62 protein-coding genes and 4 pseudogenes (2 of these 66 running past the window's edge) are annotated in these 57671 nt (G+C 45.7%); 31 read left to right on the top strand and 35 right to left on the bottom strand.

What is annotated here, in order from left to right:
• Nucleotides 1-588: the 5' portion of a T9SS type A sorting domain-containing protein gene (locus IPJ02_09265; GenBank protein MBK7375729.1), read on the bottom strand. The gene continues 3000 nt to the left of window position 1, outside the view; only the first 588 of its 3588 coding nucleotides appear in the window; its start codon is at nt 586-588; its stop codon lies beyond the left edge, outside the window.
• 100 nt (nt 589-688) lie between these two features.
• Between IPJ02_09265 and uvrB the strand changes: the two genes are divergently transcribed.
• The 5 genes from uvrB (at nt 689) to polA (ending at nt 7899) form a co-directional block, all read left to right on the top strand.
• On the top strand, nt 689-2728 hold the full coding sequence (gene uvrB / locus IPJ02_09270; protein ID MBK7375730.1) for an excinuclease ABC subunit UvrB: 2040 nt from the start codon (nt 689-691) through the stop codon (nt 2726-2728).
• A 42-nt stretch (nt 2729-2770) separates the two neighbouring features.
• Nucleotides 2771-3472, top strand: coding sequence for a ParA family protein (locus tag IPJ02_09275; GenBank protein MBK7375731.1), 702 nt, complete (start codon nt 2771-2773; stop codon nt 3470-3472).
• 223 nt (nt 3473-3695) lie between these two features.
• On the top strand, nt 3696-4427 hold the full coding sequence (locus tag IPJ02_09280; GenBank protein ID MBK7375732.1) for an esterase: 732 nt from the start codon (nt 3696-3698) through the stop codon (nt 4425-4427).
• Between the two features lie 70 nt (nt 4428-4497).
• The gene (locus tag IPJ02_09285; protein ID MBK7375733.1) at nt 4498-4917 is read left to right on the top strand and encodes a hypothetical protein; all 420 of its coding nucleotides are present in this window, start codon (nt 4498-4500) and stop codon (nt 4915-4917) included.
• Between the two features lie 120 nt (nt 4918-5037).
• Complete coding sequence (gene polA / locus IPJ02_09290; protein ID MBK7375734.1) at nt 5038-7899, top strand: DNA polymerase I; 2862 nt, start codon at nt 5038-5040, stop codon at nt 7897-7899.
• A 65-nt stretch (nt 7900-7964) separates the two neighbouring features.
• Here polA and IPJ02_09295 read toward each other — a convergent pair whose 3' ends face one another.
• The gene (locus tag IPJ02_09295) at nt 7965-8267 is read right to left on the bottom strand and encodes a hypothetical protein (GenBank protein MBK7375735.1); all 303 of its coding nucleotides are present in this window, start codon (nt 8265-8267) and stop codon (nt 7965-7967) included.
• On the opposite strand from IPJ02_09295, the gene IPJ02_09300 reads away from it, so the two are divergent.
• Nucleotides 8266-8916, top strand: a complete 651-nt coding sequence (locus tag IPJ02_09300) for a DsbA family protein (protein MBK7375736.1) — start codon at nt 8266-8268, stop codon at nt 8914-8916. The two genes, IPJ02_09295 and IPJ02_09300, sit on opposite strands and share 2 nt — an antisense overlap.
• Before the next feature lie 57 nt (nt 8917-8973).
• Here IPJ02_09300 and IPJ02_09305 read toward each other — a convergent pair whose 3' ends face one another.
• The 11 genes and pseudogenes from IPJ02_09305 to IPJ02_09355 all read right to left on the bottom strand — a co-directional run bounded on the left by IPJ02_09305 (nt 8974) and on the right by IPJ02_09355 (nt 14802).
• A complete protein-coding gene (locus IPJ02_09305) occupies nt 8974-9849 on the bottom strand; it encodes a sulfurtransferase (GenBank protein MBK7375737.1) in 876 nt (291 codons plus the stop codon).
• Between the two features lie 97 nt (nt 9850-9946).
• A pseudogene (locus IPJ02_09310) lies at nt 9947-10404 on the bottom strand (DUF1801 domain-containing protein).
• 7 nt (nt 10405-10411) lie between these two features.
• On the bottom strand, nt 10412-10813 hold the full coding sequence (locus IPJ02_09315; GenBank protein ID MBK7375738.1) for a hypothetical protein: 402 nt from the start codon (nt 10811-10813) through the stop codon (nt 10412-10414).
• A 53-nt stretch (nt 10814-10866) separates the two neighbouring features.
• Nucleotides 10867-11391, bottom strand: a complete 525-nt coding sequence (locus IPJ02_09320; GenBank protein MBK7375739.1) for a DinB family protein — start codon at nt 11389-11391, stop codon at nt 10867-10869.
• Nucleotide 11392: 1 nt separating this feature from the next.
• Nucleotides 11393-11857: a hypothetical protein gene (locus tag IPJ02_09325; protein ID MBK7375740.1), complete on the bottom strand. Its 465-nt coding sequence runs from the start codon at nt 11855-11857 to the stop codon at nt 11393-11395.
• Nucleotides 11854-12201, bottom strand: coding sequence for a TfoX/Sxy family protein (locus tag IPJ02_09330; protein ID MBK7375741.1), 348 nt, complete (start codon nt 12199-12201; stop codon nt 11854-11856). Before IPJ02_09330 ends, IPJ02_09325 begins: the two co-directional genes overlap by 4 nt.
• A gap of 5 nt (nt 12202-12206) precedes the next feature.
• Nucleotides 12207-12707 carry an SRPBCC domain-containing protein gene (locus IPJ02_09335; GenBank protein MBK7375742.1) on the bottom strand — a complete coding sequence of 167 codons (501 nt, stop codon included), beginning with the start codon at nt 12705-12707 and terminating at the stop codon, nt 12207-12209.
• Nucleotides 12708-12724: 17 nt separating this feature from the next.
• The gene (locus IPJ02_09340) at nt 12725-13234 is read right to left on the bottom strand and encodes a nuclear transport factor 2 family protein (protein MBK7375743.1); all 510 of its coding nucleotides are present in this window, start codon (nt 13232-13234) and stop codon (nt 12725-12727) included.
• 10 nt (nt 13235-13244) lie between these two features.
• Nucleotides 13245-13628 (bottom strand): VOC family protein, encoded by a 384-nt coding sequence (locus IPJ02_09345; GenBank protein MBK7375744.1) that lies wholly within the window; start codon nt 13626-13628, stop codon nt 13245-13247.
• The gene (locus IPJ02_09350; protein MBK7375745.1) at nt 13625-14281 is read right to left on the bottom strand and encodes a hypothetical protein; all 657 of its coding nucleotides are present in this window, start codon (nt 14279-14281) and stop codon (nt 13625-13627) included. Before IPJ02_09350 ends, IPJ02_09345 begins: the two co-directional genes overlap by 4 nt.
• Nucleotides 14278-14802 (bottom strand): hypothetical protein, encoded by a 525-nt coding sequence (locus tag IPJ02_09355; protein MBK7375746.1) that lies wholly within the window; start codon nt 14800-14802, stop codon nt 14278-14280. The genes IPJ02_09350 and IPJ02_09355 overlap by 4 nt, the downstream gene beginning before the upstream one ends.
• Before the next feature lie 323 nt (nt 14803-15125).
• Here IPJ02_09355 and IPJ02_09360 point away from each other — a divergent pair, with 323 nt between their 5' ends.
• Both IPJ02_09360 and IPJ02_09365 read left to right on the top strand, forming a co-directional pair.
• Nucleotides 15126-16010 (top strand): RnfABCDGE type electron transport complex subunit D, encoded by an 885-nt coding sequence (locus IPJ02_09360; GenBank protein MBK7375747.1) that lies wholly within the window; start codon nt 15126-15128, stop codon nt 16008-16010.
• A 23-nt stretch (nt 16011-16033) separates the two neighbouring features.
• Nucleotides 16034-17509: a DUF2330 domain-containing protein gene (locus tag IPJ02_09365; protein ID MBK7375748.1), complete on the top strand. Its 1476-nt coding sequence runs from the start codon at nt 16034-16036 to the stop codon at nt 17507-17509.
• 110 nt (nt 17510-17619) lie between these two features.
• On the opposite strand, the gene IPJ02_09370 is transcribed toward IPJ02_09365, so the two are convergent.
• From IPJ02_09370 to IPJ02_09390, 5 genes are read right to left on the bottom strand one after another with little or no spacing between them, the layout of a single operon-like run.
• Nucleotides 17620-18021, bottom strand: coding sequence for a hypothetical protein (locus tag IPJ02_09370; protein ID MBK7375749.1), 402 nt, complete (start codon nt 18019-18021; stop codon nt 17620-17622).
• Nucleotides 18022-18064: 43 nt separating this feature from the next.
• Complete coding sequence (locus IPJ02_09375; GenBank protein MBK7375750.1) at nt 18065-18556, bottom strand: hypothetical protein; 492 nt, start codon at nt 18554-18556, stop codon at nt 18065-18067.
• A complete protein-coding gene (locus IPJ02_09380) occupies nt 18556-18894 on the bottom strand; it encodes a hypothetical protein (protein MBK7375751.1) in 339 nt (112 codons plus the stop codon). The genes IPJ02_09375 and IPJ02_09380 overlap by 1 nt, the downstream gene beginning before the upstream one ends.
• A 12-nt stretch (nt 18895-18906) precedes the next feature.
• Nucleotides 18907-19488 (bottom strand): RNA polymerase sigma factor, encoded by a 582-nt coding sequence (locus IPJ02_09385; protein MBK7375752.1) that lies wholly within the window; start codon nt 19486-19488, stop codon nt 18907-18909.
• Between the two features lie 33 nt (nt 19489-19521).
• On the bottom strand, nt 19522-22398 hold the full coding sequence (locus IPJ02_09390) for a TonB-dependent receptor (protein MBK7375753.1): 2877 nt from the start codon (nt 22396-22398) through the stop codon (nt 19522-19524).
• A gap of 197 nt (nt 22399-22595) precedes the next feature.
• Here IPJ02_09390 and IPJ02_09395 point away from each other — a divergent pair, with 197 nt between their 5' ends.
• Entirely contained in the window at nt 22596-23102 is a 507-nt protein-coding gene (locus IPJ02_09395; protein ID MBK7375754.1) for a DUF5606 domain-containing protein, read from the top strand.
• Between the two features lie 127 nt (nt 23103-23229).
• On the top strand, nt 23230-24939 hold the full coding sequence (locus IPJ02_09400) for a M3 family oligoendopeptidase (protein MBK7375755.1): 1710 nt from the start codon (nt 23230-23232) through the stop codon (nt 24937-24939).
• A gap of 5 nt (nt 24940-24944) precedes the next feature.
• Here IPJ02_09400 and IPJ02_09405 read toward each other — a convergent pair whose 3' ends face one another.
• Both IPJ02_09405 and IPJ02_09410 read right to left on the bottom strand, forming a co-directional pair.
• On the bottom strand, nt 24945-25358 hold the full coding sequence (locus IPJ02_09405) for a transcriptional repressor (GenBank protein ID MBK7375756.1): 414 nt from the start codon (nt 25356-25358) through the stop codon (nt 24945-24947).
• A 6-nt stretch (nt 25359-25364) separates the two neighbouring features.
• On the bottom strand, nt 25365-26117 hold the full coding sequence (locus IPJ02_09410; protein MBK7375757.1) for an SCO family protein: 753 nt from the start codon (nt 26115-26117) through the stop codon (nt 25365-25367).
• Between the two features lie 102 nt (nt 26118-26219).
• On the opposite strand from IPJ02_09410, the gene IPJ02_09415 reads away from it, so the two are divergent.
• Nucleotides 26220-26609, top strand: coding sequence for a MerC domain-containing protein (locus IPJ02_09415; GenBank protein MBK7375758.1), 390 nt, complete (start codon nt 26220-26222; stop codon nt 26607-26609).
• Nucleotides 26610-26670: 61 nt separating this feature from the next.
• A pseudogene (locus IPJ02_09420) lies at nt 26671-27100 on the top strand (DUF4440 domain-containing protein).
• On the opposite strand, the gene IPJ02_09425 reads toward IPJ02_09420, so the two are convergent.
• The 4 genes from IPJ02_09425 to IPJ02_09440 form a co-directional block, all read right to left on the bottom strand.
• The gene (locus IPJ02_09425) at nt 27101-27319 is read right to left on the bottom strand and encodes a hypothetical protein (protein ID MBK7375759.1); all 219 of its coding nucleotides are present in this window, start codon (nt 27317-27319) and stop codon (nt 27101-27103) included.
• A 50-nt stretch (nt 27320-27369) separates the two neighbouring features.
• Complete coding sequence (locus IPJ02_09430) at nt 27370-28137, bottom strand: glycoside hydrolase family 25 protein (protein ID MBK7375760.1); 768 nt, start codon at nt 28135-28137, stop codon at nt 27370-27372.
• Nucleotides 28138-28259: 122 nt separating this feature from the next.
• Complete coding sequence (locus IPJ02_09435; protein MBK7375761.1) at nt 28260-28649, bottom strand: T9SS type A sorting domain-containing protein; 390 nt, start codon at nt 28647-28649, stop codon at nt 28260-28262.
• A gap of 32 nt (nt 28650-28681) precedes the next feature.
• Nucleotides 28682-30199 carry a M1 family metallopeptidase gene (locus IPJ02_09440; GenBank protein MBK7375762.1) on the bottom strand — a complete coding sequence of 506 codons (1518 nt, stop codon included), beginning with the start codon at nt 30197-30199 and terminating at the stop codon, nt 28682-28684.
• A 176-nt stretch (nt 30200-30375) separates the two neighbouring features.
• Between IPJ02_09440 and IPJ02_09445 the strand changes: the two genes are divergently transcribed.
• From IPJ02_09445 to IPJ02_09470, 6 genes and pseudogenes are all read left to right on the top strand, one after another.
• Nucleotides 30376-31242: a lytic transglycosylase domain-containing protein gene (locus IPJ02_09445; protein ID MBK7375763.1), complete on the top strand. Its 867-nt coding sequence runs from the start codon at nt 30376-30378 to the stop codon at nt 31240-31242.
• Between the two features lie 99 nt (nt 31243-31341).
• Nucleotides 31342-32372: pseudogene (locus IPJ02_09450) on the top strand (SPASM domain-containing protein).
• A 27-nt stretch (nt 32373-32399) separates the two neighbouring features.
• A complete protein-coding gene (locus tag IPJ02_09455; protein MBK7375764.1) occupies nt 32400-33422 on the top strand; it encodes an AI-2E family transporter in 1023 nt (340 codons plus the stop codon).
• Nucleotides 33423-33453: 31 nt separating this feature from the next.
• Entirely contained in the window at nt 33454-33900 is a 447-nt protein-coding gene (locus tag IPJ02_09460) for a MarR family transcriptional regulator (GenBank protein MBK7375765.1), read from the top strand.
• A 15-nt stretch (nt 33901-33915) separates the two neighbouring features.
• A complete protein-coding gene (locus tag IPJ02_09465; protein MBK7375766.1) occupies nt 33916-35127 on the top strand; it encodes a family 10 glycosylhydrolase in 1212 nt (403 codons plus the stop codon).
• An 82-nt stretch (nt 35128-35209) separates the two neighbouring features.
• Complete coding sequence (locus IPJ02_09470; protein MBK7375767.1) at nt 35210-36427, top strand: DegT/DnrJ/EryC1/StrS family aminotransferase; 1218 nt, start codon at nt 35210-35212, stop codon at nt 36425-36427.
• Nucleotides 36428-36432: 5 nt separating this feature from the next.
• On the opposite strand, the gene IPJ02_09475 is transcribed toward IPJ02_09470, so the two are convergent.
• A complete protein-coding gene (locus tag IPJ02_09475) occupies nt 36433-36795 on the bottom strand; it encodes a hypothetical protein (GenBank protein MBK7375768.1) in 363 nt (120 codons plus the stop codon).
• A gap of 134 nt (nt 36796-36929) precedes the next feature.
• On the opposite strand from IPJ02_09475, the gene rpoN reads away from it, so the two are divergent.
• The gene (gene rpoN / locus IPJ02_09480) at nt 36930-38417 is read left to right on the top strand and encodes an RNA polymerase factor sigma-54 (protein MBK7375769.1); all 1488 of its coding nucleotides are present in this window, start codon (nt 36930-36932) and stop codon (nt 38415-38417) included.
• A complete protein-coding gene (locus tag IPJ02_09485) occupies nt 38414-39091 on the top strand; it encodes a hypothetical protein (protein ID MBK7375770.1) in 678 nt (225 codons plus the stop codon). The genes rpoN and IPJ02_09485 overlap by 4 nt, the downstream gene beginning before the upstream one ends.
• Nucleotides 39092-39180: 89 nt before the next feature.
• Here IPJ02_09485 and IPJ02_09490 read toward each other — a convergent pair whose 3' ends face one another.
• Complete coding sequence (locus IPJ02_09490) at nt 39181-39918, bottom strand: murein L,D-transpeptidase catalytic domain family protein (GenBank protein ID MBK7375771.1); 738 nt, start codon at nt 39916-39918, stop codon at nt 39181-39183.
• A gap of 220 nt (nt 39919-40138) precedes the next feature.
• On the opposite strand from IPJ02_09490, the gene IPJ02_09495 reads away from it, so the two are divergent.
• The 11 genes and pseudogenes from IPJ02_09495 to IPJ02_09545 all read left to right on the top strand — a co-directional run bounded on the left by IPJ02_09495 (nt 40139) and on the right by IPJ02_09545 (nt 50317).
• Nucleotides 40139-40630: a hypothetical protein gene (locus IPJ02_09495; protein ID MBK7375772.1), complete on the top strand. Its 492-nt coding sequence runs from the start codon at nt 40139-40141 to the stop codon at nt 40628-40630.
• A gap of 11 nt (nt 40631-40641) precedes the next feature.
• A pseudogene (locus IPJ02_09500) lies at nt 40642-41542 on the top strand (hypothetical protein).
• Nucleotides 41543-41554: 12 nt separating this feature from the next.
• The gene (locus tag IPJ02_09505; GenBank protein ID MBK7375773.1) at nt 41555-42703 is read left to right on the top strand and encodes a beta-ketoacyl-ACP synthase III; all 1149 of its coding nucleotides are present in this window, start codon (nt 41555-41557) and stop codon (nt 42701-42703) included.
• 76 nt (nt 42704-42779) lie between these two features.
• Nucleotides 42780-43184 (top strand): hypothetical protein, encoded by a 405-nt coding sequence (locus IPJ02_09510; protein MBK7375774.1) that lies wholly within the window; start codon nt 42780-42782, stop codon nt 43182-43184.
• Nucleotides 43177-44193: a BtrH N-terminal domain-containing protein gene (locus IPJ02_09515; protein ID MBK7375775.1), complete on the top strand. Its 1017-nt coding sequence runs from the start codon at nt 43177-43179 to the stop codon at nt 44191-44193. The genes IPJ02_09510 and IPJ02_09515 overlap by 8 nt, the downstream gene beginning before the upstream one ends.
• Nucleotides 44190-44939 (top strand): ABC transporter ATP-binding protein, encoded by a 750-nt coding sequence (locus tag IPJ02_09520; GenBank protein MBK7375776.1) that lies wholly within the window; start codon nt 44190-44192, stop codon nt 44937-44939. The genes IPJ02_09515 and IPJ02_09520 overlap by 4 nt, the downstream gene beginning before the upstream one ends.
• Nucleotides 44939-46219 carry an ABC transporter permease gene (locus IPJ02_09525; protein ID MBK7375777.1) on the top strand — a complete coding sequence of 427 codons (1281 nt, stop codon included), beginning with the start codon at nt 44939-44941 and terminating at the stop codon, nt 46217-46219. Before IPJ02_09520 ends, IPJ02_09525 begins: the two co-directional genes overlap by 1 nt.
• A 10-nt stretch (nt 46220-46229) precedes the next feature.
• Nucleotides 46230-46493, top strand: a complete 264-nt coding sequence (locus IPJ02_09530; GenBank protein MBK7375778.1) for an acyl carrier protein — start codon at nt 46230-46232, stop codon at nt 46491-46493.
• Between the two features lie 13 nt (nt 46494-46506).
• A complete protein-coding gene (locus IPJ02_09535; protein MBK7375779.1) occupies nt 46507-47697 on the top strand; it encodes a beta-ketoacyl-[acyl-carrier-protein] synthase family protein in 1191 nt (396 codons plus the stop codon).
• 5 nt (nt 47698-47702) lie between these two features.
• Nucleotides 47703-48746 (top strand): beta-ketoacyl synthase chain length factor, encoded by a 1044-nt coding sequence (locus IPJ02_09540; protein MBK7375780.1) that lies wholly within the window; start codon nt 47703-47705, stop codon nt 48744-48746.
• A gap of 143 nt (nt 48747-48889) precedes the next feature.
• A complete protein-coding gene (locus IPJ02_09545; GenBank protein ID MBK7375781.1) occupies nt 48890-50317 on the top strand; it encodes a cation:proton antiporter in 1428 nt (475 codons plus the stop codon).
• A gap of 556 nt (nt 50318-50873) precedes the next feature.
• Here the strand turns inward: IPJ02_09545 and IPJ02_09550 are convergent.
• The 9 genes from IPJ02_09550 to IPJ02_09590 all read right to left on the bottom strand — a co-directional run.
• On the bottom strand, nt 50874-51233 hold the full coding sequence (locus IPJ02_09550; GenBank protein MBK7375782.1) for a 3-hydroxyacyl-ACP dehydratase: 360 nt from the start codon (nt 51231-51233) through the stop codon (nt 50874-50876).
• Entirely contained in the window at nt 51233-51727 is a 495-nt protein-coding gene (locus tag IPJ02_09555) for a hypothetical protein (GenBank protein MBK7375783.1), read from the bottom strand. Before IPJ02_09555 ends, IPJ02_09550 begins: the two co-directional genes overlap by 1 nt.
• 100 nt (nt 51728-51827) lie before the next feature.
• Complete coding sequence (locus tag IPJ02_09560; protein MBK7375784.1) at nt 51828-52463, bottom strand: outer membrane lipoprotein carrier protein LolA; 636 nt, start codon at nt 52461-52463, stop codon at nt 51828-51830.
• On the bottom strand, nt 52456-53232 hold the full coding sequence (locus IPJ02_09565; protein MBK7375785.1) for a polysaccharide deacetylase family protein: 777 nt from the start codon (nt 53230-53232) through the stop codon (nt 52456-52458). Before IPJ02_09565 ends, IPJ02_09560 begins: the two co-directional genes overlap by 8 nt.
• Nucleotides 53226-54278, bottom strand: a complete 1053-nt coding sequence (locus IPJ02_09570) for a beta-ketoacyl synthase chain length factor (GenBank protein ID MBK7375786.1) — start codon at nt 54276-54278, stop codon at nt 53226-53228. Before IPJ02_09570 ends, IPJ02_09565 begins: the two co-directional genes overlap by 7 nt.
• Nucleotides 54279-54402: 124 nt before the next feature.
• Complete coding sequence (locus tag IPJ02_09575; GenBank protein ID MBK7375787.1) at nt 54403-55605, bottom strand: beta-ketoacyl-[acyl-carrier-protein] synthase family protein; 1203 nt, start codon at nt 55603-55605, stop codon at nt 54403-54405.
• Between the two features lie 3 nt (nt 55606-55608).
• A complete protein-coding gene (locus IPJ02_09580) occupies nt 55609-55872 on the bottom strand; it encodes an acyl carrier protein (protein ID MBK7375788.1) in 264 nt (87 codons plus the stop codon).
• Nucleotides 55865-56491 carry a hypothetical protein gene (locus IPJ02_09585; protein MBK7375789.1) on the bottom strand — a complete coding sequence of 209 codons (627 nt, stop codon included), beginning with the start codon at nt 56489-56491 and terminating at the stop codon, nt 55865-55867. The genes IPJ02_09580 and IPJ02_09585 overlap by 8 nt, the downstream gene beginning before the upstream one ends.
• A 23-nt stretch (nt 56492-56514) precedes the next feature.
• Nucleotides 56515-57671, bottom strand: partial view of a tryptophan 7-halogenase gene (locus IPJ02_09590; GenBank protein MBK7375790.1) — the 3' portion only. The gene runs 97 nt beyond the window's last position; only the last 1157 of its 1254 coding nucleotides appear in the window; the start codon falls outside the window, past its right edge — the gene reads right to left on this strand; it ends in the stop codon at nt 56515-56517.

The raw sequence follows: 57671 nt of genomic DNA on the forward strand, positions 1-57671 counted from the left end.
AAGGGTGTTGACGTATGAAGTGATCCCCCCGGTAAAACCAAACTCGGTAAGCAGCCAGCGTTTGGCCAGTTGGTCGTATAAAAGAATAGGGTCTCCGGCACCCTGCACACCGGTGATATTACTGAAATTAAATTGGGCCGCTGCCTGGGTGCCGTCTTTATTAAAGATCTTCATCAATGAACCACTGCCTGAATTGATCATTTGTATCACATGGTTGGGTCCCGTCGCGATCACGGGGTCTGATGGATTTACGGATGTGTATCCCATCCCATCAATATTGGTGCCTACCGTGGCAGATGCAAGATTGTTAGGCGTGCCGGTGTTTTTAAGAGTCTGCAGTACGGGGTCTGTCATGGGAGGATTTTCCTGCATGAACGGATGGATGACCGCGGTCTTTTTGGCAACACCCACCAGCCCGTTCTCATCCCGGGTTATGCGTGGGGTAAAGGGTATTGCTCCCCCATCAGCGATCTGTGGCTTTCTGACAGCAACCAGCTTGCCTTGTATAACCACAGGGGCAGCCTGTTGAGCATGAACACCAATAACTGAGAATACAGAAATGACGGCGATGGGTAGAATTTTCTTCATTGTAAAATTGATTAATGTTAGGGAACATAAATATAGAAAAAATAACAGAGCCGGTTCCCCATCAATTTGTTGCTGTTTAAACTTAATTTGCGCTGCTATTATGTCTTTCCAGCTTCATTCCACCTATTCCCCTGCCGGTGATCAGCCGGATGCCATCCACCAACTGACGGAGGGGGTACTTAATGGGGAAAAATATCAAACCCTGTTGGGTGTTACCGGCAGTGGTAAAACCTTCACCATGGCCAATGTGATACAGAACACACAAAAGCCAACACTGGTCATCACCCACAACAAAACACTCGTGGCGCAACTATACGGTGAGTTCAAGCAGTTCTTCCCGGAGAATGCAGTGGGTTATTTTGTTTCTTATTACGACTACTACCAGCCCGAGGCTTATATGCCCGTAAGCAATACCTACATTGAAAAAGACCTGAGCATAAATGAAGAGCTCGATAAGCTTCGCCTGCAGGCCACTGCCCAGTTATTGAGCGGGCGCAGGGATATCATCATCGTAGCCAGCGTGAGCTGTATTTATGGTATGGGCAACCCAACCGATTATGAGAACGGGATCATCCGTATCCACAAAGGACAGGTTATTTCCCGGCAGGGATTTTTACATGCGCTGGTCAACTCCTTGTACAACCGGAGTGAAGGTGATTTTACAAGGGGCACTTTCCGGGTAAAGGGAGATACCATTGACATTAACCTGCCTTATGTGGACTTTGGATACCGCATCAGTTTTTTCGGAGACGAGATCGAGACCATCGAAACACTGGAACTCAGCAGTGGAAAGCGAATAAGTGCTGTAGAGAATGCTGCCATTTTCCCGGCCAACCTGTATGTAGCGCCGAAAGATGTATTGCAGCAGGTGGTGCATGAGATCCAGGATGAGTGTGCAGCACAGACAACCTACTTTAAAAACTCAGGAAAATTCATTGAAGCCCAGCGCATCAGCGAACGGGTGGAATACGACCTGGAAATGATGCGGGAGCTTGGCTACTGTAACGGCATTGAGAACTATTCCCGGTTCTTTGACCGCCGCAGGCCGGGTACAAGGCCTTTCTGCCTGCTGGATTATTTTCCCAAAGATTTTTTGTGCATCATAGATGAAAGTCACCAGACCATTCCGCAGGTAAGTGGTATGTATGGCGGGGACAGGAGCCGTAAACTTATCCTGGTTGATTATGGTTTCCGTTTACCCTCGGCATTGGATAACCGGCCTTTAAATTTCACTGAGTTTGAAACCCTGGTGAACCAAACTGTTTTTGTTTCAGCAACACCGGGTGATTATGAACTGGAAAAATGCGGTGGCGTGGTGGTGGAACAGGTGGTGCGGCCAACCGGCTTATTGGATCCGCCCATTGAAGTACGCCCGTCTGTTAACCAGATCGATGACCTGCTGGATGAAATTGATAAACGGGTAACAAAGGGCGACCGGGTTTTGGTAACCACCCTCACCAAGCGAATGGCCGAGGAGATGGACAAATACCTGCACCGCATCAACATAAAAAGCAAATACATCCACAGCGAAGTGGATACACTGGAAAGAATTGAAATACTCCGGGAACTACGACTCGGTAAGATTGATGTGCTGGTTGGTGTTAACCTGCTGCGGGAAGGACTTGACCTTCCCGAAGTTTCGCTGGTGGCAATACTGGATGCCGATAAAGAAGGTTTTCTTCGGAATGAAAAAAGCCTGACACAGACTGCCGGTCGGGCTGCCCGTAATGTGGATGGGCTGGTTATTTTTTATGCCGATAAGATGACAGAAAGCATGCAGAAGACCATTGATGAAACGCACCGGCGGCGGGAAAAACAAATGAGCTATAATATTGAACACCATATCACCCCTACCACCATTAAAAAAAGCACAGAGCAGATCATGGCGCAGGGCTCGGTGCTGGATGTAAAGGGATACGATCCGGCCAACCCTTATTCCCTGGCACCGGATGAAGAACTGGTAACCGTTGCTGCCGAAGAACAGGCTGTGTATTCCACCATTCCCCAGTTGGAAAAAGCAATTACCAGGATCAAAAAAGACATGACCAAAGCCGCCAAGGACCTCGATTTTATGGAAGCTGCCCGGCTGCGGGATGAGATGTTCCGTATGCAGAAGAATTTAGAGGAGATGAAGAAATAATTTACTACCTTAACCCTCCTTTAGTATTTAAAACGTCGTTATATGACAACAATAGCTCTGTATAACCTGAAGGGCGGTGTTGGTAAAACCGCCAGTTGCGTAAACTTTGCTTACCTGGCTGCCGCGGATGGTTATAAAACCCTTTTATGGGATATAGACCCCCAGGGTTCTTCCTCTTTTTATTATAAGGCAAAACCGAAGACACATCCCGGCATAAAAAAACTGGTTACCAAAGATGCTGACCTCGAAAACGCCATTTTGAGCACTGATTTTGAACTGCTGGATGTAATACCAGCAGATAATTCCAGTAAAAGTTTCGACATCATGCTGGAAGAAATGAAGGGCAACAAGAACCGCCTGAAATCGATCTTAAAACAACTGCAGGGCGAGTATGATTTCGTTTTTATTGACTGCCCCCCGGGCTTTAGCGTTTTGAGTGAGAATATTTTTAATGCGGCAGACATAGTGCTGATGCCTGTCATCCCGACAACGCTCTCCATCCGCACCTATCATATGGTGAAGGATTACTTCAGGGAAAAAGACCTGGACATGAGCAAACTGATGTGTTTCTTTACCATGACCGACCTGCGTAAAAACATGCACAATGAGATCATGGATGAGCTTTATAAAGACAAACGCTTCTTCCAGAATTATATCCCCTACCTGTCCGATGTGGAAAAAATGGGCATCCACAAGGCCCCCATCATGGAATTTGCCAACAGCAGCTATGCTGCCCAGCAGTGACAATGGGAGCTTACAGAGACGCCAGATTGACAGAGAAGGGCCGATTGTTATAAAAGAATGAAGCGGCCGATCGTTCTTAAAAAAAAAAAATAGAAAACGGAGAACGGAGAAATGCAAGTAGAAAATAAGGTGGTGGTAGAATTGAAGAGAGTAGACTAGCCTTTTAAGATCAAAAGAATTATAATTAATTAGCCTTGTGCATCTTTGTGAAACAACTAACAGTATGAAAAGAGAACTTAACTCCTGGTACAGCCCGGCCCTGCAAAAAGATATGCCCATCGTTACCTATGGTGATTATGGCTTTGCCCTGTTATTCGTACCCACTGCTGCGGCAGATTACCTGGAGTACGAACGTTTCCAGATGATGGAGACCCTGGCGCCTTATATCAATACGGGCAAAGTGAAAGTGTATTCCATCAACAGCATCAATAACGAAAGCTGGCTGAATACCGAAATGGCTGGAGAGCACAAAGGGATCCGGCATAACCAGTTCAATGAGTATGTCTTTAATGAAGTGGTTCCCTTTATCAAAAACAACACGTCCGGCGAGACTCCCATTATAACCTGTGGCGCATCTTTTGGTGCCCTGCACAGCATGAACCTGTTCTTAAAACGCCCCGACATCATCAACGGGGTGATCGCCATGAGCGGCGTATATGACCTTACCGAATATTCAAAGGGGTTTTTCGACGAACAGGTCTATTTCAACAGCCCCATGCATTATATGGAGAACCTTGCTGACCATTCCGTATTAGAACAGATCCGGAAAAGTCCGAATGTTCATATATTAACCGGCAGCGGCTCCTACGAGGACCCGAATGCTTCGCGGGCCTTTGCCGGACTGCTTTACAACAAGGGTATTAACTACGAACTGGATGTTTGGGGCGAGGAATGGAAGCATGATTGGCCCACCTGGAGGGCCATGTTGCCTGCTTACCTGGATTCCAGGTTCTGATTCCCTGCCGGCTGCACAATAAAAGAATGGCTTTTGCTGTTATAGGGTTATCCTAAAAATCCTAAGAACAGTGAAAAAACCATTCCTGCTTTTCACCCTCAAGTGTACTGTAATATTATACTTTGCCGCCTGCACGGGGATCAATAGTTACACCAATTCGATCGCCGCCACCCCCCATGTAACAAAAGGGACATGGAAAGTGAACCTTTTAACCACCACCGGTACAGATGAGACCAGGCAACTCAACGGGTATGACCTTACTTTCTCCCCTTCCGGAAAGATCACCATGCAAAAGAACGGGGAAATAATAACCGGCAACTGGTCAGAAGATGAAATAGAAAAAAGGATCACCATTAACCTCGACACCCGGGACCCTGTATTGGAAAAACTGAATAATTACTGGGACATTTCCATCGCTACAGATAAAAGCATTCAATTAAAAGATACTGAAAAGGCCTCCGGTGGCCGGTTACAGATAACGAGCTTATGATAATATGATCAATGTTTTAGTTTGAGTTTAAAGATCTTAAAAAGCTGTTCCAAAATGGAGCAGCTTTTTAAGTTCCGGCATGAAGTTGACGGACGGGCATATTTGTTTTACTTTTATGCCATGTCTAAAAAACTATTCCTGTTAGATGCATTTGCACTGGTTTTCCGTGCCTACTATGCACTCATACGCAACCCCCGCATTACCAGTAAAGGCCGGAACACGAACGCCCAGTTTGGTTTCACCAATACGATCCTGGAGCTGATAAAGAACCAGAACCCCACCCACATGGCGGTGTGTTTTGATACGCATGCACCCACCGAGCGCCATACCGATTTTGCCGATTACAAAGCCAACCGGCAGGAAACACCCGAAGATATCCTGTCGGCTGTGCCGGACATCAAACGGATCATTGAAGGGCTGAATATCCCGGTCATTGCACTGGATGGTTATGAAGCAGATGATGTTATTGGCGCCTTGGCTAAGAAAGCGGAAAAAGAAGGCTATGAAGTTTATATGGTGACCCCCGATAAAGACTATGGCCAGCTGGTATCAGAGAACATTAAGATCTATAAGCCGCCCTACCAGGGCGGTAAGTTTGAGATACTGGGGCCAAAGGAGGTTTGTGAAAAATGGGGCATTGAGAATGTTGACCAGGTGATCGATATCCTTGGACTGATGGGTGATGCGGTCGATAATATACCGGGCATTAAAGGCGTAGGTGAAAAAACAGCTGCCAAACTGATAAAAGAATACGGCAGCGTGGAAGGCGTTCTTGAAAATGCCGAAAATATAAAGGGTTCCATTGGTGAAAAAGTGCGGGCCGGCAAAGAACTGGCAGTAATGAGTAAAAAACTGGCTACCATCATCACCAATGTACCCGTGGAATTCCACGAAGAGAATTTCAGGATCAGGGAAATGAACAAGCCTGCCCTGCGTGAGATCTTTGAAGAACTGGAATTTAAGACCCTCGGTAAGCGGATATTGGGAGAAGAGGCAGACGGAATCGGGAATGTAGAATTGGGTAATAAGGAGAATTCAACAGCAGAAAGTAAAACAAAGGGCACTTCCCCGCAAATGGACCTGTTCGGCAATATCATTGAACAACCACAACCGGAAACCGTTGAAATAAAGATAAACGGTGAAGGGTCCGTTACTACGATTGACAGGAATATTCATAATACGCCCCACGATTATAGCCTGGTTCAAACCGATACAGAAATAAAGGACCTGGTCAGCTATTTGTCCGGCTTCGGTGAAATTTGCTTTGATACAGAAACCACCGGCATTGATGCAAATGATGCGGAGTTGGTAGGACTCAGTTTTTCGGTCAAGCCCGGGGAAGGATTTTATATCCCATGCCCGAAGACTAATGAAGATTGTATTAAACTATTAAACAACTTTCAACGATTGTTCAACGATTCCTCCAAAACCTGGATCGGGCATAATATCAAGTACGATATGCTGATCCTGAAATGGTATGGGTTTGAACTGGCGGGAGATGTCTTCGACAGCATGCTGGCCCATTTTGTTATTGAACCTGATGGCAAGAACGGCATGGATGCCCTGAGTGAAAAATACCTGGGTTACGAACCGGTGCATATTGAAGAGCTGATCGGCAAGAAAGGGAAGGGACAGGGAAATATGCGGGATGTGGAGCCGGAAAAAATAAAGGATTATGCCGCCGAAGATGCGGATATCACCTTGCAGCTAAAAAACATCTTCCTTCCAAAACTGAAAGAAAAAGAAGTGGAAAAGGTCTTTTATGAAGTGGACAATCCCCTGGTAAAAGTTTTGACTGCCATGGAATTTGAAGGCATAAAAGTGGATGAGGGCTTTTTAAATAATTATTCCAAAGAACTGGAAAAAGAAGCCAGGGCAGCAGAAGAGGCCGTTTATAAACAGGCGGGTGTTCGCTTTAACCTGGCATCACCCAAACAATTAGGCGAAGTGCTGTTTGATAAGATGCAGATAGATCCCAAAGCCAAAAAAACAAAGACGGGCCAGTATGCCACCGGTGAAGATGTGCTCTTAAAGCTGGCCACTAAAAATAAAATAGTGGATGATATCCTTGCCTTCCGGGAATTCACCAAACTGAAATCCACCTATGTGGATGCCCTGCCCCTGATGATCAATAAAAAGACCGGCCGGGTACATACTTCGTATGCACAGGCGGTGGCGGTCACCGGCAGGCTTAGCAGCAACAACCCCAACCTGCAGAACATCCCGGTACGGACAGAAAGGGGCAGGGAGATAAGAAAAGCATTCATCCCCAGAGATAAAGACCATGTCCTTGTTTCGGCCGATTATTCCCAGATCGAGTTACGCATTGTGGCTGCCATCAGCGGCGATGCAAACATGTGTGATGCTTTCCGGACCGGGAAAGATATTCATACCGCCACGGCAGCAAGGGTTTTTAATGTAGCAGAAAAAGAGGTGACCAAAGAAATGCGCTACAAGGCCAAGAGTGTGAACTTCGGGATCATTTACGGGCAGGGTGCTTTTGGACTGGCAGAAAACCTCGGCATCGGCCGCACAGAAGCAAAGGACATCATCGATAATTATAAGAAACAGTTCCCCAATATCCAGAAGTACATGGACGACACCATTCACTTTGCACAGGAACATGGCTATGTGCAAACATTGATGGGACGCAAGCGCTGGCTCAGGGATATCCACAGCGCCAACTTTACCGTTCGTGCCTTTGCAGAACGAAATGCCATCAACTCACCCATACAGGGAAGCGCTGCCGATATGATCAAGATGGCGATGATAAAGATCCACCACGAATTCAATAAGCATAATTTCAGATCAAAGATGCTGCTGCAGGTGCATGATGAATTGGTTTTTGATGCACACATACCGGAACTGGAAGAAATAAAGCCCATTATCCTTGACTGCATGCAGACAGCACTTGCTTTGCCTAATGATGTTCCAACGGATGCAGAGATAGGGGCTGGAGTAAATTGGCTGGAAGCGCATTAACAGAAAAAGTCATCAATCAGGATGGACTTCTTACCGAACCCAGTTTGCACATAGCTCCGTATCCATTATGTATAATGTCTCCTTGCAGAGATGGTTTTTCTGCGGCGATGGATATTCCATAGATCTACCGCGTTGAATCTTCTGTTCCGGGCGGCATATTCAAATGCCAGGGTTTCCTTTACATCCCTGGCCAGGGTTTCCATTTCTTCTTTGTTCATTTTCTCCTGGATCTCCATTCTTGTCTTCATGGCTTTTTTTGTCACAAAGTAACGCCACGCAGTATTCTGTAATGTCCTGTAACCTCCTAACGGCGGCATTAAATTATCGAATGGCCTGGTTACCGGTATTTGATGCGATATTTGCTGCATGAGGCCGATCCTTATTTACTGCTATGATGCCTATTGCGGCTGGTGCTATGGGTTCAGTCCCGTGATCCGGAAAATTGCACAAGAATACAAGGACCGGCTGGATATGGAGGTATTAAGCGGTGGCATGATGACCGGCGAAGGTATAATGCCTATTGAAAAGATCGGGCCATTCATTCAAACATCCTACAAAAGCGTGGAAGACCTTACCGGCATAAAATTCGGGGAGGATTTTTTATGGCATGTTTTTAACCCGGAACAAAGTGACTGGGTGATGAATTCCGAAAAGCCAGCCATTGCACTGTGCATCTTCAAGGAATATTACCCGGAGCGGCAGCTGGAATTTGCCACCGATCTGCAATATGCATTGAATTATGAAGGAAGGGACCTGGATGACGATGAAGCCTACCGCCACCTGCTGGAAAAGTATTCCATACAACCGGAAGCATTTTACGCCAAACTTAAAAGCGAAGCATATAAAGAAGCGGCTTATTATGAATTTGCCCTGTGCAAACAACTGCAGGTAAACGGTTTTCCCAGCGTTTTTATACAAACCGGTGAATTGAAATTTGTGATGGTGGCGAGGGGATTTACTGCTTTGGAGGAACTGAGCAGCCGCATTGAAATGGTTTTGAAAGAACCGGCTGCATAGCCGTCCATTTACCCTCCCCCTGTTAAAGCGGGTCTTATTCCCAACCATTCGTAATTCCTATTCCTTTTTTGTCTTCTCCATCGGCAATTCAGGTATCCGGCTCCACTCCTGCATGCTGCCATCATACAATTTCATTTTATAACCCAGGGAACGGCCAATGAGATAATCCACACTGGCGGTTTGCCCGATAAAACAATACACGACCACTTCTTTTTGTTTATCAGGCACGACAGCAGAAAAATTCTTTTCCAGTACCTGAACCGGTTTTAAAGTATTGGTACTGTCAATCATATCCGGGTAAGGAATATTCTTTGCTCCGGTAATATGGCCATCCCTGGGATTACCGGTTGGGTCCCCGTCATACCAGCGTTTGGCTCTTGCATCTACCACTTCTGCAGATCTAGCCTGCAAAGATTTTAGAACATAAAGTTTATCAACCAATGCGCCGTTTACTGTTGCAACATAATTTCCTTTTTTATACACGGATGGCTTGCCTGTTACCGGGTACCCGGCTTTTTTCCAGGCTTCAATGCCTCCGTTTAAAAAAGAAACTTTGCCCTGCAGTCCGAAATGCTCCATTGCTAAAAACATTCTTGCGGCAATGGTTACATCAGCCCCTTTATGACAAATAATAATCATTGAATTTTTATTGATGCCCAGATCCTGCAGCACTTTGGTGGCAGTTCCAGGATCGGCAGAAACCATATTGGCTTCAGGTGTGTTAAAGGCCAGCCACTCAGGCCAGAGAAAGCGGGAGCCTTCAATATGCTCACGGTCATAATCGGCTTTAACGATGAATCCGGTGTATAATATTACCAGGTTGGGATTATTGATATTTTCATTCAACCACTGCGGCGATACAATAACGGGTTGTTGTGCTTTTGCACAGAATGAAAAAAGCACGATAACTAAAAAAGTTGCGATTTTTTTCATAACGCTGGTTTTATTCAGTAAAATAGAGAGAAAACCGGGTGCTTCATGGGTTTCTTGATAAGCGGTACAGTTGTCTCCACCAAAGGGGCGGTTGCGCTTATTTCCGCTTTAGATTTTTCTCATAGGTCTCGATCCATTTCTCTACACTGACCTTGCTGCACAGTTCCCCGATCAGCTTATAGGGAATGTTTTCCGGTTTTTTGAACCGCATGCAGCTTTTACCCATATCCAGTTTACCCAAACCAGTTTTTGCGTATTCATCAGTAAACCATTTTAACAGTTTAGGGTCGGCATAAATACCCATGTGATAAAAGTTAATGCTGTTTTTTGCGAAGCCATCCCTGCAAAGGGTAATGGGTCTTTTGGGTTACAATGATATCCGGCCGGGTAAATGGAATGTGGCACACAATAGCCCATCATACCGTAACCCATCACTTCTTTAAATCCTTTGGGCAGGTTCTTTAAAACAACTTTACGCAGTTTGCTGAAAGCTTCCTGCCTGTCTGCAGGTATTTCTGCAATATATTTTTCGGGGGTGTCTGCTTTTGATTGCATAGACAGGTTATTTATTGTTAGCGGTTGAATACGCTCCTGCTACAAATACAAAGATCAATGCAGTACAGAGCGTGGGAGGAAAAAAAGTGAACACAGCCATGGCAGCAAACAAGGCTCCAAAGACCAACGCTTCAATAAGCAACAAGCCTTTCCATATTTCTGCAGCAAGATTTTTCTTTTTTAAATACCAATTTAATGCTGCCCCAAATAAGCAGAGAAGGGTAAAACTGAGGCTCAGCCCCGTAAACAGATCCGCAAAACTGGGATGAAAGCCCATGCCGGAATCCGGTTTATAGTTACTTGTCAGGTCAAGGAGTTCTTTCTCGGTCTCATTCTGTGGCTCGGGCTTCATAAAAAAGCTTAGTGAATGAAATACTGCAGTCAGTAGCTGGGTGATGATGGCCCCCATATCCAGAAAGAAAATTTCTTTAGCATAGCAGTTAATTTATACAGGAAGATAATTTAAAAACTCAGTATGCGGAAAAATTCCGGCCAGGGGCCCATCTCTTCTTTATATTGTTTTGCCATTACCCTTGCTATCTGCGCCAGGTGCGTAAGATCATGTGCCACCCAGGTGGCTAATAAATTCCGCAGCGTCACTTCACCCAGCACCGGGTGCATGCCTTTCCGGTCCATGTCTGCTTCGGTCAAATTCAATGACCGGAACCAATTCATATTTTCCTTTCGCAGGATTGCAAATTCATCCAGCAACTGCTGCATTGTTTTCCCCTTGCTGGCTTCATACATCGCGGTCCTGTCCCAGCGCTCAAAGGTTTTGGTGTTTCCGAACTCAAGGATCATTTTTGCCCGGGCTGTCCAGTCTGTTTTTTCCCCGTGTATCAGGTGTCCAACCACATCATACGGCGAAAAGGTTTCAGGCCCTTCGTTGGGCATGATCCAGTCATCACTTAAGCCGGCAAGCAAAGCCTGCAGAACAGCTGGCGACCTGTCCAGTATCTCGTATGATCTTTCTAAGCTGTATTTCATCCTATTGACGTTTGTAATAAAAATTCTGTCGTTTCCCTGTTTCGGTACCATCATCCACAAATGCATGTATCGAATCACCTGTTACAAGCCGGTAAACGATCCGCTTCGGGAAGTCATGAGCAGGATTTTCAAAAATAAATACATCATTTTCCGCACGGGTCATTTTGAAGGCAACCGGTTGATTGTTATTCTGGTCTTCAACCGCTGATGTATATAATATCCCTTCTTGGGTGTTTGTTAATGCAACCCGTTCATTTATGATGGTATCCGTTCCCCGTATCATATAGCCCTTACCCTGCAGGTGATTGTCGTCTGTCTTCTTCCATTCTTCGCAGATGGCGCCCCGCCTGGTTGTCATTTTCCAGGTCCCCTCCAGGATGTATAATTTTTTAAATATCTTATTGTCTGTTAAAAAGAATGCGCTGAAACACAGAACAACGGCAACCCCGGGTACAATTCTTTTCATTTCCTTTTCTTTTTAGAGGTTTTGGCAATCTTGTTAAATTCCAGGGCCAGTATTATCCAGTACTCCAGTTTCTTTTTTGTGTTGAGTACACCTGCATCCACAAAAACATATCCCTTCATGACCTTACCGGTAAAGTCCATCGGCATGCATCCATCTTTTTCCATTACCTCATCATAGCGCCCGGGATCCAGCCTCACCATTAATCTTTCTTTCTCAACACCCACGCACATTTTATCATTCACCATAAAGCAAAGGCCCCCGAACATTTTTTTCTCTTCGGTGATCCTGTGAGTAAGAGAAATAATCTCCCGTACCCTGCCGGCAAGTTTTTCATTATAAGACATCCTGATCAGGAATTTATAACATGTTGTAACTTTTCGTCTTTATTCCGGAGATCGATTCCTCCTTCCAGCAGGGATTTAAGGTTGGCCAGGTAAAAGGTCCAGCCTGTTTTACACCCCAGGTGCCAGTAATGCATCCCTTGTTCATCCGTTGGAATACTGTCCTGCACCAACTCAACGATATGCCGGCCTTCCTCATTCTTAATGGTTACCGAGCAGTCTCCAGCTTTTCCAAAACTGAATTTAAAAAAATCCCTGCCATTGCAATCCAGTATATTTCCATACTCGGCCGTTTCATCATTCCAGCCATGCCAGCGCCACGTATAGGTATCGCCTGCCTGAACAGGTTCATTGTCATCCCGCAAATTCCCGCCGGGTTTTTTGTATTCACTCAGGCGCAGGAACCAGTACTCCATGCCCTCCCGGGTTGCCCAGCACCAATAAAGTTTTTCGATGGGGGCATTCACATTGATCCTTGTCACAAAACGGCTCCAGTCATATGTACTCATACCATTCCTATTTGGACTTACTGTTTCGCTTCCATAGGAAACGCTTTGGCAAAACTTTCTTCACTTGCTCCCTTCCCGGTATCGGCATCCACCAGTACCTTCCAGGTACCATCTTCTTTTTCAAGCACTACAAAGAACCTTCCGTAATAGGACCTTGGTTCTTTTCCTTCCTGCATAACCGTTCCTTTATAATACCCGCTTTCCCAGGCTTTGTTTCCGTTGCTTATCCTTTTATCAAACCGCAATTCAAACAAGCGGTCTGTCTTCTGTTTTGGATTTTTGTTATTTGCCTCTCCCGCCGGAAAATATTTATCAAAATCAAGTATTACCCCCCGGTCAATTTCCACCCTTGTAATTCCTTTGCTGTGTACACTGCTGAAAGCAGCTTTATCTCCCGAAACAAGATGCGTAATAAACGGTTTCCATACCTGGTCATTTATTTCCTTTACCCATCTCAGGCTATCGGATTGGGCATTTACAAAATAAAAAAACAGAACAGCAACGCTGAGCAGCAAATGCTTTTTCATAGCAGTTATTTTATTGAGGAACGCTGTGAAGCCCGATACGGTTGCCTTCTGTGTCCATTATCACCGCCATAAAACCATACTCAGGACTTATTTCCGTTTTAGGCAACAGAATGCTTCCACCTGCCCCCTGCACTTTATCCAGTACATGCTGTACATCCGGGTTGCCATTCAGGTAAATTAACGGCCCCTCGGTTGCAGATGCTTTATGAAAGCCGCCGCTGTCGACCAGGGCCCCCCCAACCTGGGTCATCATATCATCCAGGGGAAACATGCGCATTTTGATATTAGGCATATCCATTGGCATCATACTTATACCAAAGATGGCTTCATAAAATTTTTGTGCCCGGTCAATGTCGGTGGTTGGTATTTCAAACCAGCTGATTGCATTGTTCATTGTGTTTGTTTTATTTTATTACAGATCGTAAGAATTTGGTCTTCCCCCAGTTCCAGTGCTTTAAAATCTCCTGCTTCTTCTTTGATCATCGTTGCGGTTCCCATCATACTGAAGTATTTAAAGCGGTGTTCCAGTTTTAATATTACCCCTCCGCCGGCTTTTTCTCCATAAATATCCCAGTTATAGGCCCTGTGTTTCTGGTACGTGGAAGGGGATACTTTTTTTTCTTTACTAATATAGTATTTAACCCATGAATTCATTTTCTGCAGTTCCAGCACCGAACAGTTTTGTTCCAGCACCTTTTCCCCGGTATCATATAATCTCCAGCTGATGACGGAGTCTGTTGCAACCGTATAGTCTTCGCATTCATAGCCTAGGCCGTTGCTTCCTGCTGATACGGCCTTACCCAGTCTGCCGGAATAATAGTAAACAGTTGTGTCTTTCCCCAGGAATTGGCTTTGGTAATCATCCAGGTCGTACCTGAAAATACTCTTTACAGGCCTTGCGTTTGAAAGCGAATCCGCATTGACTGAGTCGCTGCTGTACGTATACGCGTATTCAATCAGCCCGGTAAAGTATTTTTCACCGCTTTTGTCCCTGCACCCGGCATGAACAAACAAAACGAGCAGCATATAAATATAACCATTCTTCATTTTATTCTCCGGTATTCCAGGTCGTATTCGGTTGCCCAGGTAGCTCCCTTGTCTTTTGATATCTCCCCATGCTGCCGGAGCTTTACCGGGTCCAGGTTTGTAAATGTTATTTTCCGTATGGCCATGGTATCCTTATTGAACTTAAAAGGAGAAGAGCTGAAGATGATCTTATTCTCTTCAAACTTTCCCTGCAGGTATTCATTGCTTCCCCCGGTATTATCCACCCAAGTCTGTTGCCATTGCCTGGTGGCGGCATTATACGTGTTAAAGCTTTTACCGGCATAACGAAGACCCTGCTGCAGCGATGCGCTGGTCCATTCTTCCAGGATAACGCAACTGTCCAGGATCAGGCTGATCTTACTGTCGCCGGCTTTCTTCCCGTTTACTCCAAAAGCCTCCCATTCGCCGATCCAGAAATCAAATTGCCTGTATTCCGGCCGGCTGCAGGGGAGTTTGCCACTTTGTGCATTTGCTGCAGAGATCAGCGTACTGAGAATAAGGAGTGTAATTAGCTTTTGCATGTTCGTTTTTTAGTGCAGACAATAATCTGGTTCATTCTGCTTCCCTGCCGGTCAAGCTATGCACCCGTTCATCATTTAATTGCGCCCGGGGTAACTGCTCGTTTTCTATGCCTTTGGTTTCCCGTTGTTCAGCCCGGTTGCCGGTTGCCTCATTTTATTTCAAAGTAAGAAATTTAAAATAACCCGGAACGGATTTATGACAAGCGGCGATGCAACGGCCCGGTTTTTTCCATAAACATTTATTTACGGTTCGTTTACCATTTTTTAACAACTGAATTGTGCAAACCAAAAGGCAAATTCATCCTAGAAGCAAATCAACTGTTATGCAATTGCCTTCCCTGTTTACAGATGCCCGTTATTTCCAGATCATCTTCCAATCTGCTTTTTTAAGCTATGGCCTCTTCTTTCTTCATTGGGATAATGAAGCATGGCTGTACGCTACTTATTTTATTACCAGCCTCATCACACAGTTCGTTTGTGAACGGGTATTGGGCAAAAAAAATATTCCGTTATGGCAACGGTATAAAAAAGGCATTCCCTCTGTGCTGATATCATCCTTCGGATTAAGCCTGCTGCTGAAAACAAATGACCCCTGGGTGGCTGTGCTGGCAGCGGTTGTTTCCATTCTTTCCAAATTCATCATCCGCATTAAAGGCAAACATATTTTTAATCCTTCAGCGCTTGGAATCACTGTTGCTGTGCTTCTCACGGGCAATGCCTGGATAAGCCCCGGCCAATGGGGAAGCGGGGCAGTAATATTGTTTGGGGTTTGCAGTTTAGGGTTTGTAGTTACCACAAGGGTTCAGAAACTGGATGTGAGTCTTTCATTCCTGGGAACATTTGCTGCCCTGCTGTTCATAAGGCAGGTCATTTATTTAGGGTGGCCGATGGATCATTTCATTCAATCGGTGAGTACCGGCAGCTTATTACTTTTCTCTTTCTTTATGATCACGGATCCAAGAACAACACCCAATCATAGTGTGGTAAGAATATTGTGGAGTGCTGCCATCGCTGCTGTCGCATTTTACTTAAGTGCTTTTAAATTCATGAACGGTGCTCCCATATTCGTGCTGGTGCTTGCACAGCCTCTGGTACCCCTGCTTGATATACTGTTCAGGGCCCGGAAGTTTGAATGGGGATCTTCAAAAAAATTTACACCGCAGGAAGCGGAATTCCTGCAAACGGTCTACAGCAGGTCAGTTATGTAATTATTCAACTCAAAAAATAAATTATGAAAAAGAAAATTCTGATCATCGGGGGATTTATTGTCCTGTCGCCGGTATTGTACTCCTTCTGCGGGTTTTATGTGAGCAAGGCCGACGGCACGTTAAAGAACAAGACCAGCCAGGTCATCCTGGTGAGGGATGGCAACAGGAATGTAATTACCATGTATAACGACTTTAAGGGCGATACCAGGGATTTTGCCATGATAGTGCCGGTGCCGGTTGTTTTAAGGAAAGAAAACATCAAAGTAGTAGATCAATCTATCTTTCAGAAACTGAATGACTACAGTGCGCCAAGGTTGGTGGAGTATTGGGACCAGAATCCTTGTTATGATTATGAAGCATTGTATGAAAGAAAGTCAATGGCGCCAGCGGCTGATTTGAACAGGGCATTAGCCGGGAAAGTAGCGGGGGCACAAACATCCGTAAAAATAGAAGCCAAATACATTGTTGGCGAGTACGATATACTCATCCTCAGTGCTAAAGAGAGCGGTGGTTTAAAAACCTGGCTCAATGAAAATGGCTATAAGATCCCTGCCAATGCAGAAGAGGTGCTGGACCCGTACATAAAAAGTAATCTCAAATTCTTTGTGGTGAAAGTGAACGAAAAAGAAAAACAGAAACTGAATAATAATTTTCTCCGCCCGATCCAGATCAGTTTCCATTCTCCCAGATTCATGTTGCCCATACGGCTTGGCATGGCCAATGCCGATGGTGACCAGGACCTGGTGGTGTATGCCTTCACCCGCAAAGGCAGAATTGAATGCACCAACTACCGGAATGTGAACATCAGCAGCAATAAGAATATCCCCTTGTTTGTTCAGAAGAACTTCGGAACGTTCTATGGCAACCTGTTCTCCCGGCAATGGAAAACCGAAGATAAGAGTGTTGCCTTCCTGGAATATGCCTGGAATGTTACCCCCATTAACCCCATGAAATGTGATCCCTGCGTGGGTAACCCGCCAACAGAACAGGACCTGGTGCAGAGCGGCGTATGGTGGCTGAATGGAAAAGACTGGAGCGATTACAGCGATATTGACAACGACGAACCGGATAACGGAAACAGGAATGTACATTTTACGCGGCTGCATTTCCGCTATAACCGGAATTCCTTTGCACAGGACCTGATGTTCCAGGTAACGCCCAATACCGAAAATTTCCAGGGAAGGTATATCATCACCCATCCTGCCACCGGTGACTTTAATTGTGATGCCGGGAAAAAATACCTGTATGACCTGAAACAAAGAAGAAAAAAGGAATTACAGGAACTGACCCGGCTTACGGGGACCGATATCAGCAACTGGCAGGAAGATGCCATGGCAAAAAATGATGAGGCCGCACATAAGAATGTTCAGTATGCAACATTGATCCCTGAATACAGGCATGAAATGGAAAATAAAAGAACTGCCCCTTCCGGAATTATTTTATTAAGTGCGGTGGTCTTAGGCGGGGCAGGTTTATTGCGCTGGAAGGGGTTGATTTAGAATGGTTGCTTTCCCGGATCCTTATTACAGAACCCCCACTCAGTCGGGGGTTCTGTAATAAAAAAGGCTCCGCCAAAGCGGGAGCCCTTTTATTCGCATTCACCTTTAAACTATTGTCCGCCTCCGCCACCACCGCCAGCTGGTCTTTGCGGCCTGGTAGAAGGTTCAATTTCCTCGATCCATTTTTTCATTTGCTCAGCGGTAAATATCGCTTTCAGTTTACCATCCCTTACATCAGAAAGTTCTTTGCGTTTTGCTGCAAAAGCTTCCCGGTCGAAACTGCCGCTGGCACGCATTTCTTCCATTGCTTTTTGCTGCGTGTTGTAAAACTCGGCAATGATCGCTTCTGCTTTTGCCTTTATTTCAGCATCCATATTCAGGGGAGCCATTTTTTCAACAGTGGCTTTTGTTCTTTCTTCAGGGGTCATGCGCTGACCGCCGCCTCCCTGGGCATTTACTGTGGTTATGCTGATGATGACCGCAGACGCCATTAATAACAATTGTTTTTTCATCTTATTTAAATTAAAGGTTTACGATATCGTGTGATCTTAAAGATCATTTGGCGGGTTTCTTTCTTGCTTCACCACCCCGCCGGTTCAATATTTTTACAAACAGGGAATCAAACTTTGGCAATTGGTCCTGTGTACAAAGCATGCGGATGCTTCTCAGGTGATTGAACATCTGCAGTTCCATTGTTTTTTGTGAAGCCGCTGATTGGTCGGCAACAAGGTTCATGACAGAGTCGGAAAAATCACCTGCAGCAAGTTGCCTGAACTGTTTATCCTTTGACGCCCGGTGGCTTTCAAACATCTTTTTTACATTTTCCTGGTGCCTTGTGCTCAGGGTATCGTATTGCTGAAGCTGTTGCGGCGTAAATCCTATTTCCTTTTTCAGGAATTCCGCGATCATGGTTTTCCGGTCGGGTCTTTTCTCCATTCGCCGGTCGTCCTTCCTCATCACAAAGAAAGCAACCATGGCAATATTTGCAACCAGCAATATGGCTATCACCAAAAGAAAAACCTTGCTCCTGTTTTGCTTGTTTATCATTATGGTTGAGTGTTTTCAGTATCATAAATAGTGGCAACGGTATACGAGAATTCATCCGTTGGGGACTGGGCAACCTGCTCGGTTGCCGCACCGGGATTGGCGGGCCGGTTGAACATCAGCACCGCCAGGTTTATCAAAATGATCATGCACAAGCCTGAAAAGGCAACTACAGGCCTGCCAATGAACCAGCCGGCTTTTTCCCATACGGATTCAACCTCCCTGTTCATGCGTGCATGTATACGGGTAAGCAGGAATGGCTTAGCCTCCGCACGGCTTACAGCGTCCACACTGGCCAGTGTTTCGTCAATGAGCTTGTCTATATGTTCTTTCTTATTCATAACGGATCTGTTTTATTGTTCCGTGATCTTTTCTTTATAATAATCAGCCAATATCTTCCTCAAATTCGTTTTTGCCCTTGCGATCAGGGACTCTACCGCATACAGGGTGGTGCTCATTATTTCAGCCACTTCCTGGTAACTCTGCCCCTCCAGCTTGTGCAGCGTAAAAGCGATCCGTTGCTTATCCGGTATCTGCTTCAGTGCATGGAACAATTCTGCTGCCCGTTCCTTTTTCTCCATCTGCACGCCCGGGTGATTGAATTCCGCCGGCTGAAACGGCTCTTTTTCATCATTCCCAAAAAGGCTTTGCACAAAGGCAAAACGCTTTTTCCTTTTCTTCCGTTTCTCATGGTCCAGCGCCTTACTCACCGTAATGCGGTAAAGCCAGGTGGAAAATTTTGATTCACCTTTAAAAGAACTGACCGACTGGTACACCTGTATAAAAACCTCCTGTGTTATATCGTCTGCATCCTCCTCATTCTGTACAATGCCCAGTGCCGTATTGTAAACCATATGCTGCCACTCATCCACCAGCTTCTTAAAAGCCGGTTCATCGCCCTGCTGCAGTTGTGCAATTAATTCCTGTTGATCCAAAACGTCGCATTTAATTCGCTTCTTTAAAAGTAATTAAAATGGACGAAAGCCTCCTCCCTGTCCACCCATCCTGTTCCGGTCGAACCCGGAATTGGTATTGGTTGCAGGGGCCACACCAAAATTCTTCAGGCTGTAGGTGAAGGTGAGCATGAAATACTGCCGCAATACCTGGTTCTGCACATCCTGGATGTACGAATCGGTAGCTGTACGGGTGATGCTCTGGTTTTGTTTCAGCAGGTCAAATACCGTAAGCTTCAGTTCTGCCTGTTGTTTCTTCAGGAATTTTTTCCCGATGCCGGCATTCCACAACCAGTAATTCTGGTTGAATCCCCCGGTTAACCCGCTGTAACTCTGGTTGCTTACATCGTTCTGGATAAACCATCCTTTCTTATTCAGAAGATTCAATTGCACGCCGGCAGACTGCTGAACATATTTATTATTCAACTGCGGCTGAATTGAATTTTTTACATTATTAAGGTTCACGGAATAACTGACATTGAAATCAATGAATTCACTGATATTACTTGCCACCACCACACCGGCATTGTAGGTGGTTGATTTTGAATTATTGCGTACATTATTTATCAAGCCGGGGGTATTGCTGTATGTCAACCCGCCATTCAGGCTCAGGTTTGATTTCATGAACTTAAGGGGCATGGCATACGTTAAGAATGAACGCAGGCTCCAGAACCCGTCAATATTCACCGGTTTCGACAATTGGGATCCTTTATAAAGGGTAACAGAGCTGTTCAGCACACTGTCCTGCGAAGCGGTATACGTGGCATTGGTTATGTAATTGCTGTTCTGTTGCAGGAATATATTTGCAAAAAAACTTTTGGCTTTGGCCGTATTGGTATAGGTATACCTTGCACTGAGGATATTACCCACCTGTTGCTTAAGCTGGGGGTTCCCGGCTGTAATAAACAAGGGGTTGTTGTTATTATACACATCCTGCAACTGCGTTACGGAAGGCGCATTGGTATTTGCCCGGTAAAATATGCGGATGCTGTTCCGTGCATTTAATTTTTTATTCCACATCAGGTTGGGAAGGATGTTATTGAATGTCTTGCTTACATTGGCTGTAGTCGGGTAGGTCCTGTCGCTGGTAAGTATGGTGTATTGATAAGACAATCCAACAGAGAACATATTATCCCGGTCACCCACACGATAGCTTGTTCCCACATTGTGCCGCGTGGTTACGTTGTCGAATTTGTTTGAAAGGGAATCATCAAATACGGAATATTTTCCACCCACATAATCATACTGATAAACCTCCTGGTCTGACCTGCTTTTTGAATACGAAGGAGAATAATTGAACTGTAGCTGTCCCTTTTTTCCAACCGGTTCTGTATAGGCAATATTACCGGAGAGCTGGTAACCATTCGTTACCAGGCCCGTGTACTGCTGCAGGGAATCACTCAACGTTCCGCTGGGAGTATAATAATTGTTGATGTTCTGAACGTAGGTATCTCCATCTTTCCTGTTCAGTGCTGTATTAAAATTCACAGAAATGGTGCGGCCCTTTTTCGCAAACGAGTGACGGAACAAGATGTTGTTGTTAAAGTTATAGCCCGATGTTCTCGTGTCGGTATTATTAACGGACCGGCTGATAATATCTGTGGGAGAATAACTGTTAAGGCCGGATATGTCTTTTAGTGATTTGTTGTTTTGAAAACTCAGGCTCGGCGAGATCATGATGGAATTCCTGTCATTGATCTTATAATTCAGCCGGAAGTTTATGCGGTGATTGAAGTTTTTTGAACTGGACAGGGCATTCTCATTATAAAACTGGTTCTTGCCCGACAACTGAAAGTTCTCGGTATTGGATACCTGGTCGTTATTGGTATTGCTGTTGTTGAAGAAATAACTTCCGGATACCTCCGCTTTCTTTCCCCAGAGGTCGGAATAATTCAGGCCGAATGAATTTGTTTTGCTTATCCCATTCTGCTGGCCTACCGTAAAATTGTTGTTGTTTCCGCCAAAATTACCACCACCACCACGGTTACCGCCACCACCACGGTTTCCGCCGCCACCGCTGCTGGTAACCCCCAGCAGGTCCTGCGATGCAAAATTCTGCTGGTTGATATTATTGGCCAGGCCTACAAAGGTCAGCCGCACATTCTTTTTAAACAGGCTGACATTACCTCCTGCATTGTAAGTGCCTTGCGTACCGGCACCTGCATATATCCTTCCAAACTGGCCATTACGCATGCCTGATTTGGTTACGATATTGATGGACTTGGTGCTGTTCCCGTCATCAAAACCTGTGAACTGGGCCTGGTCGCTCAGTTTATCAAATACCTGTATCTTATCAATGATGGATGCCGGCAGGTTTCTTAAAGCGGCTGTGGCATCATCCCCAAAAAAATCACGGCCATCAACGGTCACTTTCCGCACCTGGTCGCCACCAGCGGTCACATTCCCATCCTTATCGATGGTTACCCCGGGGAGTTTCTTGATCATATCTTCTGCATTGGCATCGGGATTAACTTTCAGCTCGCTGGCATTGAATTCAAGGGTATCGCCTTTTTGTGTCACAACCGGCTTCCTGGCTTTCACCACAACACCTTCCAGTTCTTTGGCCATTTTTGCAAGATTGAACTGGAGGGGTTCTTTATTACTTGCCTGCAGGTTGATGACCTGGGAAACCACATCATACCCGATCATACTTGTAAGAAGGCGGTATTTATCAACGGCCAGCCCGGTAAATGAAAAATCCCCTTTTGCATCCGTTAAAACGGTTTTGGGATTCAAGGAATCCTTTTGTGCGATCAGGGTTACGGTTGCCCCCGGAATGGGTGTTTTGCTGTCTTTGTCCTGCAGTTTGCCCTTAAGGGTCAGGTTCTGGCTATTTGCAGCGAGGGCGCCCAGGCTGAAAATCAAAAGGAATAATGCTGATCTTAATCTCATAATTTTTTGTTGTATGCCCATTAGACGACAGTTTTTGCCCGAACTGGCGGCTGAAACCGGGCTTTTCGGCCCCGATATTAAGTACGGCACCCATTCCGGATAAATGGTATACGGCAGGGATTAACGGGCACTTCCCGATTAATTAATAAATTGCCTTTTTAGGGTTAACTTGCACGCCTAAATTTTAAACGACTCATATGGAATACAGCAAATTGGTATCGGTGACCGGGCTCCCGGGTTTATTTGAACTATTATCCTCAAAAGCCGACGGGGGTGTGGTGAGGTCACTGGAAGACAAAAGCACAAAATTTGTAAGCAGCCGCGTGCATAATTTTTCCCACCTGGAGAGCATTGAAGTGTTTACCAGCAAAGACAATGTGAACCTGGTGGATGTTTTCAATGCCATGAAGGGAAGCAAGGCAAAGCTTCCGGCCGATACTGATGCCGCTGCAGTTAAAAAATACTTTGAAAAGGTTTACCCCGATATGGATTTCAGCCGGGTTTATGCCAGCGATATGAAGAAGATGGTAAAGTGGTTTGGCATCCTGAGCGCAAATAATATTGAGATCAAATTATCGGAGAACCCGGCCGATACAGCAGACAATACAGCTGCCGAAAGCAAGCCCAAGGCAGTAGAGACAAAAGCGGCTGCCGTAAAGAATGCCCCGGCTAAAAAAATAAATGCACCGAGGAAGATGGCATAGTTTCCCCTGACCCAAAAGGGGAATAAGGCAACAGTTAAATTATTTAAAATCCTGCCGGGCTTAATAACTGTGGCAGGATTTTAATTTTAGTTCCAAACTCACGACTCATATCTCACGACTCACGACCATGTACACCGCAGATATAAAAAAACTCCCCCGTCATTTTGTTCCCGGGAATTTTACCATCACCAACTGGCAAAGCCTGGAACCCTACTTTAAAGACCTGCTCGAAAGAAAGATCGAAACAAAAGCCGGACTGGAAAAATGGCTGAAGGACCAGAGCGAACTGGAAGCCGTGGTGAATGAGGATGCCTGCTGGCGGCAGATCAAAATGACCTGTGATACCGAAAACAGGTCGCTGGAAGAAGCGTTTAATTTTTTCTTCATGGAGATCCAGCCAAAGATCCAGCCTTACTCGGATGCACTGAATAAAAAACTGGTGAACCACCCGCTGGCAAAAGAACTGGACCCGGAAAAATATTTCACCTACCTGCGTAACATCCGCAAAAGCATTGAACTTTTCCGGGAAGCGAATATCCCTTTGCAGGCAGAGCTCTCTGTCATGCAGCAGCAATATGGTGTTATTGCAGGCAAAATGACCGTAACCGTTCAGGGGGAAGAATATACCCTGCAACAGGCCGGTAAGTTCTTAGAAAACCCCGACAGGAAATTAAGAGAAGAAGTATACCGGAAAATAAACGACAGGAGACTTCAGGATAAGAAAGCACTGGATAAATTATTTGACCAGTTGATAGAAAAAAGGAACCAGGAAGCACTCAATGCCGGGTTTGCCAATTACCGGGATTATCGTTTTAAGGAGCTGGGCCGTTTTGATTATACCAGGGAAGATTGTTACCAGTTTCATGAAGCCGTAAAGCAACATGTATTGCCGCTTGTGAATATCATTTACCGGAACAAAAAAGAAAAGCTTGGGATAGCTGTTTTACGGCCCTGGGATATTGATGCAGAACCGGAAGGGGTTAAACCACTGCATCCTTTTGAAACAGGAGAAGACCTGATCCGGAGGTCGGTTGAATGTTTTACAAAACTTCGTCCCTTCTTTGGCGACTGCCTTAAAAAGATGCAGGAACTCAGGCACCTTGACCTGGAAAGCAGGAAGGGAAAGGCGCCCGGGGGATATAACTGCCCGCTGGCCGAAAGCGGCGCCCCCTTTATTTTCATGAATGCCGCCGGGCAGATGCAGGATGTGACCACCATGCTGCATGAAGGCGGCCATGCGATACATTCGTTTCTTGCCCATCCGCTGGAACTGAATGGTTTTAAGGAATACCCCATGGAGATCGCGGAAGTGGCCAGCATGGCCATGGAACTGATGAGTATGGAGGAATGGGAAACATTCTTTACCGGACCGGAAGACCTGAAACGGGCAAAAGAACATCAACTGGAAAGAGTGATCACCATTTTCCCCTGGATCGCCATCATAGATAAATTCCAGCACTGGGTCTATGAAAATCCTTTGCATACGCATGATCAACGTACTGCCCGGTGGAATGAGATCCTGAAAGAATTCCAGGATGATGTGATCGACTACAGCGGACTGGAAACATTCCGGAGCAACAGTTGGCAACGCCAGTTGCATTTATTTGAAGTACCCTTTTATTATATAGAATATGGCATCGCCCAGTTAGGCGCCATTGGCATGTGGATGCAGTTTAAAGAAAACAAAGAACTGGCATTGGACAATTACTGCAGGGCCCTTGCACTGGGCGGCACCAAAACACTGCCGCAGCTTTTTGAAACAGCCGGGTTAAACTTTGATTTCAGCCCCGAAAGGATAAAGGTGCTGATGGAGTTTGTAAAAAGCCAGATGAAATAAGCCTGTTATTTGCACGCATCACAGGTACCGCTGATCACCACATCTGTCTGCCGTTGTTTAAACCCTTTGGGCAGTTTTACTTCCGGTATAGTTACATGATCCAGGCAAATGGTCTTGTCGCAAACATCACAAATGAAATGTACATGGTCATCGTGATGGTGACCTGCTTCGCAATTATCCTTACACAGGGCGTATAGTATGGAGTTGTCGGTAGTAGGTATGTTATGAATGATGCCTTTCTCCACAAAGGTCTGCAGGGTACGGTAAACAGTGACCCGGTCAAAGGAAGCATCGGTATCTTTCTCTATATCGGCATGGGCAAGCGCCCCTTCGCTTTTTAAAAAAAGTTCCAGGATTTTTTTGCGGCCGTCCGTCACGCTGAGCTGGTTTCTTTTTAATATGTCCAATAACTGGTCCATAAAACATTAATTCGGTGTATTGCTGAACCCGTTCATAAACCGTTTGGTCGTTACTTTTTCCTTGAGCAGGCCCTTAATATCAGTTATCATTTTATCTACTTCTTCATTATTCAACCCGTCATAAACCATCCCTCTTACCCGGCCCAGTTTATCTACCAGGGCAAAAAACTGGGTATGTATGAACTGGTCCTGTATCTGGATTGAATCGGGTTTCCCATTGTCGATACCATACGCCTGCCTCGCCATCCTGTAAAGCGCTGTTTTATCTCCTGTAACGAAATGCCAGTTCAGGTTTGTGGTTTGAACTTTGCTCACGGCGCCCTGCGGGTGACCTGCGGCCGGTTCGTATTCAATTTTATACGATCCATCTTCTTTCTTTACCAATTTACCATTGATCATCTTTTCCTCATACGCTTTCAGGAGCGGCACCGAATCGGTTTCCGGCATGCAGGTGTGGGAAAGGATCATAAAACCCGGTTCATCTTTAAAAGCATCATACACACGCCGCATGTTTGCATTCATCTTGGGACAGATCCCTTTGCAGGTGGTAAAAAAATATTCAGCCACATATACTTTTTCCTCCGTTTCCCGCTGCGAAATGGTTTTACCATCCTGGTTCACAAAGGAAAAATCACCGACATTGCTGTTGCGTACAACCAGGTTTGACTTTGAAAAATCGTAATCCCTGAACAACGCCAGGTAAAAGCCGCCCAGCAACAAAACGAAAAAGGTCACGTATATCAGCCACTTCTTACTCATGTGAACTCATTTGCAGCAAATTTACAACCCTTTCATTTAGCACGGCCGTCCTGGATATAATATTTGCAACATTATTGCATTTTTATTAATTTTGCCCTTCATATGAATATTAAACTGAACTGGGATGCCATGGGAATTGCCACGTCCGTTGCCTGTGCCATTCACTGTGCTTTACTGCCGGTACTGATGTCAACACTGCCTGTGTTCGGCATCAACATCATCCACAATATATTTTTTGAGTGGGGCATGATCATCCTGGCATTTGCAGTTGGCTCCTACTCGCTTTTTCATGGTTTTATCAAACACCACCGCTCCTTGTTACCGGTTTTGATCTTTACGAACGGTTTTATTTTCCTGGTACTTAAACAGTTCTTAACCCGGCTTGAAATTCCCTTTCTGCTGATCGCCGTTGTTTTTATCATCAGTGCTCATTTTTACAATTACCGTTTGTGCCACCGGAGCAAATGTACTTCCCCGCACCATAAGCACTAAGGGCTGCCGGTTTATTCATTCATTGCCGATTCTTTATATTTATGATTCAATCTGACTAATTATGAAGAAGTTTTCCCTGCTTTTCATCATGCTGTTTTACTTATTCAATATTTCATCCGCCCAATCACCGGACGAAACCATTATCCGCTCTGAAATTGAAAAGCAGCGCCTGGCCTGGAATAAAGGAGATATTGAAAGCTTTATGGGGACGTACTGGCAAAATGATTCCTTAATGTTCATCGGCAAAAGCGGGGTTACCTATGGCTGGCAAAACACCCTTAACAATTATAAAAGAGGCTATCCCGATACGGCTGCCATGGGCAAACTGGACTTTGATATACTGCAGGTAAAACCGCTTTCTGACACATACTTTTTCGTGGTGGGCAAATGGCACCTCACCCGGAGTATAGGTAATGCCGGCGGACACTTCACGTTGCTCTTCAGAAAGATGGAAGAATAAATGGGTGATCGTGGCCGACCACAGCAGCTGATCATAATTTCCACTTGCGCCGGAGGTGAATGATGAGGGCGATGAGGCTGCCAAGAAAGAATGCATAGTACAGGTAATTTTTCCAGGAAGGGCTGTCATCAAAAAAAGCATACCCTTTATAAATGCCAATAAAGACATTCACCATCATCCATAACAAAACAATGGATATGGTCTGCAATATCGTGACCAGGAAAGCCCGGGTTTCATCCTCCATTCCCATAGCAGCCATTTTTATTGAAACGCCGCATTAAAAGTAGCATTAATGCCGGATCATTTCAGCAGCATTTTTTTAAACCTCGCACTGTCGCCGTTGAATACATTAAAGTCCACATACGCATTCACGCCATCCACCCTTCCGCTCTCATTGTGCTGCCAAAAACTCCAGCTGCGCTTTATGCGGGGTTTGTCTTTTACAAGGTAGTGAGCGATCCACAACGGGTACTCATCAAATTTTCCATCCAGGAAGTTTTCGTAAAAATCAATATTAGTGTAAATGATGGGTTTTACTTTGTACTGTTTTTCAATCATCATCAGCCAGTCCTTTGCCCGTTGCTGTATCTCTGCAACCGAAGCCCCGTTGGTGGCCTCAATATCCAGCACCGGTGGCAGGTCTCCTTTCGCAAGTGAGACCGTAGCTATAAAATTCTCAGCCTGCGCCTTGCCGCTTTTGGATGGAATGAAGAAATGATAGGCCCCTCTTGGCATGTTTGCTTCCTTTGCATTGAACCAGTTTTGCCGGAAACTGTTATCCACCCTTCCCAATCCTTCGGTGGCTTTTATAAAGGCAAAGCCGATCTTCACCTGCTTGTCCCGCATCGCCTTGACGGCTTCCCAGTCAATGTTCTTTTGATAACGGCTTACGTCAATACCATGAATGGCATAACTGGCGGGCAGGTCAATATCAAAAGCAGGATAGCGTACAAATTTTGGTCTGCGCAAAGCGCCGGTAACGTAATAAACCAACACAGCGGTTGCCATCAGAAGCAACAGCAGCAACACGATGAACCGGGAAAGGGACTTTTTTTTCTTTTTTGCCAAGCGAGGGTTTTACAGGCAAATTTGCAGAAAAGAAATTTTACCGGCCTGCTAAAGTTTTAATAAAACATTTTGCAACAGATCACCGGGATCATGCACAGGCAATTCCCGTTAGATAAACCGGTTTACTTCACCAGTTTTTTCACAAATACAACCTTCTTGCCGGCCACCACAGTAAAAATATACTGGCCCGCAGCTAAATAGGCCGATGGTATTTCAAGATACTCCGATCCGTTCAGCAGTGAAAAGGACTTATTGTATATCAACTGCCCGGCCATGTTATGCAACCGGATGGCGACAACGGGACTTGTAAAATTGCGCAGGTAAACATAAAACCGGTCCGCTACCGGGTTCGGATATACCTGCACTACATTCTGCCCGGTTACCGCATCCGCTGTCTTTTTTGTTGTATTGTTCCGGGTAACAAGCCAATAATCGGGATCGACCAGGACCGTATCGGCAACAAAGCCTATGTTTCTCAGGAACACTTCATCATTCACCTTGTTGTCTACCACAATGGTCTTTTCCTGTGATGCATTCTTGAATTTCAGGGCAACCGGCAGGTCAAAAAACTTACCGAAGTATGTGAAGTCGTCTGGCTCATCCTGACCTTTACATAGCTGCTTCCTATTTGCGACCATTCCACTTTATAGGAAGGGTAACCCTGCCCTTCAAACCAGTCTTTGAAAAATTTGCTGAGGTCCAGCCCGCTTTCTGCTTCCAGGTTCCGTTGCAGGTCGGTTGTTTTTGCAAAACCATAGATCACAGCAGGATCACTCTGGTACTTGCGTATGGCACGGAAAAAAACTTCATCACCCAGTTTCCAGCGCAGCATATACAGCAGGTAGGATCCTTTATTATAACTCAGCCTTCCGCTGAATATCCGTCCTACATTGCTTGTGTCATCTACTTTAACAGAACCGCCGGTTGCCGATGTGATATTGTTAACCACCGACCGCCGGTTGGCAATGGTATTGGCCGGGTACTTATTTTCCATGTACATGGCAGCAAGGTGCGTTGCAAAACCTTCGTTGAGCCAGATATCTTCCCAGGAGGCGCAGGTGATCTTATCCCCGAACCATTGGTGTCCGAGTTCGTGAGCAGACAGGCTTTCGTTTATAGAAACCAAAAAACTGGCCGTTTGGTGCTCCATCCCGCCTCCCCAGCCAAACTGCACATGGCCGTATTTCTCTTTGATGAAAGGATAATCGCCGAATATGCCGTGGAAATATTTGATCGCATCCAGTACATTTTGTGTACCATTCTGAAAAGAGGCAAGGCTTTCGGGGTAGCAATAGGTTTGCATGGGCAGGTTAACCGCACCCAACTGAACGGAATTAATGAACACGGCATAATTGGTAACTGCAAAACAAACCAGGTACGAAGCAATGGGATACCGGTGCTTCCAGTAAGCCACTTTTTTTGTTCCGCCGGCGATCAATGTTTCGCCCTGCAGCAATCCATTGGACGCTGCCTTAAATGCCGCTGGGTTTGTAATGATGATGTCTATTGAATCGGCCTTATCGTCCAGCCCGTTCTTGCAGGGCCACCAGTCACGGCTGCCGTAGGGCTCACTCAGGGTCCATATCACAGGAACTGCTCCATGCGTGGTTTGCACAAAAGAACCGAAACCGGTATTGGCCGGCGGGCCCTTATAATAAATACTTACCGAATCAAGCGTTCCGGCATTTACCGGTGCCGGGAAATTTACCTGGAGCAGGTTGCCGGCATGTGACCTGGAAAGAAGGGTATTCCGTTGCCTGACACTATCCACGTTCAAACTGTTCATCAGGTCGAATGAAATGGAACTGGCCGCAGAAGTGATCACATAATATACCGTTACTTTCCCGGTGATATAATAAACGGCCGGGTCCACTTCCCACTCACAACGGTAATACTTCACATCAAAATTAGCCGAGGCAAGCGTTCCGTTGATAATATTCAGTCCTTCATAATGTTTCTTTTCCTGTACGGATATTTCAGCTGCCGGATTGTAATTATTTTCCTGCACCTGGGCCTGTACATTAAAACCAGCCAGTAAAAACACGATAGAAAATATACGCATATGCAACTATTATTAAATGTTTGTATGAACAGGTATGAATGAAGTTCCTAATTTTTTGTGAAAGGGCAATAATAAGGAAGGCAAACCGTTTTTACGAAAGCCCGTTTTTAATTGCATACCTTATGACGCTTACAGGCAAGAACGAAAAAAAAACCGCTGCAGTATCAAAGTCAATTTTGATACTTTTTTTTGCGCTGTGTACCGGGTTCATCGCCCGTGCCAATCATGTGTACGACACTTCCAGAAAGCTATTGCTGGCCTCGGTTGATAAAAATGAAAAAGCCGGTTATATTAACATCGGATCGAATGTGGTGTTTCCCGATGTGCTGACCGGTAATGAAGCAGAATCCCTCGGTTACATTGAAAAATTCTCTGAGAACAGAAGGGCTTATGTCATCCGTACTTACAACCGCGGAAAAAAATATTTTCCCAAAGTAAGTGCCATCCTGAAGAAATACGACCTGCCCGATGAACTGAAAATGCTCATAGCCCTCGAAAGCGCCTTTAATGCCAATGCTGTCTCAAAAGCCGGCGCTGTAGGTTACTGGCAGTTCATGGATGAAGTGGCAAGGGAATATGGCCTGAAATACGTTCCCAAACACAGGATCGTTACAAAGAAAGTGACCGTAAAAGGAAAGAAGCAGCTGAAAAAGGTGATTGTAAAAAGGCAGCCTGCCGGAAGAGATGACCGGAAGAATTTCAACAAATCAACCCACGCTGCTGCCCGCTACCTGAAAGACCGAAGCCGCAACCTAGATAATAACCTGCTTTTGATGGTGGCCAGTTACAATTGTGGTGTAGGCAATGTATGGGAAGCCATAAAAAAAACCGGGAAGGCTGATCCCGATTTCTGGGATATAAAAGATCACCTGCCTGCCGAAACAAGGGCATATGTGATGAACTTCATTACATTGAACGTGCTTTTTCACAACTACGATAAATTCACCGGGAACAACCTCAATTTCACCCCGGCCAGGATCAGGATCGACAACATGGAAACCCATATGACGGAAGCGCTTGATGAAGCAAGCAATGAAAAATGACCTGTTTCCATTAAGGCATTTTCTCCTCATTCATTTTCTTATTGTTGTTATTTAACCCGGATCCTTAACCAAGTAACCCAATCGGCTTACCTTTGTTCAATGCCCCGATTCAACTGGAACGATAGTACAAACCTGTTACGTAAACTCACTTTCAGGCGTTTCACAAATGGCATGAAGGTACTCAGCAGTTTTTATGCAAGCCGTTTGCTGAACAGGCCCGTACAGTGGGGCTATCCCGTTTCCATTTCGTTTGAACCTACCACCAGTTGCAACCTGCGCTGCCCCGAATGCCCCAGTGGTTTACGGCAGTTCACCCGGCCCACAGGTATGCTGCAAAATGATTTTTTCAGGCAGACCATTGATGAGATCCATACCGAATTACTCTACCTTATTTTTTATTTCCAGGGGGAGCCCTACCTGAACCCGGAATTTTTAAACATGGTGAAATACGCCAGCGATAAAAAGATCTATACCGCCACCTCCACCAATGCCCATTACCTTACCGACGAAGTGGCGAAAAAACGGTGGAAAGCGGTTTGGACCGCCTGATCATATCCATTGACGGCACTACGCAGGATGTGTACCAGCAGTACCGGGTGGGGGGCAACCTGGAAAAGGTGCTGGAAGGTGCAAAGAACATCATGAAATGGAAAAAGGAATTAAAGCGCAAAACGCCTTTTGTTTTCTTCCAGTTCCTGGTGGTAAAACCCAATGAACACCAGGTGGAAGATATTAAACGCCTTGCCAGGGAAGTGGGGGTGGATGAGGTTCGTTTTAAAACGGCCCAGGTATATGAGTACGAAACCGACCCCAACAACCTGATACCAACCATGGATAAATACAGCCGCTATAAAAAAAATGCCGATGGCAGCTATACAGCAAAGAACCGGCTCACCAACCGCTGCTGGAAACTGCAGCATGCCAATGTGATCACCTGGGATGGCCTGGTGGTGCCCTGCTGTTTTGATAAAGACGCCACACACCAACTGGGCAACCTGAAAACGCAGTCTTTTAAGGAGATCTGGCATAATGCTAATTACAGGCAGTTCCGGAATGAACTGATGAAAAGCCGGAAAAATATTGATATTTGTGCCAATTGCAGCGAAGGGGTTTCTGTATGGAAAGATTAAAATGCTGACATTTGCATTTTCCCAGCTATGCCATCAACATTCAATAACCGCCTCCGGCAGATAATTTTACTCCTTGTCATTATCCTGCTTGCCATTTTGCTGCTGAACCAGCTTTTTATTTTTTTACCGGGTTTTTTGGGCGCCATTACCCTGTACATCCTGCTGCGGGATAGTTTTTATTACCTGACCATCAAAAAACGGTGGAAAAAAACCGGTACAGCGGTCCTGTTCATCCTGGGCAGCCTGGTGGTGATCGCCCTGCCGCTTTATTTTTCCATCCGGCTCATCTCTTCTGAACTGTCGGTCATTTTAAATAACCCCACCGAGTTGATAGCCGATGCAAAGATCGTGGGACAAAAGATATTTGATGTCACCGGTATCCAGTTAATGAACGAACAGAATATTTTAACATTTCAGAAACAGGCAGCGGCCATTATTCCTTCTTTACTTAACAGTTCTGCCGCTATTCTCAGTAATTTTGCCGTTATGTTTTTCCTGATGTATTTCCTGCTGGCGAACGGAAGGGAAGTTGAGCGGTTTCTTGACCGCTTTATCCCCCTGAAAGAAGAGAATATTGATATGCTGAGCCAGGAAACAAAGAACATGATCCGGGCAAATGCCATCGGGATACCCGTGCTGGCTATCATACAAGGTATTATTGCCACCATCGGTTACTGGATATTCGGGGTAAAGGATTTTGGCCTGTGGGGATTTCTGACCGGTGTTTTTTCCATGGTTCCCATCGTGGGCAGCGCTGTTATCTGGGCGCCATTGACCGCTTATTTATTTGCCATTGATAAAACAGGTCATGCCGTCGGCCTGCTCATCTATGCCGTGGTGCTTATCTCCAATATTGATTACGTGATAAGACTTACCCTGCTGAGGAAGTTCATGGATGTGCATCCGCTGATCACCGTGTTTGGAGTGATCGTTGGCCTGGGCCTGTTCGGTTTTTGGGGCGTGATCTTCGGGCCGCTGCTTATCAGCTATTTTATTATTTTGATCAGGATATACATGAATGAATTTGGCAAACCGGCCAACGCTTCTTAGCGTCACCGGTCTTGCCGCATACCTATACATTATGGGCATCGAAAAAGACATCAGCCAGCAATCGTTCCGGAACGATCATCAAAAAGGGATCATCAATCTCATCTACACCTACAACTGGGTGAATGAAAAGATGAAAGCCTTTTTTGAAAAAGAGGGGATCACCGGTCAGCAGTTCAATATCCTCCGCATACTGAGAGGTGCCGGGGCCCCGATCTCCACCCTGCAGATCAGGGAACGCATGCTGGATAAAATGAGCGATACCAGCCGTATTGTTGACCGGCTTGTACTGAAGGGACTTGCACAGAAAAATATATGCAAGAATGACAAGCGCCTGGTGGATGTAAGCATTACCGCAAAAGGAAAAAAACTTTTGGGAAAAATAGACGGACACGAAAAAGAGATGGATTCCATATTCGGCAACCTCTCCGAAGCCGAAGCCGGCCAGCTGAATAAACTTTTGGATAAGATCCGTCAATAACTGTAAATACGATCCATGAAATCTTTCTTTCCTCTTTTACTTGTTGCTTGTTGCTTAGTGCCTGTTGCTGCTGCTGCCCAGGCAAAGCCGGAGTTCCGCGGTGTGTGGGTGGCTACGGTTGATAATATCGACTGGCCGTCAAAAGGCAATTATAATTCCGATTCGCAAAAAGTGGAATTCATAAAATTGCTGGACATGCACCAGCGCAATGGCATGAATGCGATGATCGTTCAGATCAGGCCTGTTACGGATGCCTTTTATCCGTCGCAGTATGAACCCTGGAGTGAATTCCTTACCGGCAGGCAGGGACAACCGCCGATGCCGTATTACGATCCGCTGGAATTCATGATCTCCGAAACCCACAAACGGGGAATGGAATTTCACGCATGGATGAATCCTTACCGGGCCGTTTTCAATATCAACACCTCTTCCATTGCTGCAAACCACATTACCCGGATCCATCCCGAATGGTTCCTTACCTATGGTGACAAAAGATATTTTGACCCGGGAAGTAAGGAAGTGCAGCAGTATGTGACCAATGTGGTAAAAGATGTGGTGAACCGCTATGCCGTGGATGCCATTCATTTTGATGACTATTTTTACCCGTACCGCATAGCGGGAAAAGAATTTCCGGACAATGCGAATTTCCTTCGTTATGGCAACGGCATGATAAAAGACGACTGGAGAAGAAGCAATGTGGATTCAATAATATGGATGCTCAGTACTGCCATAAAAAAAGAAAATCCCAAATGCCAGTTCGGGATCAGTCCCTTTGGCGTATGGCGTAACGAAGACAAGGATCCCGTTAACGGCAGCAAAACTAATGGCGCCCAAACCAATTACGACGACCTGTATGCCGACATATTATTGTGGCTCCGGAATGGATGGATAGATTATGTAGCGCCCCAGCTCTATTGGGAATTCGGGCATAGGATCGCCCCTTATGAAATTCTGCTCGACTGGTGGAGCAAACATACCTACGGCAGGAACTGCTATATCGGCCTGGGTATATACCGGGCCAACAGCAACAGCGCCTGGAAAGACATTACCCAACTGCCCCGGCAGATAGAAGCCTTGCGCAGCACTCCCAACATACAGGGTATGATCTTCTTCAGCAGCAGATCGTTCAATAATAATCCCAATGGCTGGAGCGATCGTTTGCGCCTGGATTATTTTAAAGAGCCGGCAAAGACCCCGGAAATGAACTGGATAAACAGCAGCAGGTGATGATCTGCGGCTGTTATGCCAATTTCATTTTATCTACCTTTGTTATTCTTAATGGATCATTTTTAATTCTTAATTATATTTTATGCCCGGTTACGAAACATGGAGCGACGCAGAACGCAAAGAAGTAAATGACGTGCTGGAAACAGGCATCCTCATGCGTTATGGTTTTGATGGCCCCCGCAAAGGAATATGGAAGGCCAAAGAGCTGGAAGAAGCCATTTGCCAGACCTTTGGCTGCAAACATGCACAACTGGTAAGCAGCGGAACCGCCGCACTGACAACCGCCATGAGTGCATTGGGCATTGGGTATGGCGACGAAGTGATATTGCCCTCGTTTACATTTGTGGCCAGTTTTGAAGCGGTGTTAAGTGTGGGTGCTGTTCCTGTTTTTGCAGATGTGGATGACTGTTTAACGCTTAACCCGGATGCGGTGCGTAATGCCATTACATCAAAGACAAAATGCGTAATGCCCGTGCACATGTGCGGCAGCATGGCGGATATGGATGCATTACAATCGATCTGCAGGGAGCATAAGCTGCTCTTGCTGGAAGATGCCTGCCAGAGCATTGGTGGCTCCTATAAAGGAAAAAAGCTGGGTACCATCGGCGATGCCGGCACCTTTAGTTTTGATTTCGTAAAAACCATCACCTGTGCCGAAGGGGGTGTGGTAATGACCAACCGGGAAGATGTTTATATCCACAGCGATGGGTACACCGATCATGGCCACGACCACAAAGGCGTTGACCGTGGCGCAGACCTTCATCCTTTCATCGGCTATAATTTCCGCATCAGTGAATTGCATGCTGCTGTAGGCCTGGCACAGATAAAGAAGCTGGATGATTTCCTGGCCACCCAGAAAAAAAATCATGCCGCATTAAAAGATATGCTTTCAACGGTACCGGAAATTTCATTCCGCCGGATACCGGATCCAGCCGGCGACAGCTGCACTTTCTTAAGCTGGTTCCTTCCAACCGAAGAAATAACAAGGGCGGTGGTGGCTGAAATGAAGGCACAGAATATTTTAGCCGGTAATTTTTACTGGTACGATAACAACTGGCATTATATCCGCAAATGGGATCACCTCAAAAATTCTGTTACACTAAACACCCTGCATCCTGAGCTTAAAGCAGCTGTCATGCATCATGCCAGCAAAGATTTCAGCGCCAGCGATGCCGTCATGGGCCGCTGTGTTTCTACTGCCATCGGTCTGTTATGGACAGAAGAGCAATTGAAAACAAAAGGCGAACAAATGGTGAATGTGATCAGGAAAGTATTAAGCCAGCAAAAGACCTTTGCCTAACCATATTAAAACGGGTTTACGGCATTGGGCTTCTGCTCCAGGTAATCGTTGTATTGTAAAGAACCCAGCCTGAACCGAAACGGGATCTTCGTTACTTTTTCAAACTGCAATTCCTTTTTGCAGAAGAATCCAACGTTCTGCACATAAAAATCCGCCGCGATCACCCTGCAGAAGGCCGGGCTTAAACCAGCAGCTGCCGGGGAATAATTTATGAACACCTGTTCCTTATTTTCTTTGATCCTGAAATAATCCTTTACAATCTCTTTTTTCTTGCCTTTTTGAGGGTCAACAAGGGCATGGTCCCTCCCCCTAAATGATGATTTATCAGCGAATTGCTGGCAAAAACTGCCCTTTGCCACAAAAATCATGCAGAAAATCAAAATTTTAGCTTTTTTATACATTTTGCAACACGGTAACTCTGTAAATTTACGTTGTTATTGAAACCATAGATCGTCTATTTTTCTAATTACCGTAAAATTATTACCCTAAGAAGAACAAGCATATGGCCTTAAGTCAGGGACTATACCAGAAACAATTACAGAAACTATCCCCCCAGCAGATCCAACTGATGAAATTGCTGCAGGTTCCCACGGCATTACTGGAAGAAAGGATAAAGGAAGAAATGGAAGAAAACCCGGCTTTGGAAGAGGCGGAAGAAGGGCACGAGGATGAATATGATGAAACAAATGATGAGTTCAAAGACAAGGAAACCGAAGATGCCGAACTGGATGGCAGCGAGGATGAATATGATAATATAGACATTACTGAATACGTGAATGATGGCGATGATGAAGTGGGTGATTATAAACTGAAAGATGACAACTACCCCGAAATTGATGAAAGCCGGGTAATTCCCATCAAAGTAGAAAGAGGATTCAATGAGTTGATGCTTGAACAGCTGGGGATGCTCTCTTTAACGGAACAGCAGCAGCGGATCGCCGAGCAGATCATCGGTAACCTGGATGATGATGGTTACCTGAGGAGGGAATTTTCTGCGATCGTTGATGACCTTGCTTTCAGGCAGAATATCGAAACCTCGGAAGAAGAAATTGCCGGGCTGGTCTTACAGATACAGCAATTTGACCCTCCGGGAATTGCCGCCCGGAACCTGCAGGAATGTTTGTTGCTGCAACTGGAAAGAAAAGCCGGCCAGGGTAAGCACATTGAAGTGGCCATGAAAGTACTGGAAAAGTACTTTGATGAGTTCATTAAGAAGCATTACGAAAAAATTCAGCGTGGACTTGGCTTAACAGATGAACAGCTCAGGGAGGTCATTAACCAGATAATCAAACTGAATCCAAAGCCCGCCGGCTCGGTTGGGGAAACCAATAAGGGCGAGACCTACGTGGTGCCCGATTTCTTTATTTACAACAATGCAGGCAAACTGGAGCTCACGCTTAACAGTAAAAATGCCCCGGACCTGCGGATCAGTGAAGGATACCGGGACATGCTGAAAGACTATGACCGCGGCAGTAAAAAAGACAAGCGGCAGAAAGAAGCAGTCATGTTCATCAAACAAAAGATCGATGCTGCCAAATGGTTCATTGATGCCATCAAACAACGGCAGAATACCCTGCTCAATACCATGGAAGCCATCATGAATTACCAGCGTGAATTTTTCATTTCCGGGGATGAGACAGACCTGCGGCCAATGATCCTGAAATACATCGCGGAAGCCACCGGCCTGGATATTTCTACGGTAAGCCGCGTGGCAAACAGTAAATTCGTGCAAACGGAATTCGGAACCTACCGGCTTAAATTTTTCTTCAGCGAAAGCCTGCAAACAGACAGCGGGGAAGAAGTAAGCACCCGGGAGGTTAAAAAAATACTAAGCGATATCATTGAAGCAGAAAGCAAAAAACACCCGCACAGTGATGAAAAACTGACCGAGATGCTGCAGGAAAAAGGTTATAATATTGCACGGCGGACCGTTGCCAAATACAGGGAACAGCTGAATATTTCCGTTGCCCGTTTAAGAAAAGAATTATGACAGCACCATTGCCACATACGCAGCCTGCCATGCCCGGGCAGGAACACAATATCATGCTCCGGGTATTTGCACAGTTCTTTTCGGTGCTGTTTCATCCCCTGTTCATTCCAACCTACGTGGTGGCTTTCTTACTAAATTTCCATCCTTCTTATTTTTCCGGTTTTAACAACAGCGCTAAGATGATGTTGCTGCTGACCACTGCATTAAACACTGCTTTTTTCCCGGCATTTTCTGTTTTTATAATGAAAGGCCTGGGCTTTATCAAGTCTGTTTTTCTGCACTCGCAACAGGACAGGATCGGCCCTTACCTGGCCAGCATGATCTTCTATTTCTGGGCTGCAAGGGTTTTCTTTAAGTTCGAGCCACAGCTTTCTCCTGTGCTGCCGGCTTTCATGACGGGGGTCTTTCTTACAACCGTTGCGGCGCTCATCATAAACATCTTCTATAAGATAAGCATGCATGCCATCGGCTGCGGCGGTCTGCTGGGTATTTTCCTGATCATCATGAACAGTAACAGCATGCTGATGACCTGGCCCTTATCACTGGCCTTGCTGGTAACTGGTATTGTCTGTACCTCCCGTTTCATTGTAAGCAATCACACGCCTAAAGAGATCTATGCGGGTTTGCTTGTTGGCCTGCTCTGCCAGCTGATCGCTGCTTTCGTGATCCTATAAAAAGAAGAAGCCCCGCTGAAAGCAGAGCCTCTTGTCTCCTGTCGTGCCTAACAATAAAAACATCTAAAACTGTAGAGGAAATATAGTTCTTACGTGTTAAGTATTTTTGATCGGGTTATATAGTTTTTTGACGGATAGTATAAAAACATACAGCTCCCTCCTTTGATCACATCAATGATCTTTTTAGTCAATCCCACCGGTACGGCCGGGCACCCATAACTCCTGCCCAGGTAACCATTCCGGCGGATGAAATTCTCATGCACATAACCGGCACCATGCATTACGATGGCCCTTTTAAAAGCATTATCATTGATCCCGGCCTCGCATCCTTTTAATTTCAACGAATATCCATTTCCACCTTTATACGTATCCAGTGTGATAAAAAACCCAAGGCTGCTCTTATGTGATTGCCCGCTATTGGAAAAATCGGTGGCATAATCCAATCCTGAATTGCGGCCATGTGCCACCAGGGAGTTGAACAGGATATTCCCGGTGATCATATCCAGTACAAACAGTCTTTTCTGAGACGAAGGTTTGCTGTAATCAATAATGGTGAGCAGGTTATCTTTTTTGAGAAGGCTCCTGGATTGAAGTACTTCATATCCCCTGGCCGCTTTTTCAAAAGCATCCCGTGACAGGCCGGCAGCTTCCAGGTTCCAGGTTTCAAACAATTCCCCGGCGCTGGTCATTGGACCCGTTCCTGCTGAAACAGCAGCGATGCCGGTTCCGTATGTTGCCGTACTTTTCTTTGTAACGTCTGACGAAGTGCTGTTGGCAAGCAACAACAACATGGGCAGCAATGCAAGCGCATAACGGATTAATCTCATGCTTGTGGTTTTCAATCAGGATCCGGCGGTTAATTGGATCGTTGGTATAAATCGTTTTGAACCCGCCTTTTATTGTCTGCAGGATTAAAACGGTACAGATATTTTTTATTGCCATGTTCTGAAAAGTAAAAATACGTGGGGCCTGTACTTAAGGGGTGCGGAAGGCATCGTTTTATTACTTTAATTACCCAATGCTTTATCTTTGCGCTTTACCGGAAATATGAAGAATATCAAATCTTTTTTTTACCTGTTTTTTTTATTGGCGGCAACCCAGGCAAATGCAAACATTCAAAAAACGGGTTTTGACAGATCTGCTTTTTACAATGCCATGGCATCTGATGATATTGAGGTGGTGAATACACAATTAACCATCATCAAAGCGTCTTCGGGAAATGACAAAGACGCCTTTGAAGGCGCTTTGCTGATGAAAAAAGCCGGGCTTGTTGCCAAAACAAAGGATAAGATCAGCCTCTTTAAATCGGGCCGCCAGAAACTGGAAGCTTTTATTAAAAAAGACAACGACAATACGGAATACTGTTTTCTACGGCTCATCATACAGGAACATGCCCCCAAGGCGGTTGACTATAAAAGCAATATTGCTCACGACAGCAAGCTCATCCGCTCCAATTATAAGAATTTACCGCCGGTTGTTCAGCAGGCCATCCTGGATTACAGCAAAAAATCAAAGGCTTTAAAAGGGCTCGTACCTTAATTTTGCAATGCATGGCTAAAAAGATCCTTGTTATTTATTATACACAGTCGGGGCAGTTGAAAGACATCACCGATTCTTTGACAGCCCCGCTTCTTGAAGCAGGCAATTCCGTAGAGAAGGTCCGAATCAACGTGGCCAATGAATATCCTTTCCCCTGGACCGGCAAAGCCTTCTTTGCCGTAATGCCTGATTGTGTTTTGGAAGTGCCTGCAGCACTGAAGGACTTTGAATTAAAAGAGAACAAATACGACCTGGTCATTCTCGGGTACCAGGCCTGGTTCCTTTCTCCATCTATTCCGGTCAATTCGATATTGCTTCACCCGAAAGTGAAAGCGGTAATAAAAGACACGCCCGTAATTGCCATAACCGGTGCCCGGAATATGTGGATCAGCGCCATGGAAAGGATAAAAGCAATACTGAAGAGTTCAGGTGCCAGGCTGGTGGGCCATATTGCGCTGGTTGACAAGCACCACAACTTCATCAGTTTTATCACTATTTTTTACTGGATGTTCAAAGGCAAAAAAGGCCGCTGGCTAAATCTTTTCCCGAAGCCCGGTGTTGCAGATGAAGATATTGCCGGCACTGCTACCTATGGTGCAACCATTCAAAAATACCTTGCCCGGGAAAACTGGGATGGCTTGCAGGACGAATTGCTTCATCAAAAAGCAGTGGTAGTAAAATATAATCTAATGTTTATCGAATCAAAGGCCAAAGCGCATCTTTGGCATATGGGCAAACATCATTGCCAAAAAGAAAAAAAAGACAGCGTGGCTTGTTGCATTCAAATATTATCTTTTAATTGCATTGTTTATAGCTGCCCCGGTAATTTTAACTGTTGATGCTATCTTCTTCAAGCCTTTCTTATCGGGACGCATCCATAAACAAAAACAAAAATATTCAGGTATCACTTAACCCTAACTGCCAATGTCTTTTAACGAGGTTTACATAACCAATACTTCTTCCTTTTTCCCAAACGGCCCGGTATCCAATGATGAGATGGAGGATTACCTGGGTTATATAAACGGTCAGCCTTCCAAATCAAAGCGTATTGTTTTGCGGAACAACGGCATCACCAACCGGTATTATGCGTTAACCAAGGACAGGAAAGTGACGCATACCAATGCCCAGATAACAGCCGAGGCTGTAAAGGCTGTTTTAGGAAATGACGAAAATAAATTCAAAGCCATTGACCTGATCTCCTGCGGTACATCCACCCCCGACCAGGTGATGCCTTCGCACGGGGTAATGGTACACGGCCTGCTTCCCCAAACCAATGCCATTGAAGTGGTATCCCCGGCAGGGGTTTGCTGTGCCGGTATGCATGCATTAAAATATGCCTACATGGCTATTAAGACCGGGGATGCCGGTTTAGCTGTGGCAACAGGTTCCGAGCGGTTCTCCACCTTGCTTATCGCAGATGTGTTTGAGGACGAGGCGAAAAAATTAAAAGAACTGGAAGAGAACCCATACATCGGTTTCGAAAAAGAGTTCCTGCGCTGGATGTTATCGGACGGGGCTGCTGCTTTTTTAATGACCAACAAGAAGAACGAAAATGGGCTGAGCCTGCGGGTGGAATGGCTGGAAGGGTTTTCGTATGCCAATACCATGGAAGCCTGCATGTACAGCGCCAGTGAGAAAATGAAAGACGGTTCATTGAAGAGTTATATGGAATTCACCCACGATGAAATAAACAACAAATCCATCTTAAGTATCAAGCAGGACGTAAAACTGCTCAGTGAAAATATTGTTCCGCTGGGTGGCGAAGGCCTGAAAGCAGCGCTGGATAAACACGGGGTAAAATCATCGGAAGTGGATTATTTTCTGCCACACATGTCCAGTAATTTTTTCAAGGACAAAATATTTCAACGCCTGATCGAGAACGGAACCGGTATTCCATACGACAAATGGTTTGTCAACCTCAGTACGGTTGGCAATGTGGGTGCTGCTTCGGTTTACCTGATGGTGGATGAGTTATACCACAGCGGTAAACTGAAAAAAGGCGACAAGATCCTGCTGCTTGTTCCGGAAAGCGCCCGTTTTTCATATATGTACAGCCTTCTTACCGTTTGCTAAGCATCCCGTTTAAAAAGGAATATTTAGGTTATTGTAGTAATTTCATCTTTCATACCAACATTCATTTTGTGGCAATATGAAAAAAGAAGAAATACCCCAGGATGATGGCGCCCTCAACAAACTGACGAAAGAGGTGGTTTATGCCATTGACAGCTCAGGAAAATACAGCACCGAATTAAGTACCGGCTGGGAAGTAAAGGCCAAAGCCCTGGATGTGGCATGGGAGGATATTGAAAAACGCATAGAAGATGCCCGGCAGAAAGTGTTACGGAATGAAGCCAGCCCCATTTTATATTTCATGGAGCTCCGGCTGATGGACACCGGCATCGTTTCTGCCTATACCGGCTTCTGGAAATGGACGATAAAAAGACACCTCAAAACCGCTGCTTTTCATAAACTCCCGGAAGAGAAATTAAAAAAATATGCTGAAGCATTTAATGTAAGTGTGGAAGAACTAAAAACCATGAATGTGCATGAATAATGAATTCAAACATTTGCAGGCAGCTCATTGTGAGAACGGGGTTACTACAAATTTATTAAGGTCGGCCGGGGCAGAACAACTTACAGAACCGCTTTCCTTTGGCATCGGGTCTGGTTTGTTCTATGTACAGCTTCCCTTTCTTAAAATAAACAACGGCCCGGCAATTGCCTTCCGAACCATGCCCGGCCTCATCTTTAAGCGAACCTGCAATGCACTCAGCATACCGGTATTCCGTAAAAAGTTCACTTCCCAGGAATCGGGCAAACGGTACCTGGACGAATGCCTGGCAAACGGGCAGGCGGTTGGTTGCCAGGTGGGTGTTTATTACCTCACTTACTTCCCGAAGGAATACCGCTTCCATTTCAATGCACATAATATGATCGTGTTTGGAAAAGAAGAGGACAAGTACCTCATCAGCGACCCGGTGATGGAAACCGTTACCTCGCTTACTGATTACGAACTGCAACGGGTACGTTTTGCAAAAGGTGCCTTTGCACCCAGGGGGCAGATCTATTACCCCAAAGAAAAAAAGACCGTAACCGATGAGCAAATGAAGAAAGCCATCGTGAAAGGCATCAAAAGAAATGTGAACCACATGATACGCATACCCGGCAATATTGCGGGTGTAAAAGGCATTGCAACCACCGGAAGAAAAATCAAGAAGTGGCGTGATAAGCTGGGACAGCAGACGGCCGGCTTGCACCTGGCCCAACTGGTACGGATGCAGGAAGAGATCGGTACCGGCGGGGGTGGTTTCCGGTACATCTATGCTGCGTTCCTGCAGGAAGCACATGCGTATCACCCGATCGATGAACTGCAGGACATCTCAAAAATATTCACAGAAGCCGGCGATAAGTGGCGCAACGCTGCCATCCAGGCTTCGGGCATATATAAAGGCCGTATCGGCAGCCAGGCCGATTTTGATGTGATGGGAGATTACCTGGTTGAGATCTCAGAAATAGAAAAAAAAGCTTTCCGGGCATTGTCTAAAATAAAATGGAATTCATGAACAATGCGGCGGTAAGCATACAGGATCTGGGTTTTACCTACCCCCGGCAAGCAACGCCCTGCTTCAGTCATTTGAATTTACACGTGCAGGAAGGGGAACGCTTTGGCCTGTTTGGCCCGAACGGCGCCGGCAAGACCACCCTCATGAACTGCATGACCGGTCTGCTCAATTACCAGCAGGGGAGTATTAAGTTACTTGGCCACGAGATCGCCCATCACAAAAAATCTGTCAACCGCCTTTTCGGATTTGTACCGCAGGACTTTTCCTTTTACCAGGAACTGAGCCCGGTTGAGAACCTTGCGTTTTTCGGCGCCTGGTCGGGACTGCAAAAAATGGAAATAAAGAATAAAACAACCGAGTTGCTGGAAGTGCTTGGCCTTACCGATGTACGCAACAAAAAAGTACAGGAATTTTCCGGCGGCATGAAGCGTCGTGTGAATCTTGCCATTGGCGTAATTCATACCCCACGTATTTTATTTTTAGATGAGCCCACGGTGGGTGTGGATGTACACACCCGTCATGCCATCATCAACTATCTTAAAAAGATAAACGGGAACGGAACAACACTGATCTATACATCGCACCAGCTGAGCGAAGCGGAAGAGCTCTGCAATAAAGTGGCGCTGATCGATAACGGAAAGATCATTGCCCATGATACATTGGGGCAACTGATGCTGGAACATAAAGAGGACGGACTGGAAGGGTTATTCATCAATTTAACCGGTAAATCATACAGGGACCTGTAATGTTCAAACTCTGGTCAACCATATTAAAAGACATACGGATCTTAACCCGTGATAAACTGGGCCTGATCTTCATGTTTGTAATGCCCATTGTGCTGGCCATTGTGATCACAGCGGTGCAGAACAGTACGTTTGAAATGCTGAACACCAACACGGTACCCATGCTGGTATGCAACCGGGATACCGGCGAGGCAGGCAGGCAACTGGAGACTGCCATACGTAAAGTGGGCATGTTCGACCTGAAACAGGTGACGGTCAATACAAGCGATAAAGAGATCTCGGACCGGATGCATGCCAAAGATGCGGTGGTAGCCATCATCATCCCGGCCGACTTTACCAGGAAGATAAAACAAAAATCAGACGAGACGGCCGTTAAAGCGCTGAAGAATTTCGGCATGCAAACCGACAGTGTTAAAACAGGCAGCAGCCATGTTCAGCCCATCACCATGCTTTACCACCCTGTGTTGCAGGATGCTTTCCGCCGTTCCATACAGGGCGCTTTGCAAAGTGCCTTACAGGTGGTGCAGAATAAAGAAGTTTTGAAAAGCCTGTATTTCAACCTGAATGAAAAAACAATGCCCGATTCGCTGGAGAAAGAAATAATGGGTACCCCCGTTTCCATCAACGAGATCCCTGTTTCAAGGGATGGCAGCCGCAATATTCCCAATGCCTCGCAGCATAATGTGCCGGCATGGACGGTATTCGCCATGTTCTTCATCGTCATTTCACTGGGCGGCAGCGTGGTAAGGGAAAAACTGAACGGAAGTTTTGTCCGCTTAAAAACACTTCCAACCAGTTACCTGGTTGCCCTGCTGTCGAAACAACTCACCTATTTATTTGTAACCTTTGTCCAGGCGGCTGTGGTCTTTTCCATTGGCACCTGGCTTTTCCCTTCGATGGGATTACCAAAATTAAATTTACCCGATGATGTGACCGGCGTGGTGCTGGTAACACTGGTATGCGGATGGTGTGCGGTAAGCTATGCCATCATGATCGGGGTGCTGGCAAAAACACAGGAACAGTCAAACGGCATCGGCGCCGTATCCATTGTGCTGATGGCAGCCCTGGGCGGCTTATTGGTTCCCAGTTTTGCCATGCCCGGCTCCTTCCAGTTCGTGATGAAACTTTCGCCCCTGCACTGGTGCCTGGAAGCGTACTATGGGTTATTCCTGGAAGGAGGTAAACTCCGTGACGTAATTCTAAATATTATACCTTTATTGGGCATTACGTTTACCATACAGTTAATAACCCTGTACAGCCTGAAAAGAAAAAATCTTGTTTGAATAAAATATTATGGAAACAGCAGAACTAAAGCTACAGTTAAAGAAGCAGATCATCGAATTCCTGAACCTGCTGACGGTTAAACCCGAAGATATAAAAGACGATGAGCCGCTTTTTGGCGAAGGGCTTGGTCTTGATTCCATTGATTCCATTGAACTGATCGTTCTGCTGAACCGGGAATACGGCATCGATATCAAAGACCCGAAAGAAGGCCGCAAGATACTGGTGGACATTAATACCATGGTTGCTTATATAGAGCAGCACCGCACGAAATAATAAATCAATTTCTTTGAGCAGGATATTCATAACCGGGATGGGAGTGGTGAGTGCTATAGGCAATTCTGTGGCGGATAACCATCTTGCCCTGAAAGAAGGAAGATGCGGCATCCGGAATGAACTGGATCTCTTCCCTACCAGGTATGCAGACCTCCTGCCCTTTGGCCAGGTTGGTATAAGCACCAACGAACTCCTGGAAAAATTCAATGTGAAGGAACCCGGTGTCACCCGTACCACATTGCTGGCATTGCAGGCCATGAATGAATGCGTGGAAGACGGCCACCTTTCTTCCGCTGCCCTAAGCGCTGCCGGTACCGCTTTGGTGGGCGCAAGTACAGTGGGAGGCATGTGTTTGACCGATGAGTTGTATGCCGATGCCAATGAGAACCACAAAGGTTCGCCGTATACCTCTTCGTATGGCTGTGCATCCGTTTGCATGTATTTACAGCATCATTTTAAAATGAATGGCGTTATCAACACCATCAACACGGCCTGTTCTTCCTCTGCCAATGCCATCATGTATGGCGCCATGCTGATAAAGAACGGGTTTGCAAAACGGGCCATTGTTGGCGGAACAGACAGCCTGGCAAAATTCACCATCAATGGTTTTCATGCGCTGCATATCTTATCGTCTGAAAGATGCACCCCCTTTGATGAGCACCGCAAGGGACTGAACTTAGGGGAAGGGGCAGCCTTTTTATTACTGGAGAAGGAAGAAGACATAGCCGGCAAAAAAGTTTATGCAGAACTCTCCGGTTATTGCAATGCCAACGATGCATTTCATCCATCCTCACTTTCCGATAAGGGAGACGGGCCCTTCAACTCAATGCAGGGTGCTTTAATTTCTGCAGGGCTGGGTGCTGCAGAAATTGATTTCATCAATGCGCACGGAACCGGTACAGAAAACAATGATGAAGTGGAAAGCAGGGCTATGATCCGTTTATTCAAAAACCCTCCTGCTTTTGCATCCACTAAGGGAAATACGGGCCATACCCTTGGCGCTGCCGGCGCCATTGAAGCGGTGTACAGCATTTTAAACCTGCTGCACCAGGAAGTTTATCCCAACCTGCATTTCACTTCCCCGATACCGTCAACAGGTTTAACCCCGGTACAATCGTATAAAAAAATACCGGTGAGCCATATCATGAGCAACTCGTTTGGTTTTGGGGGCAATTGTTCATCTCTTATTTTCTCAAAATACTGAGCGCTATGTTATATTTCCACCAGTCCTATTGCATATCGCCGCAACAAACCTTTCAGCAAACCGATATTGAGACGCTGAAGGGACCGGTTGAGAAAAAACTGATGGCCCTTGAGCCTGGCTACGAAGGAATACCCCCCGGCATCCTCCGCAGGATGGGCAAGGCAATACGAATGGGTGTAGGCGCCGGAATGCCGATCATTAAAAGCGCCGGCCCGCTGAATGGTATCATCATCGGCACGGCCAACGGGGGAATGGAAGACTGCATAAAATTCCTGAACCAGATCGTACAATATAATGAAGGGGTGCTTGCTCCCGGCAATTTTGTACAAAGCACCACCAATGCCATTGCGGCCCAATTGGGCTTGCTGAGCGGCAACAGATCCTATAACATAACGCATGTGCACCTCGGTCACTCTTTTGAGAATGCGCTGATGGATGCATCCATGCAACTAAAGGAAAACCCCGAAGGAAATTATTTACTGGGCGGGGTGGATGAGATCTCCACCTTTCATTATAATATTGAGAAACTGGCCGGGGCTTTTAAAGAAGAAGATATTTCAAACAAACAATTATATTCCGTTGACAGCCCGGGCTGCATTGCAGGGGAAGCCGGCGCCATGTTCCTGGTAAATAATAAGAAAGAAGGCGCTGTGGCAAAACTGCAGGCCATCTATATTTTACACAGCAGCGACGCGGATATCGTAAAAGACCGGTTGCAGCAGTTTATTGCTGCCCATTTGCAGCCAGGGAAAACCATCGACCTGTTCCTTTCCGGGGAGGATGGGGATAACCGCATCATCCATTTTTACAAAGCCTGCGAAAGCCTCATGGACAAAGATGTCACCATCGCCCGTTTCAAGCACCTCTGTGGCGATTTTCCTACCGCATCAGCATTTGGATCCTGGCTGGCCTGTGAACTTTTCAGATCCCAAACACTTCCCGGCCACATGCTAAAGAGGGGTGAGCAGGATAAACCATTCAGGAATATCCTGCTGTACAATAATTTTAAAGGCTTGCAGCACAGTTTTATGCTGTTAAGCAAAAATTGACAGCATTAAAAAACAATCTGTAATTTCCGTTCAGGATCTTTTCAAAATAATTTGAACCACATAGAACACATAGGTGTATGTGTTTTTCTATGTTCCCTATGTGCCTATGTGGTTCAGGCAAAATAAAAGCCGGCTAACTGCTTATGAAGAAAAAGTGGAGTACGCTGTTTTATGTTATAACCCTGGCGGGGTCGGCCGCTGCCATTTACTGGATCGTAAAGCAGGGCAGGGCATTGCAAAATCCACTTCTTACCGCAAAGGAATTACGGGCGGAAGGAGAATCCGCTGCCCGGGGCAGTTTCCAGGAATTCACTGGTTCCTTCTCTACCCATATCACCGAGCCCATGGCAGTTCTGTTGATGCAGATTATCGTTATTATTTTTTTTGCCAGAATCTTTGGATATCTTTTTAAAAAGATCAACCAGCCTGCTGTTATCGGTGAAATATTTGCCGGGATCATTTTAGGGCCATCCATCCTGGGGATGTATTTTCCGGAAATAACCCAGTTCCTCTTCCCTGCCCCTTCATTGGGCACCCTTAATTTTCTCAGCCAGATCGGCCTCATCCTTTTCATGTTCATCATCGGCATGGAGCTTGACCTGAGATCCGTCGGCAAACAGGCTTATGATGCGGTTGTCATAAGCCATGCAGGCATTATCATCCCTTTTACTCTTGGAATGGGTCTTGCATATTTTATTTATAAAGATTATGCTCCTGCCACAACCTCTTTTTTATCGTTCGCTTTATTTATGGGTATCGCAATGGGCATTACAGCATTCCCCGTTCTTGCAAGAATCTTACAGGAAAAAAAACTCATCCGCACAAAGCTTGGTGTAACTGCTTTAACCTGTGCTGCTGCAGATGACATTACGGCCTGGTGTGTTTTGGCAGCCGTGATCGCTTTGGTAAAATCCGGTTCATCCTTCAGTGTTTTTTACACTATTGGCCTGGCAATTATTTATGTGTTTACCATGCTCAAAGTAGTTCGCCCCGCCCTGCTTCGGTTAGAATATTTATATAATCATCGTGAAAAGATAAGGAACACAATTATTGCCATTTTATTCATGATGCTGATTTGTTCAGCTTATATTGCTTCCGTTATCGGAATTAATACCTTGTTTGGTGCATTCATTGCCGGTATCATCATGCCACCCAGTTTAAGTTTCCGGGAAATCATAGCCGACAAGATTGAAGACGTAAGCATCATATTATTACTCCCACTTTTTTTCGTAATTACGGGCTTAAAAACACAGATGGGCTTGTTAAATGAAGGGTATTTGTGGGTGGTATTCGGGTGGATGTTACTGGTGGCAATTATTGGAAAATTCGGCGGCATCACAATTGCAGCAAGAATAGTCGGACAAAGCTGGCGTAATAGTTTATCCATTGGTGTACTGATGAACACCCGGGGCCTCATGCAACTGATCGTGCTGAATATTGGCTACGATCTCGGTATTCTTTCACCGGAAATATTTGCGATGATGGTGCTGATGGCGCTGGTCACTACTTTCATGACCGGGCCTGCGATGGACATGATACATTGGCTGATACCGGGGGAGGATGATAAATAAGACAGAATGGTATTACAGGAATTACATACTAAATTTAAAGTGCCGGAAATAGCTTGCATTTGAACGCCCCGGCGTGGTCTTTGACCAGCCGGAACCAGTAAGCCATCCTAATTACCTGAATAGTGCGTCAATATCCCAAAATTATCTTTAGTAGTATAACTTTATCCTTGCAGCTATTATCGGCCAGCAGATATTTCCACTCATAAATAGCAGCAGTGAAATACTGGGGCCGGTATTCAGAGTAGGATTGCATCATACCCCAGATCTAAAAAATTTCAGTCAAAATTTGTTGTTTTTCGTGGCTGGTCATAGACCATGCCACGGCGTTCACGAGTTTAAAAGCTGGCTTACAGATAGTAGGGAACACCCTGCCCGTGAAAACTAATTTCCCAGCAACATCTGCTGGAAAGGGGCGTTGCGTATTAATCAACGATACCCCCAACGTTATAAATTGTAATGACTCTCCATAATACGCAACGTCCTCAGCTTTCTCACAAAGCCGGGAAGAACGCACAACAACGGCATATGGAGGATGAACAGTCAATCTATTAATTTATTAAAAACACCCCCTTAAACTTAAAATGCACCAACACATCCTTAAAAGCGATGCCGTGCCCTTTACAGTCCCGTCTTCTTCCCGTGTGTATTTGATATGTGCGCTGATGCTGTTGTTTTTTGTGGGGTCTATCACCGCCAGGAATTTCATTTCAGCAGCAGTGGAAAGCATGGTCTCTTTTTCAAGCACCTGCTCCAATACTTCCTTTACCATCTGCATCATGCACACACCCGGCACCACCGGCTGGCCGGGAAAATGCCCATCAAATATCCGGTGTCCCGCATGGATGACCAGTTCTGCTTTTACCTCCGCATCGGAAGTTTCTATTGTATTGATGGTAAAGAAATCATTGAGCAGCATTATCTTTCTATTCGTTTTAAGCCAATATTGAATTCAAATGTTTTATGTGAAATACCGATCGTATCGGGGATGCCGTTGTGGTAATTCTTCATCACCGCCTCCACGATCACTTTTTTATTGGATGCCCTTTCCAAGCGCAGCAGTTCAGTCCCGCTGTCATTGGTAACATAATAGTGGTATCCCTTCTCCTGCGGAAAGACAAAATATAACTGCCCATCCCGGCTGCGTACCGATGCACCGGAATGATCCAACCGGTTCATCAGCACCAGTTCAAAGTCGTGCCGGAGTGTTTTTATCACCGCCTTCCGGTTCATCTTTTTGATGATGGAATACACTTTAAAATTTCCATCTGCACTGAACTCAAAATCAAAGAAGCTTAGGCCCATCTCACTGCTGAATACCATCCGGGTACTGCTGTCGGGCATCTTTTTTACCAGCAGCAGGCCGCTCAGGTGGTTGCCGCTCACATCTACGGTTGTGCTGTATAACGTCACGCCAAATGCGGGTTTGAATTTTTGTAGCCCTTGCACATCGGCATTGGCAGACTGCATTTGCTTATGCAACGGCGAACAACCCAACAGCACAGCCAGGCAGCTACTTAATATCAAACAAGGTATCCGGGATGGAAGCATTCAGTTCTTTATTGGTAAAACGCATGATGGTATTGTCGCCGGAAATCTCCTGCATCTCGATGCTGGTAACCGAAAAATCCTTTTTGTCAACGATCACATTTATTGACTTGAATAATTCTTTCAGCCCCCTGGTCACCGGTACCAGCTCCACCAGGACCGCATTCCTGTTTTCAAATACCCGGGTCTTAAAATCGCTGTTGCTGAGCATCGTTCCCTGCATGCAGTCGATCATGATCCTGTTGATCTGCTGAAAGAGTTTGTTCGACTTCGCCGATATCTTATTTTCCTTCTGCCCGTCCTTTACATACACTTTGTCTTTATTCAATACCATCAGGTACTGGAAGGGTTGTGTATATTCCATCCGCACCCGGCTCTCTTTCTTGAACCAGAACTTTCCCCTGGAAGTGATCTTTTCAGAAAGCATGCTGAGGTTCTTGTCCTGCACAAAATCGCTTTTAACAGAACTGGTCTTTTGGGTGGCTGCTGAAAAATCGGCTTTGAATTTGGCTATATCAGCAACGGGAGAATAGCCGGCATATTGAGCCTGGGTAGAAAAAGCGGTTACTATCAAAAACGTTATCAGAATTATCTTACGCATATGCATTCAAATGTAGCAATTTATCCAGCGGAACAATTTCGTATCCTCTTTTTTTAACTTCCTGTATGAATCCGGGCAGTACCTCCAGCGTGGTTTTGCTTGTATCGTGAAAAAGAAATACAGCGCCGGGCTCAATGGCCCTGTTGATCTTATCAAGCAGTTTCGCAGGGTCCCTGGTCACCGTATCCATTGACCTTACACTCCATCCAACCGGTGTATAACCTCCTTCCAGGATGGCTTTTTTCACATTCGGGTTCGTTACCCCGTATGGAGGCCTGAAAAGTTTTGGCCTCAACCCGGTGACCCTCTCCACTTCTTTATCCATCTGCTGCAGGTCGGCGATCATTTTTTTGGATGAATACATGTCAAACCATAAATGATGGGAATAACTGTGGTTGCCGATGGTATGTCCTTCGTTTTTTACCTGCAACAGGATCTTTTCATTACCGGCAATGCGCTGACCAATGCAAAAAAAAGTTGCTTTCACGTTTTCCGGTCTCAATGCCTCTAAAATTGCAGGAGTGTGATCGATCGCAGGGCCATCGTCGAAGCTGATGGCGATCTGTTTTTTATCCGTACCTGCTTTGCAAACTATCTTTATAAAGAACCCGGAGCCTATGTAATAACATCCATAAAAAACGACCAGGGACCAGGTAACAAACAAAAGCAGGTAAACATAAAGGGGCAGTCCCCCGTATTTTGCATGTACCCCGATCAAAGCACAAAGCACTGCAATAAAAAAGATATTCGTATTCCGGAAGTTTAGCATGCCGCCAGCAAAGATAAAGAATGATGAGTGCCCATGTAGCTGTTGCAGATCAAAATGCGCTTGATCCTTTGCCCGGATCTTTGTTCAAGCAGGGCAGGGATCGAACCCGACCGGAGGATATGGGCGGCCAGCCAGAAGGCAAAGGCAGATGCGGTAGGATATTCGCCGCAAAGGTGTTTATAGTTAAGCTGTTGTTTGTTCCTGAAAATGGATTGTGCCGTTTGCTCATAGAGCTTATCATTGGCTGCATCCCCGTTCCTGCCGGTGATGACCAGGTCAATATCGTTCATGCTGACCGAATGTTTTTGCAGGAAGGCGTTAACCTGGTCTGTAATTTCATTTTCACCCGCCGGTTTATAAAAAGTATGCAGGGCTTCCAGTTTTGCATAATCCGTGGCAGAAGGTTCTGCTGCCAGCAAGAAGAATGAAGCGCCTTCGCCGGCAATGGTTCCTTTCGATCCTGATCCATATATATCAAGATTTGAAACAGCGCCCTGTTTATACAACCCAAAACGGCTCAGGATGGTATGGCTGGTATCTATGATCTCATCAATGGCGCCAACCAGCACATGGGATGCGTCTTTTTCCTTCAGCAGCATCATGCCGTCGAGCAAGGCGCTTTCAAACGAAAAAGCCCGGTGTACAAAGGCATTGTTATAATTATTGCATTGCAGCATCAGGCCTATCTGTGCGCCAATGGTGTTATGAGTAGATTGTATGAATGCGGTGGGTGTAAGCAGTTCTTCATTGAACTCAACCATTTTCCGCAAAAATGAATTGGTGTCTTCCAGGCAACCATAAGCCGTGCCGGTAACGATCGCATCGGGTACTTTAACATCCGCTTCCTGCAAACACTCCATGGCTGCGGCCACACCCATGCGGATGATCCGGCTCATGCGCCTGATCAGTTTCGGGTCAATGAATTCTTTGTAATCCGGTTCAATACAGCTAAGGCGGTTACTGGTATACGCAACAGGAGCATCGGCCAATGGCCAATGACCAAAGGTCCGTTGCGGTGATATATTTCCTGTTGCCCGTATGTACATAATTCTTAACCCTCTTTACTGTCATCCTGAGTTTATCGAAGACGGTTCAGGATACCGGCTTCATTACACTGCTCCGACAAGCTCAGCATGACATACGTTTTATTTAAAGACTACAATTATTATTTCAACCCATCTTTGAAAAGATCAAAGATGAACAGTTGCCCCCAAAGCCGAAAGAATTGGAAAGCACGTGTTTCAGTTTCACATTCCGCTCCACTTCTGTTACCGGAACAAACGGCAGGTCCTTCATGGGGGTTTCCAGTCGCAGGTTGGGATAAATGATCCCGTGCTGCAGGGCCAGCACTGAAAATACCGCTTCGATCCCGCCGCTGGCACCCAGGGTATGCCCGGTAAATGTTTTGGTTGAACTCATTTTTGGATAATGCGGTTCAAATAAACGTTTGATGGCTGTACCTTCGGCAATGTCGTTGTTCTGTGTGCCGGTGCCATGCAGGTTGATGTAATCAATATCGGAAGGCTGTAACCCGCTTTTCTTTAAGGCGCCGCTCATGGCAAGGTATGAACCCGTTCCTTCCGGGGACGATGCGGTTTGATGATATGCATCATTGGCATTGCAGTAACCACTTAATATTATTCCCGGTTCATTCTTTAATGATGCAGCAATTTTTTCCGAGACCAGTACCACATATCCTGCCCCTTCACCCAGGTTGAGCCCACGCCGGTGCTCATCAAAAGGCTGGCAGAATTTTTCATCCACGATCATCAGGGTATTAAATCCATTCAGGGTGAACCGGGTAAGGGAATCTGTTCCGCCTGCAACAGCCACATCCAGGATATTATTCCGGATGAGCCGGGCAGCAAAAAATATGGCGTTGGCAGAAGAAGAACAGGCCGTGCTGATGGTGGTAACATAATCTTTCAGGTCCAATGCATCGGCAACCAGTTCTGTAACGCTGCCGCATTCGTGGTTTACCACGTTGTGCAGCCTTCCTTTATGTTCACTGGTAATAAAATCAGAAAAGAAATTTTCGGTCTTATCCATTCCTCCTACCGAGTTCGCAGAAATGAACCCCTTCCGCAAGGATGACAGGTTTTCTATTCCTGCATTGGCAAGGGCTTCCGTGGCTGCAACCTTGCTTAATAAGGCCGTGCGGCTTTTTATGGAGGGCAGCCCTGCAATTGTTGCAAGTTCCTCATTGCTGAGCTTGACTTCGGCAACCGGCAGGCGCTGGCGGTGAACTGAATGAAGTACCTGCATTTCTCCCATCCCGGCCCGGCCATGTTCCAGTGCATCCAGGCAGGCGGCAGTATTATTGCCTATCGCCGAAATGATACCTGTGCCGGCAACAAAAACGGGTTCATTCATTTTTTATGAATTCTGGGCTTGGTGTGCAGTGATGTATTCGGCCATTGTCCGTACAGAATGGAATACTTTTGGGCCCTCGTCGGCATTGGATAATTTGATCTTATATTGCTGCTGTAGTAACACGATCAATTCAAGGGCATCAATAGAATCCAGGCCCAACCCTTCCACAAACAATGGCTGGTCATTACCGATATCCGCCGGTTTAACATCCTGCAGGTTCAACTGGGCAACGATCTGAGCTTTCAGATCCAACATTAACTTATCCATTTTCTAACTGGTATATTTTATTAAGATTTTCTTTTGTAAAAATAACAGAATCCCTGCTTTTCTCTTTCTCTACTAAAAATAAAGCTGCTTTGTATTCTTCCTCCAGCACTTCTACCCAACCACATATACAGCAGTGCAATATATCATTATTAACGAGGCCGTCCACATATTGTTCAATAAATCCGGCGTCAAACTGCTCAAAGATAAAGAAAGCATTCTCGCCTTTAAATTGATGCCGGATGCTGATCTCGCCAATGACGATATTTGGTAATGTATATACGAACAGGGCCGGGCTGGGAATGCTTTTCACCGTTTCATAATACCGGGCATCTGTATCCAGGCTTGAGCTTGCATTGGAAAGCACGATACCGATCTTCTCCGGCTTGTATCTTTCTTTTTCAAAGCCGCCCTGCAACAGCACTTCATTCGCCAGCCATCCCAGTTTACTCAGGTTGTCCATTTTATAGAATCGGGGGTACTGCAGCCCGAAATGCTGGTAAGCCGATACCAGGAAATCCGGCAAAGCTTTTATTCCCTCCTCAAACACCCGCTGCCTGTTCTTATAAACAACCTGTTTACTGATCATGCAACTGGCAGTGATATGGTTCTCTTTTTTCAATACCTGATGGTCTTTTACAAGTGTTAAGCGGCTCCCTGTGTTTTCATTGAATCCCTGAACGTGATGAGCTTAGCCAGTTTTTTCAATGCCGACTCATGTTCTTTCACGTACGGGTTTGATGTATCCCATACATAGCCGGCCAGTACAGAACAGATCATGTTCTTGATCCCGGCATCCTGTTCATCGGCAAAGAAGATGGTATCAAGCGTACCGTCGTACCAGGCCAGCACATAAGAACGGAATGTGTTCACGCCCTGCATCATGGGCTGTGTGTACCCGGCTTCCCAATCAACTGCTTCGCCGTTCAGTTTTTTAATTACAAGCTGTGCTGCCAGCTGGCTTGATACAGTTGCCAGGGTGACGCCGGAAGAAAAGACCGGGTCAAGAAATTCCGTTACATTACCGGTAAGCACAAAACCATCCCCATAAAAACTGCTGGTGGTGGTTGACCAGGATTCCAGCACCCGTGGTTCAAAATCGAATACTACGTCTTTCATCCTTTCAGCAAGGTATGGTTCCGATGCCAGCAGGGCTCTCAGTTGTTCCTCATTGCTGCCACTCACTTTTTTAAAGAATTCAGGTTCGCCCACGAACCCTACCGATGTTTTTCCGTTGGAAAAAGGGATCACCCAGATCCATATTCCCTTATTATGAACGATGATTGTGATCCGGTTGGGTTCATCATCCATCGTTCTTTTCACATCCACCACATGCGTAAATAATGTTTTACGGGGTGGCAGGTGTGAGGGCCTGTCCATATTGAACAGTTTGGGTATCACTCTTCCGTATCCGCTGCCATCCACGATAAACCGGGCTTCTACCTGTGATCTGTTCCCGGCAACGTCTTCCACGGTTGTTACCGAGTTGGAACCATCAAATTCAATGGCAGTTACCGTTGTTTCATAATGCACCGGTATGTTCATCTTTTCGCAGCTGTCTGCCAGTATTTTATCAAATTCACCCCGGGGTACCTGCCAGGTCCAGTTCCATCCGGGCGTATATTGATCTGCAAAAATATAATCGCATATCTTTCCTTCTTTAACGAACTTGGCGCCGAATTTTTCCTGGAAGCCGGCTTGCCTGACGGCGTCTAAAAATCCTGCCTCTTCCAATGCTTCCATGCACCGGGGCAACAAACTTTCCCCTATTACAAAACGGGGAAATTTCATTTTTTCAACGA

It is taken from the genome of Chitinophagaceae bacterium, from assembly GCA_016710165.1.
Classification (GTDB): Bacteria; Bacteroidota; Bacteroidia; order Chitinophagales; family Chitinophagaceae; genus Ferruginibacter.

Coding starts and splice junctions, on each gene's coding strand:
- IPJ02_09520 (MBK7375776.1), top strand. CDS start 44,190: ATGAACAATGCGGCGGTAAGCATACAGGATCTGGGTTTTACCTACCCC.
- IPJ02_09415 (MBK7375758.1), top strand. CDS start 26,220: ATGAATATTAAACTGAACTGGGATGCCATGGGAATTGCCACGTCCGTT.
- IPJ02_09305 (MBK7375737.1), bottom strand. CDS start 9,849: ATGAAAAAAATCGCAACTTTTTTAGTTATCGTGCTTTTTTCATTCTGT.
- IPJ02_09550 (MBK7375782.1), bottom strand. CDS start 51,233: ATGCTGCTCAATGATTTCTTTACCATCAATACAATAGAAACTTCCGAT.
- IPJ02_09470 (MBK7375767.1), top strand. CDS start 35,210: ATGCCCGGTTACGAAACATGGAGCGACGCAGAACGCAAAGAAGTAAAT.
- IPJ02_09335 (MBK7375742.1), bottom strand. CDS start 12,707: ATGAGTACATATGACTGGAGCCGTTTTGTGACAAGGATCAATGTGAAT.
- IPJ02_09400 (MBK7375755.1), top strand. CDS start 23,230: ATGTACACCGCAGATATAAAAAAACTCCCCCGTCATTTTGTTCCCGGG.
- IPJ02_09360 (MBK7375747.1), top strand. CDS start 15,126: ATGCAATTGCCTTCCCTGTTTACAGATGCCCGTTATTTCCAGATCATC.
- IPJ02_09545 (MBK7375781.1), top strand. CDS start 48,890: ATGAAGAAAAAGTGGAGTACGCTGTTTTATGTTATAACCCTGGCGGGG.
- IPJ02_09475 (MBK7375768.1), bottom strand. CDS start 36,795: ATGATTTTTGTGGCAAAGGGCAGTTTTTGCCAGCAATTCGCTGATAAA.
- IPJ02_09325 (MBK7375740.1), bottom strand. CDS start 11,857: ATGAAAAGAATTGTACCCGGGGTTGCCGTTGTTCTGTGTTTCAGCGCA.
- uvrB (MBK7375730.1), top strand. CDS start 689: ATGTCTTTCCAGCTTCATTCCACCTATTCCCCTGCCGGTGATCAGCCG.
- IPJ02_09530 (MBK7375778.1), top strand. CDS start 46,230: ATGGAAACAGCAGAACTAAAGCTACAGTTAAAGAAGCAGATCATCGAA.
- IPJ02_09370 (MBK7375749.1), bottom strand. CDS start 18,021: ATGAAAAAACAATTGTTATTAATGGCGTCTGCGGTCATCATCAGCATA.
- IPJ02_09460 (MBK7375765.1), top strand. CDS start 33,454: ATGGGCATCGAAAAAGACATCAGCCAGCAATCGTTCCGGAACGATCAT.
- IPJ02_09320 (MBK7375739.1), bottom strand. CDS start 11,391: ATGAAATACAGCTTAGAAAGATCATACGAGATACTGGACAGGTCGCCA.
- IPJ02_09345 (MBK7375744.1), bottom strand. CDS start 13,628: ATGAACAATGCAATCAGCTGGTTTGAAATACCAACCACCGACATTGAC.
- IPJ02_09340 (MBK7375743.1), bottom strand. CDS start 13,234: ATGAAAAAGCATTTGCTGCTCAGCGTTGCTGTTCTGTTTTTTTATTTT.
- IPJ02_09300 (MBK7375736.1), top strand. CDS start 8,266: ATGAGGCCGATCCTTATTTACTGCTATGATGCCTATTGCGGCTGGTGC.
- IPJ02_09515 (MBK7375775.1), top strand. CDS start 43,177: ATGAATAATGAATTCAAACATTTGCAGGCAGCTCATTGTGAGAACGGG.
- IPJ02_09275 (MBK7375731.1), top strand. CDS start 2,771: ATGACAACAATAGCTCTGTATAACCTGAAGGGCGGTGTTGGTAAAACC.
- IPJ02_09315 (MBK7375738.1), bottom strand. CDS start 10,813: ATGGGGGCCATCATCACCCAGCTACTGACTGCAGTATTTCATTCACTA.
- IPJ02_09375 (MBK7375750.1), bottom strand. CDS start 18,556: ATGATAAACAAGCAAAACAGGAGCAAGGTTTTTCTTTTGGTGATAGCC.
- IPJ02_09570 (MBK7375786.1), bottom strand. CDS start 54,278: ATGTACATACGGGCAACAGGAAATATATCACCGCAACGGACCTTTGGT.
- IPJ02_09495 (MBK7375772.1), top strand. CDS start 40,139: ATGAAGAATATCAAATCTTTTTTTTACCTGTTTTTTTTATTGGCGGCA.
- IPJ02_09440 (MBK7375762.1), bottom strand. CDS start 30,199: ATGCGTATATTTTCTATCGTGTTTTTACTGGCTGGTTTTAATGTACAG.
- IPJ02_09505 (MBK7375773.1), top strand. CDS start 41,555: ATGTCTTTTAACGAGGTTTACATAACCAATACTTCTTCCTTTTTCCCA.
- IPJ02_09580 (MBK7375788.1), bottom strand. CDS start 55,872: ATGGATAAGTTAATGTTGGATCTGAAAGCTCAGATCGTTGCCCAGTTG.
- IPJ02_09330 (MBK7375741.1), bottom strand. CDS start 12,201: ATGTCTTATAATGAAAAACTTGCCGGCAGGGTACGGGAGATTATTTCT.
- IPJ02_09510 (MBK7375774.1), top strand. CDS start 42,780: ATGAAAAAAGAAGAAATACCCCAGGATGATGGCGCCCTCAACAAACTG.
- IPJ02_09465 (MBK7375766.1), top strand. CDS start 33,916: ATGAAATCTTTCTTTCCTCTTTTACTTGTTGCTTGTTGCTTAGTGCCT.
- IPJ02_09565 (MBK7375785.1), bottom strand. CDS start 53,232: ATGCTAAACTTCCGGAATACGAATATCTTTTTTATTGCAGTGCTTTGT.
- IPJ02_09410 (MBK7375757.1), bottom strand. CDS start 26,117: ATGAGTAAGAAGTGGCTGATATACGTGACCTTTTTCGTTTTGTTGCTG.
- IPJ02_09525 (MBK7375777.1), top strand. CDS start 44,939: ATGTTCAAACTCTGGTCAACCATATTAAAAGACATACGGATCTTAACC.
- IPJ02_09295 (MBK7375735.1), bottom strand. CDS start 8,267: ATGCAGCAAATATCGCATCAAATACCGGTAACCAGGCCATTCGATAAT.
- IPJ02_09455 (MBK7375764.1), top strand. CDS start 32,400: ATGCCATCAACATTCAATAACCGCCTCCGGCAGATAATTTTACTCCTT.
- IPJ02_09380 (MBK7375751.1), bottom strand. CDS start 18,894: ATGAATAAGAAAGAACATATAGACAAGCTCATTGACGAAACACTGGCC.
- IPJ02_09575 (MBK7375787.1), bottom strand. CDS start 55,605: ATGAATGAACCCGTTTTTGTTGCCGGCACAGGTATCATTTCGGCGATA.
- IPJ02_09355 (MBK7375746.1), bottom strand. CDS start 14,802: ATGCAAAAGCTAATTACACTCCTTATTCTCAGTACGCTGATCTCTGCA.
- IPJ02_09365 (MBK7375748.1), top strand. CDS start 16,034: ATGAAAAAGAAAATTCTGATCATCGGGGGATTTATTGTCCTGTCGCCG.
- IPJ02_09405 (MBK7375756.1), bottom strand. CDS start 25,358: ATGGACCAGTTATTGGACATATTAAAAAGAAACCAGCTCAGCGTGACG.
- IPJ02_09280 (MBK7375732.1), top strand. CDS start 3,696: ATGAAAAGAGAACTTAACTCCTGGTACAGCCCGGCCCTGCAAAAAGAT.
- rpoN (MBK7375769.1), top strand. CDS start 36,930: ATGGCCTTAAGTCAGGGACTATACCAGAAACAATTACAGAAACTATCC.
- IPJ02_09425 (MBK7375759.1), bottom strand. CDS start 27,319: ATGGGAATGGAGGATGAAACCCGGGCTTTCCTGGTCACGATATTGCAG.
- IPJ02_09490 (MBK7375771.1), bottom strand. CDS start 39,918: ATGAGATTAATCCGTTATGCGCTTGCATTGCTGCCCATGTTGTTGTTG.
- IPJ02_09350 (MBK7375745.1), bottom strand. CDS start 14,281: ATGAAGAATGGTTATATTTATATGCTGCTCGTTTTGTTTGTTCATGCC.
- polA (MBK7375734.1), top strand. CDS start 5,038: ATGTCTAAAAAACTATTCCTGTTAGATGCATTTGCACTGGTTTTCCGT.
- IPJ02_09485 (MBK7375770.1), top strand. CDS start 38,414: ATGACAGCACCATTGCCACATACGCAGCCTGCCATGCCCGGGCAGGAA.
- IPJ02_09395 (MBK7375754.1), top strand. CDS start 22,596: ATGGAATACAGCAAATTGGTATCGGTGACCGGGCTCCCGGGTTTATTT.
- IPJ02_09540 (MBK7375780.1), top strand. CDS start 47,703: ATGTTATATTTCCACCAGTCCTATTGCATATCGCCGCAACAAACCTTT.
- IPJ02_09560 (MBK7375784.1), bottom strand. CDS start 52,463: ATGCGTAAGATAATTCTGATAACGTTTTTGATAGTAACCGCTTTTTCT.
- IPJ02_09390 (MBK7375753.1), bottom strand. CDS start 22,398: ATGAGATTAAGATCAGCATTATTCCTTTTGATTTTCAGCCTGGGCGCC.